Source organism: Desulfitobacterium sp., from assembly GCF_982384815.1.
Genome location: NZ_CEVWNY010000003.1, coordinates 1 through 57,671, shown reverse-complemented (window position 1 = coordinate 57,671; position 57,671 = coordinate 1). Strand labels below are relative to the sequence as shown.

The following is a 57,671-nucleotide window of genomic DNA, read 5'->3' as shown; positions in this document are numbered from 1 at the left end:
CGAGATGCTTCAGATAACTTCCATCCCGGTGAGCAAATTCAGTAATCTGGTGAAACATTACGGGATCTGTTGGTTCAATCTTGAGAACGAGGCGCGCTATCCACTCTTCCTTCCAGGGAATCTCTAAGGCATGTGCTACAGCCCCCAGGGCTGCTACCATATCTGCTGTCGAGCTAGCCATTCCTTTCCCTATGAGTAGCTGAGAAGTAAAGTGAATCTTGGTCCTAAAGGGAGATAGCTTCATTTCCCTAGCAAATCGCTCTAACGCCTGGCGGGTTTTGGTTTTGTCAGGGGGCAATTCCCAAAGTTGTCGATCATTATCTAATGTTTTGCTAAATTCCTTCGGAACCTTCAGCCTAATCTCAGCTCCAGCTTCCACATAACGGTTTATAGGGCAACCGATAAGAAAGGGTACACCATTATTAGTCCCTTGAACCCATTCTCCGCAAGTTCCAGGACATTTTGCCCAACCGGTATAACCTTTCATCAATACTCAATCCCCCTACGACTCTTAATTCCGATTTGAAAAGGATGCTTTTCCGGGTTAAGTTCCCACCATTCCTCCACAATAGGTTGCAATTCTTGTGGCATATCCCGCCCCGTGAGAATCCAATCCAAGTTTTTCCGTTCTTGGTTAATCAGATCAATTAGGACATCGCTTTTTAGAAAATCCTTATTCAAAGCATGACTCACTTCGTCGAGAACAATTAACCCAAGTCTTGGATTCCGGAGGTGCTCCTTTATATACTCTACCCCTTGGGCTACGAGAGGAGCTGCCACCTGGGGATCTCTATTCAAGCGAAAACATTCCCCACATCCCTTACAACGGGTTAAGCCTGTGCGGATCATAGCCGACCAACGGCACCCTACTCCCAACTGGATTAAGGGGATACCTAAACGGGAAAGCCCACAAATCTCTCCCATATATGTGCTACCCTTCAAAAATTGTACGATCAGTACTTCTTTTCCCTGAGAATAAGCCAAAAGCGCATCACCTAGACCTGAGGTGGTTTTTCCCTTTCCTTTGCCGGTATACACTCGAATCATCCAGCTGCTCCTTGTCGAATATGCACAGCCCATCTCTCCAGAAGCTGAGGATGACCGGCAAAATTTATATGAAGATAAGAGGCCAATATATTCTCTTTAGCGTAGCCATCCAACCTCACTGCTTGTTCTCCCTTATATAATTCATAGGCGGCACAATGGCTTGAATCTATAGTGTCCGTAAATTGGACTGCTGAATAATGAAATTCATGCCCATAAACCTCAGTTCCTACGCTCCCTAGAAAATTGTTCCCTTTAAAAATTCCCTTGCGATAGCCCATTCCTTGTAGTTTTTTTGTCATCTCCGACTGAATAGGTATAAGTCCGGCCATCGGGTAAGTTTCCCCCGCAAAATTGGTGATCTGTTGACCTAGATACATATAGCCCCCACACTCTGCGTAAATGGTTTTTCCGGAATTAGAAAATTCCCGCAAGGATTCCATGAAGTTCTGATTATTATATAGTTTGTTCATATGAAGTTCCGGGAACCCCCCTCCAAAGAAGAGGCCATCCAAATCCTGCGGTAAGGCAACATCATGGAGAGGGCTAAAAGGGACCAAGGTAAAGCCTAGACTTTCTGCATAATCCAAGGCATCCCGATAGTAGAAGGAGAAGGCCTCATCCCAAGCTACACCCAAACGCAAAGACCGACCTTTCCCTATGGCGTTGTTGACCTTTATTATTTCCGCGGAAACTATTTCCGTATTATGTGTTTCTTCCGGAGATTCTTTATTCTCTTCTCCCTGACGAGTTAACATAATATCTTGAATCTTGTCCAGATCAATATGGCGAGAAATAACTTGGATCAATTCTTTAAAAAAATCCCTGGGGAAGGATTTCTCTTGAGAAGGAACCAGACCTAAGTGCCTTTCCGGTAAACGGATTCTTTCCTCTTTGGGAAGCACCCCAAGAATCGGCATTTCAATCTCCTGTAAGGCATCCCGCAATAGGGTTTCCTGAGCATGAGATTTTACCCGATTAAGAATGACTCCGGCAATCTTTAACTCCGGATCAAAATTGCAAAAACCGTGGACCATAGCCGCCGCACTTCGTGACATATTCCCTGCATCCACTATCAAAATCACAGGAGCCTGAAGCAACTTGGCAATATCCCCGCTGCTTCCATACCCCTTGGTTCCCGACACCCCATCGAAAAGCCCCATGACCCCTTCAATAACGGCCCAGCTATTTTGAGCACTTCTGGTAAAGACGGGGAGCAATTCCTCCCTAAGCATGAAACGATCCAGATTCCGGGATGGCCGACCGGTGGCTAGGGTATGGTAGCTGGGATCAATATAATCGGGACCGACCTTGTAGGCTTGAACAGGATGCCCATTCTCCGTCAAGGCTGCCATGATCCCGGTGGCAATGGTTGTTTTTCCCACACCACTGTGGGTCCCGGCGATGAGGATACGGGGGGGCAATTGAAAACCCATGAGTGTCACCTCGATCTATGTGTTAATGATAATCGATTCCCTAAACTACTAGTCTGTTCTAAATTATGACAATAAGCCCAAGGAGCAAGCCAAAAGCAAGCCAGGTTCCCAGCCGAATTAGCTTCCGACAATTTTCAATATCCCGCCAGGTTAATTCATGGAGGGGATCCCCCATTTCGGCACGGTGCTGAATCCGGCCATGATAGACATTCTTCCCGCCCAATTGGACTTCCAATAGTCCTGCCACTATGCTTTCCGGGTTGCCGCCATTGGGACTGGGATGGGACTTGGCGTCTCTTCTCCAGACCCTTAGAGCATGTCCAACCGGCCGTTTATAAATTAGACCGGCTAAAAGAAGAATCACCACCGAAAGGCGCGCGGGAAGATAATTTGCCCAATCGTCCGCCCGAGCGGCAAACCACCCAAAGTCCTCATAACGCTCGTTGCGATACCCTATCATGGAATCGAGAGTGCTTACCGCTTTAAAAGCCATGGCTAAAGGGGCCCCGCCGATTACCATAAAAAAGAGCGGTGATAGAATTCCATCGACAAAGTTCTCCGCTAAAGTTTCAACCGTCCCCCGGGCAATTTCACCTTCCGTAAGCTTGGCGGTGTCCCGGCTGACAAACCGGCCCAGCTTGGTTCGGGCTTCTTCCAGATTGCCCTCCCGTAAGGGCTTAAGCACTTGACTCCCCGCATCTAAAAGGGATTTCCCAGCCAAAGTAGAACCGATAATCATTACCTCTACAACCAAACCTAAAAACGCCGATATTTCCTTGGTCATCCAAAGTAAACCGGCTGCCGTCAGAAAGCTCCCCACTACCAAGAGTATGGTCAGCAATGCCCCCTTAAGGCGGCGGGCCTGGGCACTACCGTGATTGAACTTTTTTTCGTACCAGGCGATAATCTTCCCCATGGCGATGACAGGATGAGGCCACTTAGGGGGATCGCCCACAACCTGATCAAAAAGAAATCCCAAACTGAATTGTAATGGGTTCAATATGAACATGACAAAGCCCATCCTCTATATGCCCATAATGGCACGGATCTTTTCCATATTGACACTTTTCCTCACCCAATCCGCCAGCTCATTAAAGGCTTGTTCCCGGATAGCCGCTTGGGATAGACTTTTTTCCACAGGTCTCTGCTGTCCTTTATTTTCCCAAAGCCACTCCAGGAAGGCTGTACGGAAAGTATCATTATCAAAAATACCATGGATATATGTGCCAAAAGCGCTTCCTGCCAACAAGCCATCCCCGTAGCTTTCTCCCTGAGCTTCAATAGCGAAAAGAAACTCTCCTTCGACCTCGGAGCGTCCCATATGGATCTCATAGCCCAGGATTTCCGCTCCTTGGCAGCGTTCAAAAAACAGCCCCTTTCCTTGCACCTTACCCCGACTTTGTACAGTGTACTTATTTAAGGAAAACTCCGTATCCATGGGCAGAATTCCTAAACCGGCGATTTCCTCCAGATCCGATTCGGTCCGTAAAGGATCGCGCACCACCCGCCCCAGCATTTGATAGCCGCCGCAAATACCGATAACCGGAATATTTTCTTTCCAGAGAGTTAGAATTCTTTCTCCCAGACCACTATCTCCTAAAAAGCGCAGATCAGATAGAGTATTTTTACTGCCGGGAATGATTACACAGTCGGGCCGCCCCAACTCCGTTGCTTCTCGGACATAGCGGAGACAGACGTCAAGCTCGTCCTCCAAGGGATCAAAATCTGTAAAGTTAGATAAATAGGGCAAGCGGATTACTGCTATATCTAAGGTTGCTCCCCTATCACTCTCCTTATTGGGTTTGTTTCCTTTGCGTTCTTCAATAACCACAGAATCTTCCTCGGGAATTTTAAAATCAGTATAGAAAGGAACGACCCCCACCACGGGAATTCCCGTTCTTTCTTCAAGAAAATCCAGTGCAGGTTGCAAAAGCTTAAGATCCCCGCGGAATTTATTTAAGACAATGCCCCTGACGAGTTCCCGCTCATCCGGTTCTAACAGTTCCAGGGTACCCACTACGGAGGCTAAAGCCCCGCCCCGATCGATATCCGCTACCAAAAGAACAGGTGCGCCGGCTTCCTTAGCAACCCGCATATTGACGATATCATTTTGTTTGAGATTCACTTCGGCCGGACTTCCTGCCCCCTCGATAATGAGGATCTCGTTTTCCTCAATCAGTTCATGGAGGGCCTTTTCGACAATGGGCCAAGTGTTTTTTTGGTAATCCCCGTGATATTTCTGGGCTGAAAGGTTCCCTTGAGCCTTGCCCAGAACGATTACCTGAGATCCCGTAGGGCCCGTGGGCTTCAACAGAACCGGATTCATCCGGACATCCGGCTCCAATCCTGCTGCCTGGGCTTGAACTACTTGGGCTCTGCCCATTTCTCCGCCGGTACGAGTAATAAAAGAATTCAAGGCCATATTCTGCGCCTTAAATGGAGCTACCCGATAGCCCTCCTGATAAAAAATCCGACAAAAAGCTGCCGCCAGCACGCTTTTCCCGACATTGGAAGAAGTCCCTTGAATCATTAGGCGGGCAGCCCTTTGCTTTTCCTGCTGTACCGCCCCGATTCTTTCCTCTACCGCTTTTTCTCCTCCCATGCTTTCACCCCCCGTATGCTACAGTAGACAACTGCTCATTAATTTTACCCCTAGTATCGTAACGTTAACTGTCATTCTGAGCACCAGCGAAGAATCTTGGGCCACGAGAAGATCCTTCACTACGTTCAGGATGACAAACCCATGCCTAGGATGACAGACCCATGTCTAGGATGACAAACCCATGTCTAGGATGAAAATATTCAGATTTCCCGTTTTACGGCCAAATAGATCAGGGCGTTGACACAGGTCGCTGCCAGGGGACTACCACCTCGGTTGCCTAAAATTGTGATGGATGGATATTCCTTATGGTCTTCCCACAAAAGATCCTTGGATTCCTTAGCTCCCACAAAGCCAACAGGTATACCCACGATCAAGGCCGGCCGGGAGTTTGGATCCTTTGCCAACTCCAATACTTCCAATAAGGCCGTGGGGGCATTGCCAATGGCAACAACAGCCCCTTTTAGCCGCTCTTTGTTTAAGCGCAGGGCCGCCATAGAACGAGTAATTCCCCGTTCGGCTGCTTTTTCAGGGACCCTTGGATCACTGAGAAAGCACTCAGCCGTCCCACCTAGTTCTGCTAATTGCTTTTTAGCAATCCCGGCTCTTACCATTTCTACATCCGTAATGACAGGGGCCCCTTGCTTTAAGGCCTTTAGCCCTTCTTCTATAGCCAGAGGGTGGATACGAATAACCGACTCCAGGGTAGGGTCGCCACTGGTATGAATACAACGCTCCACAACCTTTAACTCCTGTTCGGTCCAGGGCAATTTCAGGTAGCCATGAATGATGCGCATACTTTCCCGCTCGATCCGGAGAGGATCAGTGCTAAATCCGTTCATCTCCCCATGGCCTCCTTAATTCTCAGGCTGGCCAACTGAGCAATTGCATCATCCGCACCTAATTCCTGGGTAAACTCAATCACCACATCAGGGTATTTTTCCCGAATCTCCCGAATCTCCTCATGGACATCCACCGTTACATGGACTCCGCGAAACAAGAACAATGGCATGATGATTATTTTCTTTGCTCCTTGCTCAATCTTCGCCAATACTCCCTCCGGCAGACTGGGGGCCTGATGGGCCATAAAAACAGGTGCTACTTCTTTCCCTAAAATACTACTGACTTTTCGTGCCACCTCAACTAATCCTTGGTTGGCTTCACCCCGGCGACTCCCATGTCCTAAAAGTATAATTTCAGTATCCAAGTGCCTCTTCCACCTTTCTAATGAAGTCTTCTACCGACACAAAAACGCTCCCCGAATCATTACTAGTCCCTACCTGGGGCCGTGCCAAAATAATAACCGGTATCTTAAGCTCAAGACAGGCCTGCACTTTCTCAAGAGTTCCACCAATAGAGCCGCTTTCCTTAGTAATCACCACATCGATCTTCAGTTGTTCCCAAAGAGCCTCATTAAACTTTTGCGAAAAGGGCCCCTGCATGGCTATAATCCGGTTAGGCTTTAATCCCAACTCTTCGCACTGAGTTAGAACCTGTGCGGTGGGGAGTACCCGCGCAAATATTTCGCAATTCTGTAATTCCGGCTGGTTTAGCCAGTCCTGGAGGTTCTTACTACCTGTGCTTAAAAAGATTCTTTTCCCAAATCCGGCTGCCAATTGTCCAGCCTTTTCCAGGTCCGGCACGAAATGAATGAGGGCATGAATGGGATACTTCCCGGGAGGACGTTCCCACCGAAAATAGGGCACCCCCACCTCAGCGGCTATCCGACGAGCCAGGCCCTGAATAGTCCGGGCATAAGGGTGGGTAGCATCGATGAGTCCATGGACTTCCTGTTGCCGAAGAATTTCCCGTAAAGAATCTTCGTCAAGGGCACCTGAGCGTGCCTCCAGCCCATATTGCACAGCAATTTCCGCTCCATATTCTGTTAAAGTGGAAAGGGACACCCGATGATCCCGCTGTTGTAACTCCAAAGCCAGTTTTCTCCCGTCCTCTGTCCCTGCCAAGACGAAAAAGTTCATAGAACATATCCTCTGGGAGTAACCATATATGGCCCAATTACCCGAGTGTGAGAATTGCCGATGATGACCGTGGTCAACATATCAATGGGAGAGTTGGTAAACTCCTCGAGTGTCGTTATAATCACTTCAGATTCGCCTCGTAAGGCTTCCTTAACTATTCCCACCGGTGTTTCGGGATGGCGGTATTCAAGGACTGCTTCCCGGACCCATTCGATTTGATCCTGCCGCCCTTTGCTTTTTGGGTTATAAATAGCCATAACAAAATCCCCTTCGGCGGCCAGTTTAACCCGTTTTTGAATTACTTCCCAAGGAGTAAGCAGATCACTAAGACTGATCACGGCAAAATCATGCATTAAAGGAGCACCCAGCATGGAGGCTGCCGCGTTGGCGGCGCTGACTCCGGGAATAATCTCCAAAGGCATATCCAGGGCATTTTTCTCTTCCAAGCACTCAATGAGAATTCCCGCCATCCCATAGACCCCGGCATCCCCACTGCTGACCAGAGCAACCCGACGCCCTGCTAAAGCAAGTTCCACTACCTCCCGGCAGCGATCAATCTCCTGCCTCATACCGGTGGCAACTACTTCTTTCCCACCAATCCAAGGACGAATCAGATCAATATAAGTCTTATAGCCGGCGATTACTTCCACTTCATTCCACAGATCAAGAACTCGTTTTGTCATATGCGCTTCATCGCCGGGGCCAATTCCTACCACCAAGATCTTTCCTGGCTGATGGCCACCGTGACCCCGTTCCACTTCTGCTTGGTAAGAATTAATTCCCCCAGTTGGGTTCCCAGTAAGCTCGCTGCTTCGCATACCCCATCCACTCCTATCTTTTCTTTGACAAATTCCGAGGATTCCAGCTTCAGTTTTTCATTTATGGCTTGAACTTCTTCAGTTAAAAAAGTTCGGAAAGGCACTCCAAAAGTTTGAGCAGCCTCGATTATCCCTGATTCATCTGCCTTTAAGCGGATGCTATACAGCCCCCGGATGCTTTTGGGGGAAATCCCTAATTTCCTTAAGCTTAACTCAATCGCCTCAATAATCTGCTCCTTGCTTGCTCCCCTGCGGCAACCCACCCCAACACTAAAGATCCGCGGTATCAAGAGGAGAGGATTGGTCTGCTCTTGGTCTTCCTTATCGATTAGACCGACTTCCAACAGAACCTTTGGCGATTGCCCGCCACAGATTTTGCTGTCTTGCACTATTAGATCCTGCCGGTGTGCGTCTTTCAGAAGAGAATCCTGAATCGTTATCCAAAGATGTGCTTGTTCCTTATCCCGATCCTCAAGAAAGAGGTAATTTGCATCTTGTCTTAAAGGATGTTCCTCCGGTAGACAATCTGTCCAGACCTTTAAATAACCCTGGTCCAGTAAAAAACGATTCACTTGCTTAAGCCCTGCCACCGGCTCAACAGTCCAGCCGAACCGCCGGGCATACTCATCAGGTGCTGTTAAGCCCTGAACATCAGTAGCGGTTGTTACCACCGGCTTAGCGTTGAGCCAGTGGGCGATGGTCTTTGCCCAGGCATTAGCCCCCCCTAAATGACCGGATAATAAGGAAATTACAAACTCCCCTTTTTCATCTAGAACCAATACCGCCGGATCACGATCTTTACTCTGAATATAGGGAGCAATCTGCCGCACCACTATCCCCGTAGCCATAATGAAGATCAACAAGGAACAATCTGACCAGAGTCTTGACATTATATCCTTCAGACTATTAAAGCTGCACAGAACCACAGGGACGTTTCCTTCCCTTTCTTCCGATGCAGACTGACCGATGAATCGAGCAGATTGTCGCTGCATTAGATTTTGGTGTATCCACAGTCCCGGTTTTTCTCCCTCCGGCCAGTTCGCCGATATCCGTAGGGCAGTTTCCAAACCCTGGTCTGTTAAGACCACAAGGGCTGCTTTAGCTTTCATGACTTGCTTCCTTGGCGGTACTCATGGGTAAATTCCGGATCATAAAGTTTTGATCTAACCCCCAGATTCCCCCGTAGAAAATCTCCCACGAGGATTTGAGCATGCTTCCGAATCCCGGCTTCTTTTACTTTGGCCTCGATATTTGCCAAGGTCCCCTGAAGAATCTGTTCATCTGACCAGCTAGCTCGATAAACCACTGCCACCGGTGTATCCGCCGGATAGCCCCGGCGCAAAGTATTCACCACTTCGCCGATCTCCTGGACACTGAGGAAAATTGCCATACTGGCCTGATGCTGAGCTAAGAGTGCCAGATCTTCTTTTTCCGGTACAGGGGTTCTACCGGCGAGACGGGTAAGAATCAAGGTCTGACTTACTTCCGGTAGGGTGAATTCTTTTTTCACCGCCGCCGCTGCCGCAAATACGGAGCTGACTCCCGGAATCACCCCATAAGTAATACCCTGCTCATCCAAAAGCTGCATCTGCTCTTGAATAGCCCCGTAAACACTGGGATCACCGGTATGTAGACGAACGACCTTTTCCCCCTTTTTAACCCCTTCCACCATAAGTTTGATAGTCTCCTCCAAAGTTAGTCCGGCACTATCATAGAGGGCAATCCCCGGTTGACAATGCTGAAGAATCTCCGGATTAACTAATGAGCCGGCATAAATGACTCGCTGAGCCTTTTCCAAAGCCTTTTTTCCTTTTAACGTGATTAAATCGGGGTCCCCGGGACCTGCTCCTATAAAAAGAACTTGGGCAGAATCCATCTTATTTATTTCCGTCAAGGTTTACCCTCCTTTTTGCTTTTATCTTTTTCCTTCTTGCATAGAACTAAGCTCAAATAATCCACTTTCTCCATATCATCAACAGTGTCCAAGGAGCGAATTTCCTCTCCCGCCTGCCCTACCCGAGTGACCAAAACTGCTTGTGAGCCGGTCTTGCGGATATGGTTCAACACCTCCGGCAGATTGCGGGATACCTTCATAAGAACAAGATTGGGGTATTGTTCGTAATTCTCTAACCCTTCAATTCCCGGCAAAACCACTAAGGGTTCATCCCCGGTGGCTAGAGGCCAATTTACCCGGGCCGCGGCAGCTGTCATGGCCGTTATCCCCGGAATTGTCTCGATCCGGTCAGGTTCCAGCTGTCTGTTAAGTATAGAAAGCAAATAACTATATGTACTGTATAAGCAAGGGTCCCCAAGGGTTATAAAGGCCACTGAGAGTCCTGCTTCGAGTTTCTCCATAATCTTATCCGCAGCCTTTTGCCAGGCTGCCTGCAGCACTTCCTCATCTGAGGTCATGGGCATTTCCAGCTCTAAAATATTTACCCCTGCGGGGCAATGGCTTTTGGCGATTTCCCAGGCTATGCTCTCCCGTTCCAGCTTGGATTTAGGTATAGCCAACACCTGAATATGTTGAAGGACCTCTACTGCGCGCAAGGTGATGAGCTTAGGATCTCCCGGCCCTACACCCACTCCATAAAACTTACTCTTCACTATATACCTCCTTTATCGTTGTTGCAGGAACACCGTTGTTGTTCTTATTCTTGACTTTTTTGCGCCGAAAGTATAAATACCGGATTCTGGGCCTGGGCAAGATGGATATCTTTAATTCCTTGCCAACGCACCGCTTGAATTGAAACTACCTCGATATCTTGATATTTCAAATTCTGCAAAGCTTCCATGCCGCGAGCTAAAGTTTCTAAAGTAACTGCGGTAATCACTACCCTGCCTCCAGGCACCAGTGGGGCTTGGCGCAGAATCTCCCATATTTGACCATGACTGCCACCGATTAGGCAAACACCCATTGGCGGGATGCCGGTTAAAGCTTCAGGGGCTGTTCCGCGAACCAACTGCAGATTCCAGGTCCGGAATTTTTCCCGATTTTGGAGAATCAGTTCCTGGGCTTCCAGGTTTTCCTCTACTGCATAGACACAACCTCGCCGGGCCAAAAGGGCTGATTCGATGCTTAAACTTCCTGTCCCAGCTCCCACATCGAGGACTCGATCACCGGGGCCAATTTTAGCCTTGGCCAGAACCTGAACCCGCACTTCACTTTTGGTCATGGGAACCTTGCCGCGGATAAATTCCTCATCCCTGATTCCAAAGCTAAAGCCTTCGGAACCCGAGGGCAAAGGGAATATTTCTTCCGGCTTTTCTTCACCGGGATGGATGATCAGCACAGCGTTCGCAAAGTCATCCTTAAGGTCCTTTAATTCCTTGGCATCAAGTTCCAACCATTTTTCATCGGGATAGGCTAAAGCATTACCCAAAGAAATCCGCGGATTAAATCCATAGACTTGGTAATACCCGGCGATCTTTTGCGGGGTATGGTCCCCTCCGGTGAGAACTCCCAAAGGCTTATCCAGATTCAAGGGCAAGGCCCGAAGGGGGCGGCCGTGGACGCTAAGCAACTCCGCATCCTGCCAAGGGATTCCTGCCCTGGCAAAGGCAAATTGTACAGAGCTGATCCCCGGTAAGACTCTGATATCTTCCTGCGGAAATTCTCTTTTTAGCAGCGGCAGCAAGCTGTAAAACCCAGGATCCCCCGACACCAGTACCCCGACCTTTTTCCCTTGACTTAAAACGCCCGCCAATACTTCCAGGGTTTCCTTCAACTTCCCATTGATAAGAAAGGTGTCTCCCGCAAAATCAGGAAATAGCTTTAGAGCACGAGGCCCACCTATTAAAACATTACATTGATTCACCATCTCCATCACAGCCGGAGGAACCCATCCGGAAGTCCCGGGACCAATTCCCAGTATGCTAATCATCTGACCACCTACCTTAATAAAAAAAGAGCCGTGAGCGGCTCTATTGTTTCAGTATTGGTAAGTACCCTAATAATTACTACACCCATCGCTCGTAGGTGTTAATTAACGCACTCAAGGCAGGTCTCCTGGCTTCCAGTCTACATCCCTCTCCCCTTCCCGGTAACTACCAGTGGGCAATTGAGAGGCACTCGTGGTTTACAGTGGCGGGACCGCGCCGGATTTGCACCGACTTCCCTTTACATCCTCAAAATGAGGAACCTTGAATTATATTCAATTAAAAATACCAAATGAAAAACAACTTTAGTTATTTTATGAATATTTCTAAAATATTCAGTAGTATTATCTATTCTCCGTTTTTAGTAAGATTCCTGCTGCAATTGTGGCCAATCCCAAAATTCCTTGGCAATTTCTTCTGCCTGTTTGTCCCAGGCGATGATTTTACCATCAAGAAGGGTAAAAACACTCCCCACTTGAAGTTCTCCATGCACATGATCCCTTGCCCTGATGCTGGCCCGACCGGCTAATTCAAATAACAAATTTCCCCAACCTTGGTTAAGGATTGCTTCAGCGGCGCCTTCCACAGTAGGGAATTCCGCCAACTTGCCTAAAAGCTCACGGGGAACCCCGGCAAGAGCTGCATGAGCCACTAAAATTTCCATTCGTGCATCCGCTACATGGGTATGGGTATGGAATATCCCCCCCGCTACCTTAATCAGTTTTCCAACATGTCCAAAGAGAACTACCTTCTCTAGTTTCCGATAAGCGGCTTCTTCCAATAGAAAACCGACAAAATTGCTCATTTGAATAATTGCTTCCTGAGGTACCTTGAGCTGTCCTGTAGCGGCTCTAAATCCGTAATTCCCCGGGGTTAAAATAATGGCCTTATGGCCGTAAGCAACGGCTTGGTCCAGTTCCGGCAGAATGGACTTCTTAAACGCCTCCTCGGACATTGGACGGACGATCCCGGTGGTTCCCAAAATAGAGATTCCCCCTACAATACCCAAGCGCGGATTAAGGGTTTTTACCGCGGCTTTTTCCCCTTCCGGAACCTCGATCGTCACTTTTATCTCTTCCTTAGGAAAAATCTCCCGTACCGCTTCCCGAATCATTTGTAGTGGTATAGGATTAATTGCACTTTCCCCCGGAGAAATCTGCAGACCTTTTTTAGTAACGATTCCTACCCCTCGACCGCCGCTAATCCGGACCTCTCCCTGCTGAGAAAGCATCTGAACTACGGCTTGTACTTCTAAACCATGGGTGATATCAGGATCATCCCCCGCATCCTTGATAATCCCTGCCCGTGCTCCTGCATTTTCCTTTTCCGCACGATAAATTGGCAATTGAAGCTGATTTCCCTGAGGCAGGGGGATATTTACCTCAGCTCCCGGCTCTAAGCCTTTGAGCAAAAGGCAAGCAGCTTTTGCTGCCCCCGCTGCACAACTGCCTGTGGTAAACCCTGTTTGCCAAGAATGCCTGTCTTTGCTCTCTCTACTCAATCATTACGCCGCCCTATCTGTATTGTAATTGAAATTATCATCGTTACCCTAATAATTTCAATTCGGGTTTGGAAAGTCCTTTTTTTAATAATTAGAAATTAATTATAACCTAACAAACCACTTGACCTTTTTGCTTAGCCGCAGCCATTTGGGCATAGTGCTTATAGAAAATATCCAGGTCCCCAATGTAATTATCCTTCCAAGGCTTGTTTCGGCCACAATAATGGATAATCGCCGTGTTCCGACGTACCCAATCCAGATCGATTTTAGCATCCCAATTCTTAGGATTTAAGTTGTATAAGGCGTAATACCGCTCACTGAGATTATAAATTTTGGCATCTACAGCCACAATTCGATCACTGTAAACCCCATTAAGAACATCTTGGTCCGGCAAAAACAGACGATTCTTATATCCTTCGATATAGTCATAAACTTCATGAATATCCTGCTCCCGGCGTAAAAGGGACAGGTTCATCATCATCACTCCGGAATTAACGTAGGTACTATCTTCTACCATATTTAGCCTTGCCTTATTTATTTTCCCCAGTATTTCTTTGACATGGGAAGCTGCGGCAAAATATTTGCCCTGGAAATCAATATTATAGAGCGCCCTTAAGGAATTGATCACGACTAAATCCGGGTCCAGGTAAAGAATACGGTCTAAGTCTTCCGGAAGATACCGGGCAGCAAAAATCCTGTAATACATCTCCTTAGGGTAGCGACTGGTAATAGGGACATCATTTAAGTCTTGATCGGAAATCTTGATTTCTTTAACTTGGCAACGGGAAGTATCGATGGACAGATTGATTTTATGAAAATCCTCTTGCGTCATAGTGGAATTGGTCACAAAAATTGTCAACTGCTCACCTGGATTGGCATCGATTAAGGAAGTCAGCATCACAATTAACTGGTTTACATAATTAGAGTTCAAAGTAACCAAGATATTCATAGCAATTCGCCCTTTCAATTATCCGATTAGCAATTGGAAGCAAGTTCCCTAAACCTTCTTCGGATCAAACTCATACATCTCTTGAAGAAATCCCTTTACATTTTCCATGCATTCAATAAAATGTTTATATTCATCCATACCTTTTCTTTCTAGAAATGCTCCATATCTCTGTTCAAGATCGTCTTCTATCTGAGCAATTGTGTCTTTTCCATGTTCGGTAAGGGCAAGTTTTACATAACGCTCATCTTCAGGAGTACGTATACGCTTTAAAAACCCCGCATACTCTAATTTTTTGCACATGGAGGAAGCATTACCGCTGGTAAGGCCGATAATCCCACCCAGACTACCAACTGTATGGGGACCTCCTTCTTTGATCTCTACCAGAATCCTGGTTTGCATCAGGGTTAGACCATATTCTTCAACGATCGGCCGGAAGGCGTTAGCCATACCTTCCGTGATTGTCCTTAAAAAATCCCAGATCTCACTCTCAAATACCATACTTCTCATTTAATTGCCTCCACCACATCAAGCTTCTTTACACTATATATATTATAGTGTATACTTTTTCTGGTCAATAGATGTATAAATGTCCATTAGGGTAAAATTAGGGTAAAATTAGAAGGAAACTAAACCTTAAATGTCGTTTTTTCGTAATATATTGTAAGGAGGGAGAAGGGGATGAAAAACTTACCTATGCTTTATCGCGTTGTCTTTATCGCCTTACTTCTCCTCCTGCAAATTTTTGCCTTCGTGATGATCATCTGGAGGTTTAGCAGTTATTTCATTTACTTTTATATCATTTGCACTTTTCTCAGTATTATAGCCCTTCTTTATATATTGAACAGTAAGTCCGACCCCGTCTATAAAATTGCCTGGGTAATTCCCATTCTTCTTTTTCCGATCTTCGGGGGGTTGTTTTATCTCTTATTCGGACGCAATAAATTAAGTAAACGAAAAAAACGGGAGATGCATGCCGTTAACGAAAAAATGAGCCAACTTCTAGTTCAAAAAGAAGCCACGCTCCAAAATATTGAAGCTCAAGATCTAAGAGCGGCCAATCTATCCCGTTATATCGAGAAATATTCATTTTGCCCTGTCTATCAAAACACGCGAACCGAATATTTGCCTATCGGCGAGAAAATGTTTGAGCGGCTTATGTCTGAATTAAAGAAGGCAGAGAAGTTTATTTTCCTAGAGTATTTCATTATTGACGAAGGGCTTATGTGGGATTCCATCTTGAAAGTTCTTGAGGAAAAGGTTAAGCAAGGGGTGGATGTGCGCGTCCTCTACGATGATGTCGGCAGCCTTTTTAAGCTTCCTTACGGCTATGAAAAGGAACTGGAGGAAAAAGGAATCAAATGCTGTGTCTTTAACCGCCTCATCCCCGTTCTCTCCATACACATGAATAACCGTGACCACCGTAAAATTGCCGTGATCGATGGTAAAACCGCCTTTACAGGCGGTATCAATCTCGCCGATGAGTATATTAACGCCCGGGATCGTTTAGGCCATTGGAAGGATACCGCCATAGTCATCGAAGGGGAAGCTGTTTGGAATTTTACCGTGATGTTTCTATCCTTATGGAGCTACGAGACCGAAACAAACGAGGATTATACGCAATACAAACTTCCGGAGGAAAAAGCCCAGGTTTATCCTACCGACGGATTTGTCCAACCCTTCGGGGATAGTCCTTTGGATGATGAACCTATCGGTGAAACCATCTATCTGGGCCTAATATCTCAAGCAGAACGCTATATTTATATAAACACTCCCTATCTCATCCTTAATAACGAAATGCTCTCAGCCCTTAAGTCTGCAGCCAAGCGGAGTGTGGATGTCCGAATCGTGACTCCATTTCGTGGGGATCGTTGGTTTGTCCACTCTATGACCCGTTCCAGTTATAAAGTCCTTGTCGAAAGCGGCGTAAAAATCTACGAATACTCTCCCGGTTTTATCCACGCCAAATCCATCGTTGTGGATGATGTCCACGCAGTTGTAGGAACCATCAATATGGATTACCGCAGCCTCTACTTGCATTTTGAATGCGGTGTTTACGTGTATAAAACCCAAAGCGTCCTGGCTGTCAAAGAAGATTATTTGGAGACTCTGGAAAAATGTCAACTTATTACTTTAGAGGACTGTCTCAAAGTCAGATGGTACCGTAGGCTGGCAAGGACGATCCTGCGCATCTTTGCCCCCCTGATGTAGAGTCATGCAAAAAAAGGCCTGTCCCAGAATCGACAACGTTGTCGATTCTGGGACAGGCTCTGTATGAGGTCCTATCAAGCAGGAGGAATTCATAGTTAGAAAAATTTGTTCTCTAACTCGGCTAGTGTCGTAAGGCTATTTATTTGTGTGGAGAGGTGGAGTATAAACAATTAGTTTATCCGCTTTATTCTGATGGCGGGTTGTTCCATAACACAAACGTACTCGCAAATTCCGCAACCGGTGCAGACTTCCGGATCAATCACGGGATATTGAAATCCTTCCATCCTAATCGCCTCATCGATTAACGGGCAATTATTGTAACAAGTGCGGCATACATCGCCCTGATAAGCATAGCACAAGTCCTGATCGACCTCGGCAACGCCGATTCTTACCTCCCGCATGTCTAAAGGAATAAGGGCTCCGCTTGGGCAAACATCGGGACATTTCATGCATAGTGAGCATGGTACTTCACGGGGAATAAAATAAGGGGTGCCAAGGTTTAAGCCTTGGTCGAGATGAGCGCTTAACAAGGTCTTATCCGGACAAACTTCGATACACTTACCACAGCGTAAACACCTTGCCAAAAACTCCGCATCCCCAACGGCACCCGGCGGACGAAAAACTTGGGGGGTGGCAGCTGCCAGTGCTTTTGCAGGCTTATATAGCAAGCCTGCAAAAGCAACTATTCCTACACCCTTTAAAGCATTTCTTCGTGATACACTTCCCGTAGCGGTGACAGCAGCAGATTCTTTAGGCTTCAGCGAAAATTGCAACGCTTCGGTTGGACAAGCATCAATACAGCTGCCACAGCGAGTGCATAAATTCGATGTTGAAAATGCAATTCTACTTTCAACCATTTGCTTTAGGCTTTCGGCAGTATAATCACAAGCTTTTACGCATTTATAACACTGTACGCATTTATCCGTATCACAATGAACCTTAATGGGACTCCAGCGGGCAATGAGGGCATAGAATACACCGATTGGGCAAACGATTCGGCACCAACCCCGTCTCAATCCCGCCAGCTCCATAGCAATAATGACCACAATAACTAGGACTTCTAATCCTAACCCAAATAATAAGGTTCTATAGACGATCCCTAAAGGGGATAAGGTTTGAAATACCGGGATACCCACAACAAAACTAAGCACCAGGAAAAGTGGCATGGCCCAGTAATATTGTCTTTGCTCATGGGGAGTCCTTTGTTTGGCCCCTCTTTTTTGGAGCCACTTCCATTTCCCCTTTAGAGTATCGAGCAGAGTATCAATACCCTCAATTAAGAACCCTAGGGGGCAAACCCAGCTACAAAATACCTTGCCTAAGATCAGATAAGCACCAAAAATCAGCAGGGCACTCACCAAGAAACCTAACGTCACGGTTTTTGAAGCTAACACTACTTCTAAGAAGGCTAGGGGATCGGTTAGGGTCACTCCGAGAATCCGACTGGAACTCAAAGTTCCAATCACTTGATAGACTCCGATAAGCGGTAAGAGAAAGATAAGGATCATACCTACTTGAACAATGCGCCGATACCGATTCCAAGGTAGTTTTATCATTTTATAAACGAGAATTTGCTTTAGACTTTTTCGATTTTAACGGCACATATCTTGAATTCAGGCTCTTTGGAAGCGGCATCAACGGCGTCAATTGTTACAGCATTCACCAAAGGATCCGGTTCGAACCAGAGGGCAAAGAGCAGGCCGGGCCGCGGTTCACCTGGTCTTCCTACTTTAGCAGGTAATTCCACTTTTCCCCTACGGGAAACCAGCCGTACCATATCGCCTTCTTTGATTCCTAATTCTGTTGCATCTTTAGGATTTAATTCCACATATTGCTTTGGTACAGCCTTCATGATCGAAGGACATTTGCCGGTCATGGTCATAGTATGCCAGTGTTCAAGAATACGACCGGTCGTTAAATAATATGGATATTCCTTATCCACTACTTCAGCAGGTCCTAAATATGGCCTAGCAAATATTACTGCCTTGTGATCCTTAGCGGCGTAGAAATCAATTCCTTCTTTTACATATGGGTCCTCGGGAGCAACATAACGACGGACGGCTCCTTTATTTCCCTTATGATCTTTGACCGGCCACTGAACACCATGGGCCTCTCGCAGTGCCGGATAGGTAGCAAGTTCCATATGGGTTCCCGTTGTACACTTAAGATATTCATTCCAAACATCTTCAGGGGTTTTGAAGGGGAAAAGCTCACCATAACCTAAGCGGCGGGCAAGATCAAGGAGGATATCCAAGTCGGGCTTGGCCTCACCGGGCGGTTCGATGGCTTTGGCCAAGTGCTGGGTCCGGCGATCGGTATTGCCATACACGCCTTCCTTTTCACACCAGAAGGCTGCCGGGAGAACCACATCCGCATACTGCGTGGTAGCAGTCGGGTGGAAGGCTTCGGCAACAACCAAGAATACTTTTTCAAAGCCTGCTTGATAAGCAGTAACATTCGGTAAAGAATGGGCCGGATTAGTACACATTACATATAAGCATTTTACTCTGCCATCCCCACAAGCTTTAAACAATTCCATGGTATGAAGACCGACCTTTTCTTTAATCCGATCGGCAGGCACACCCCAAAGCTCCGCCATTTCTTTTCTGTGCTTCTCATTGGCAATGACGCGGTGGCCCGGAAGCAAGTGAGACAAGGCTCCGGTTTCGCGGACACTTCCACAGGCACTGGGCTGTCCGGTCAAAGAGAAAGGAGTTGAGCCAGGTTTGCAGATCTTACCGGTAATCAGGTGGAGGTTATGGATAAGATTATTAGCCCAAACGCCGGCCACCCGCTGATTAATGCCCATGGTCCACATAGACATGGTATTTTTGCCTTTTTCACCAAATAAACGGGCAACCTCACGGATTTGGTCAGCAGGGAGACCGGTTATTTTCTCGGCCTTTTCCGGTGTAAATTCCTTAAGGAACTCCTTATATGCTTCAAAGGTCATAGCCTCTTTGCCATTGGAAAAGCTTGTATGCTTGGCAATAAATTCCTCGTCCGCCATTCCCTCTTCGATGATAACATAAGCCATAGCATGGAGTAGGGCCATATCGGTTCCCGGAATAAACTGCATGGAAATGTCGGCAATTTCATGGGAGCGGTGTCGTCGCGGATCGGCGATAATAATCTTGGTATCGGGGTCTTTCCTCTTTTTATCTGTCAGTCTGGCAAAGAGGACAGGATGGGCTTCCGCAATATTGGAACCTATGATAAAGAACACATTCGCATGTTCAAAATCCTCGAGACAGCCCATAGGCTCATCGGCTCCAAAGGTAGTTGTAAATCCACCTACCGCACTAGCCATGCAAAGCCGCGGATTTCCATCAATGTTATTGGTACCAATTGCTCCCTTGAATAGCTTATTGGCTACATAGCCCTCTTCAGCCAGTTGCTGCCCGGAACCATAGAAAGCTACAGAATCCGGACCGTTTTTTTCAATAGATTCTTTGAACTTTGAAGCAATAAGCTCCATGGCTTCATCCCAAGTACTTGGCTCCAACTTGCCGTTTTTGCGAATCAAAGGCTTAGTAACCCGTTCATTATGAGTAATAACCTGGGGCAGATAATAACCTTTTGCACAAAGCAGTCCTTTGTTCCCCTCATTATCGGGATCACCTTTAACAACTGTTACTTTACTACCTTTAACACCGATGAGCACTCCGCAACCGGTTCCACAGTATCTACAGACGGATTTAACCCATTTATCAACATCAGTTTGCTTAGGGGCATTAGGTTTTACCTCAGTAGGATCTACTTGGACAGTCTTTGTCTGACTTGTACAACCTGTTGCCACCAATGCCGCAGAAACTGCACAGGTTTTAAGAAAACTTCTTCTACTGAACTCCATGTTCTTACCTCCTTTAAAAATCAACTTGCCTGATTAAACGTGACACTGACGGCAGACAGTAAGCTCCGGATGAGGCGTCTTTGGCGCACCCCCCACACCCTCATTATGACAAGATGCGCAATTTTCCCTCCCCTCAAGAGGATGGGTAGTAGGCGGTGGGAAACCTTCAGGAACCTTGTCACCTGATGCTTCGGCTACAGGTTGATTCTCCACAGGAGCCGGTGGATTCGCCGGTTGGTTAGTCGTTTGGCTTTGGCAACCGGCTAACATAACGATACTAAGCATCAGAACAAGCATCATTAGGAGCATGACTTTTGACTTACTTTTAGTACGACTCATAATTCTCTCCCCTTATCATTTTTTCTAACATTGATTAGCGTGTTGTCACGGTTATTGCAGATTCCTCCGCAATACAAGCCTTAGCACATTGGCCACACCCAAGGCACTCTTCACTCAGGATTATTGGATATCTAAAGTCTTGTAGTTCAATTGCTTTGATACCCCGTGGACAGGAATAAAGGCAGGAGCTGCAAAGCTGATCATTATAGGCCAGACAAAATTCTTGATTGATTTTGGCTACACCTATAGCATAAGATTCCGGAAAATTCCGCGGCTCAAGGACGCCACTGGGACAAACTTCAATACACCTTAGACAAAATGTACAAGGCTGTTCACTGGGGGTAAGATAAGGGGTCCCAACTAAAACTCCTTGATCCGGACCAGCTATGTGAATAGCCCCTTCTTCACAAGCTAAACTGCATTTTCCACACCGCTGACAGCCGGCTAAAAAAGCAATTTCTTCTATGGCCCCGGGAGGTCTGATAAGATGTTTGCTTGGTGTTGCCGACTTAATTGCCGTTATGGCAAAATTGCCAATCTCATTAAATACTGTACCAAAGAATTCTCTTCGACCAATGGGCTCATTTCCCTTAAGCAAAATTTCACACCTCCTTCTCAGGGAAATCCTCTTCCATGGCTATATATACCGGATAAACTCCAGCGACCCCCGGCAACGTTTTGATCTCGCTTTCAATTATTTGCACAGTGTCGTATACTTCCTTGCCCTCTAAAACCAGAATGATATCCCCATTTTGGACTCCCTCCACGGAAACCCCTATAATTTTTCTCAACTGATCCGGCAAAATATTTTCAGCACCGTTTAAACACTTGACTATTACACTGGAAATCACCATAGGTGTCATATTCACACTCCCTCATTTTCCAACTAGTATAAAAAAGAAAAGAAATACTTGCACATTTATTATAGCAAGTATTTCTTATTAGTTTATTTGCCAGTTGTTCACATTTCGTTAACAAAAACTTAACAATTTCTTAAAAGTAAACCTGGTTTATACCCAAAAACACTATCTACGACACCTGTTAGCTTTAGCACATACAGAAACTAGTTGCCCTTAACGCCGTGAAACCCATACTTTCGGTTGGGCCAGCAAGTCGGCATCACTAAACTTATACCCGATACCCCAAACGGTCTGGATAAATTGTGGTTTTGTCGGATCCAGCTCGATCTTTTCGCGCAGTTTCCGGATAAATACGGTTATAGTGCTGGTATCACTCACGTATTCGTCTTCCCACATTTGAGCGAAAAGCTGTTCACGGGTAAATACATGATCCGGATGTTCGGCCATGAAGCAGAGAAGATCAAACTCTTTTGGTGTTAGATAAACCTGTTTGCCACGAACAAGGACTTCATGACTCTCACAATTAATATCCAAATCACCGATACTAATCCGCTTACTTCTTCGCGGCATAGGGGAAGCATGTTCTTTGTCGAAATACCTTCTTAAGAGAGCCTTTACTCTTAACCCTAACTCAACCGGACTGAAAGGCTTGACTAGATAATCATCGGCACCAAGATTAAACCCTACACTCTTGTCAATAATATCTCCTTTAGCCGATAGCATAAGAATCGGCACCTTGCTGGTTTCCCGTATCGTTCTGCATACCTCATAGCCATCAATCATTGGGAGCATAATATCCAAGATAATTAGATCCGGTTTTTCATTGCGAAAGCTTTCCAACGCCGCTTCTCCGTTATCGGCATAGATCAACTCATAGGCATCCCGCTTCAGAACTTGCTCGACGACTTTATATATACTCTCTTCGTCATCGACTAACAAAACCTTATAGGTCCGCTTCATTCCTTTTCCTCCTTAGGTATCTCTTTGGGGGCGACCGGTAATTGAACTACAAAGGTACTGCCCTTATTTACTTCGCTTTCAACCCAAATTCTCCCTCTATGAAGTTGAACCAATTCTTTAGCCAGAGCTAAACCCAACCCCGTTCCCCCATATTTTCTTGAATTAGAACTATCCGCTTGCGTAAAGCGTTCAAATATCTCCTCCCTTTCTTCCGGGGGAATGCCAATACCTGTGTCCATCACATAAATAGTGATCCACCCCTTATCGGTTGCATTTTCGACTTTAATCCCAACGCTGCTGCCGCCGCAAGGAGTGAATTTTATGGCATTTCCCGCTAAGTTTTCGATCACCCTGCGAAGCTTCTCGGGGTCTGCCCGGAGCAATGTGACTTCAGGGTTAAGCTCGATATGCCAGGCAATATTCTTCTCCTTGGCTAACGGGGCAATTACACTATCGATGGTCCCAAGGACATCAGCCATGTCCACATACTCTAATCTTAATTCCTGACGTCCGGCTTCAATCTTCGCTAGGTCAAGAATATTATTGATTAACTTCAAAAGGTTTTCGCTGTTGGTCTTGATATACTTAAGATTCTGACGTTCTTGCTTAAAACCTTTAGGGATGTCTTGTAAGAGGAGATCGGTAAAGGCCATAATGGAAGTCAAGGGCGTTCTTAATTCGTGACTCATAATTGCTAAAATCTCTGATTTATATGTGTTGATCTCACTCAGTTTAAGATTGGCTTCTTCCAGCTCCTCTTGTTTTAATCTTAAGTCATCGTTAACTAATTCCAGCAGGATGGTTCGCTGCTCAACCTTAGACTCGAGATTTTGGTATAAATCCTTTAGCTGATTAGCCATATCCTGTATATGCTGCGCCATTTCCCTGATTTCCCCGTGGGCCTTAATTTGACTAAGGTCAATATCGAAATTTCCTTGCCCCACTTTAGCAGTCGCTCCCTTTAATTCCCCTAAAGAGCGCAGGACCAGACGGGTAACCAAAAAGTACATTGAGATCACAATCACACCGATTAATAAAATGGAAAAGGATAGATGACGATATATATCTTTTTTTATCCCTTGGAGAAATATGTCCATAGGCATGACTAGGCTAATCGCCCCACCAAGGTCCCCAACTATGTACCCCTCTTTATGATGACCGGTGATATCCATTTCTCCTCTTGGTTCTCCATGACATACCAAACATTCATTATTCATTTTCAGCGGGACCATATAGCGAAAAACCCGCTTTCCTGCAACCACATCTTCGCCCCAGATTTCCGTAAGTTCTGGATGTTGAGCAAAACTTTTAATACCATAAACCTCAAAAGCATCTGGGGCATTATTGCTGTCCCGATAATCAATCCGGGTCTGTTTGATGGTATACCCGGTTATATCTTTGAAGATTACACCGATTTCCATGCCCACTGCGGCGGGATTAAGGTGTTTAAACTCAAAGTTGCCATCAGAATCGTAATTAATGCGGTCTTGGTTCTTGGCGATGACCTCACGGGTGGCAATGAGCTGTTTGGTAATAACTTGTGCCTTTTCGTGCATTTCTATGGTGGACTGAGCCGTTTGGGTACGGTAGTCCCAGGCAAAGTGGATGAACATTATGATCACAACCACAATTGTAGTAAATGTCATAAAACGGTAAATTAAACTATCCTTCATCGCCGTCATCTCGCTTGTATATATAATTGCCGCTCTTTCATATGTAAGGGCGGCCGCTTCTCTATCCAGCTTCAACTATGACCGATATAGCAAGATTATGCAATGCTATTTTTACTGAAAGTTAATATGAATCACAATTAATATGGCAAGAAGTATAGTCATAAAAAGATGATTAAAATAAACTGCCTTGACCTCTTTACTTTTAGCCATGATGTTTTTATCCAAGCCGGAGGTCACCACTAAGCTCATAGGAATAAGGGCCAGGACCCCAGTGACAAAATAATTGGGGGAAATCTCATTTTGCGGCCAAAAAGCTAAAGATAAAAAATACAAACTATGATAAATAACCAAGACAAAAACAATCCAGCCAAAGGTGGTATGTAAGAACTCAAAAACCTTTTTACCTTTTTGGCGCACCTCTGTATCTTGAACAAACTCAAGGAAAAGTACCTTTAAAACAGCTAAAATGAGAATCCCCGCTATAAAGAAGCAGGCTATACCTCCTGCTTGTTTTACAGAACTTCTGGTAACGGCAGTAATCAATAGGAATATTATGGATAAAAACAAAGCGAATAGGATTTTTTGGTAGGTTTTATGGAAATATCGTTCTATCGATAGCATATATCCACCTCATTTTAAATCTTATACTATTTTCACAAATGTTTAAAGACGGTTAATGGAAAAAGTCAAACCAAAATTCTTTTAACCCATCATGGGTATTGCACCGGCGTAAAACAAATAGCGCCCTAAAATTACTGAACCAAAGATTAATATTATGCTAAGATAAAAAACCGCCCGCAAGCCTTTACCTGAGTTTTTAAATTCTTGAAAGTTATATACCACAAAGCTCATCCCCCCCAAAAATAGGATGGTAATGTAAAGTGTTGAGAGCAATGTAAATGACTTTAGGCTATAGATGAAGAAAGCTAACTGTACGAGCAAGACTCCCATCGTAAGAAGCGAAAGCCACCAAAGCAATTTTCTTATCCCTTGATGACTCGAAAAATCACTGACCGTTTCGATAAAGAAGGTACAGACAATGGAACCCAAGATGATCATAGTGGCGAAAAAACTAATATAAGTATTAAGCGAAGCCCAAGCTTGAATAGGAGTCGTGTAATAGATACTGGACATACTGAACACAGCAATGAGACCCATGGCCGATGTGAACCAGCCCAAGGCTAAACCTAAAGTTCCTCGACGATAAATAACAACAAATATTACCCCCAAAAAGAGAAATAATCCACTAAAGACAATTTCGCGGCTCAGCCAGGAAGTCAGTAAATTAGCTACCGAGGCGTAGGCCTGCATCGGTGAACCAAGGTGGAATATTGAGATCACCAAGGCAATACACATGAGGGGACCTACCACCAATAGAGGGCGCCAAGTAAGTTGAGTTGCAGTGTTAATTTCTATCTTACCGGCCGTAAATGTCCTTAGGCCAATTGCAACGACCCAAATTCCTACCGCACATTGGGTCAAAATAGTAAAGAGAATTAAAGCCCATTCACCGTTATACAATTTAAAATCCTCCACATTCTAATTTAAGTATGTTATTACGACATATATGTATGTAGTTTAGCATGTTTTCCGATAGAGAAATATACGAAAAAAACATGAAATATTTGTGTTCACAGCTAAAAAAATCCTGCTTTCCATGACTGAAGAAAGCAGGATTTAAAGAAGGTATTGTACTAATTGAGTAATTAGAAGATCCTCATTAGGTCAGCCCAACCGTAGAAGCAACCATCCCTGCATAAAACACATATCGACCGATAAATTGTCCACACAACAGGGCAGCTAAGGAAGCGTAAATTAAGCTGGAAGATTGGGTCCCAGGCTTGAGGGATTTTTGAAGGGTAGGCCAGATGAAAATAACCGCTCCTCCCAAAACCAGAATCCACTTTACTGTAATGATGAAGCTCATACCGCTAAGGACAGCTGCACTCGCTTGGGCGGCTAGTCCCCCAAGACCTAGATTGATAGCATAGGGAACAGCAACAGCAGCCTGAATAATCACAGCAGTTAAAACAATTAATCCGTAGGACTTTTTATCCACATCTTGGAGTTCTTTTAAACTCACAACAATAAAAAGGAGAGCACCAACTGCAATCGTGGTGGCATAAAAATCCACAAAGGTATTGGCACTTTGCCAAACAGGTACGGATGCTGAGGTATAGAGTTTACCCATGGAGAACACGGCAACGAGTCCAATACCACTGCCGAGCCAACGTAACCCTGCACTAAGGGCTTGGGCATCACTTTTGAACCATTGCACCAAGGCATAAAGAACAGCGATACCCGTGAACAAACCACTAAATAATACTTCTCGACTCAACCATGAACTCCCCAGGTTAAAGAGAGAATTCAAAGCACTAAGGGGTTGACCCAGATGGGCTAAAGAAGCTAGAACACCGACGACACTTAATCCGGCAGCTACTGCCGCTGCACCTTTGAAGACTTTTCCCTTCGTAAGTTGGTGACTAAAGGTCATGAATAACATTATCCCAATGGCTGCTTGCATGCAAAAGGAAAAGATTATTAATGCTGTTTCTCCTCCCATGTTTAGTCCTCCTTCACCATAAACTCTTTATTGAGAGCAACTCTTTTGGGTTTTATGAGAACAGATGGGGTTGTTTTTGAAGAACTCGGTAGTACCGGTAAATCACTTACTGCCTCTTCTCCATATTTAGCCCGTAATTCATCTAGTTCTCCCCACTTTATTGCCCGCATCACGCAAGCATCTACACAAGCAGGATTTTCACCTTTTTCCACTAAATCCTTACACATATCACATTTGCTCACCCGTCCGGTTTCTTCGATGAACTGAGGAACCCCATAAGGACAGCTCCAAGTACAATAACGACAGCCGATACATTTTTCCTTATTGTGGGCGACAATGCCATTGTCTAATTTATGCATGGCCTGAGTTGGGCAGCCTTCCACACATTTAGGTTCCTTACAGTGGTTACAACTCATAGAAAGGTAATAAATCCATGGTGTGGGGAATTTCCCTCCCTCAAAGCCTTTAACCTTTCTAAATAAAACACCGGGTTTTAGGTCATTACGATCATTACAAGCAATTTGACAGGTTTTACATCCGCCGCAGGCAGTCATATCAAAGTAAAATCCGTACTGAGCCATTATTTATCCCCTCCTTGTGCAGCGACAATCCGTTTCGGCAATAAGTAATCTGCCTGTAACTTGCCATCATATTTTTCTACTTGGACTACACAGGTATTATAAGCCTGCACACCCTGTCCGGTGGGGAGTCCTCCATTTAACATATTGGTAGCTCCTGCCATACAAATGCCGGATTCATCATTCACTTCCGCCCAGGCTCCCTGACCGAGAGTAAGGGTTCCCGGCATGATTCTCTCAGTGATATACACGGGCCTAATTACCTTGCCGTGGCGGCTGCTGATTTTCACGATGTCATTTTTAGTGATCCCTCTTGCTTGAGCATCGGCAGGATGTATATAGAGTCTGTTTTGGAAAGCCTCTCTGAGCCATGAGATATTGTCTAAGGTCGAATGGCTGCGGCGTGCATAGTGGATAGTGGTGAGCTGGAGTGGGTATTCACTCTTTTCTTTCTTCCCAAAGTCAGTGAAGGTCTCTTCGTACCCTTCGGTAACGTACTGATATTTGGCAATAGGGGCTAAAATGTTCCACCCATAGGCATTAATAGTATCCGCCAAGCCTTGGCTATGGATTTGGAATTTGCCACTTTCGGTGCCAAGTGGGTTCTTTTCAGGATCTTCAATAAAGTCCTTGTAATCAATATAGCTATAAATATCTCCAGGAGAGCGGGGTACTTGATAGACTCCTTTTTCCTTAAATTCCTGATAGGAAATTCGCCCTTCTTGGGGAGTTCCTTTTACACCCATTTCAGCGATATCTTGAGCCGTGATAGCTACAAGGTTTTCGTAGCCGGATCCATCTTCTTTTATTACGGTACAACCGGCCAATTGATTAAAGAGCTTTTGCTGAGGAGAGAGTGGATCGAATTCAGCAGGATCTAAGCCCAGTCTCTTGCCTATCTCTTGATACATCCAATCATCATCTTTAGCTTCAAACATAGGCTCAATAACCTGATTATAGAAAATGATCATTTCCGGGTTGCCGGTTAGGAACCCACCAACTCGCTCCCACTCCGTAGTAGCAGGGAGTACGATATCTGAGTATTGAGCTGTCGGTGTGAGAAAGTGAGCCGATGTGACCACGAATTCAACCTTGCGGAATGCCTCGATTCCTTTCATCAAATTGGTGTTTTGATTAAGAGTATTACCTGTGCCAATGTTCCAGATCATTCGGATATCGCAGGGCTGTTTACCTCGTACCCCGGCGGTATACTCACCTTCAACCACCGCATCCCAAGCCTCGTCGATAACGATACCATGCCAATCTGTTTTGAAAGGATCCGGACCGGGGAAAGTCGGTTCTTTGTAAAGAGGGTTAGTCGACTTTGGACTTTTATCACCACCCGCCTTGACAAGTGCAGGACCACCATAGCTTTGAGTATTATGGCGATTATTGGAGCACACGCTGGCTCCAGGTTTACCGACGTTTCCTGTCATCCAACCCACCGTCAAGAACGCCTGGCAGAATTGCTCTCCTACAGAGGTTCGTGCTGCCGCGGAGGAGCTTGTGAAGGTCATGGGTTTAGTCACTGCAATCTCGTGAGCGAAAGAGCGGATGAGGTCTGGATCGGTGCCACAATGTTCTGAAGCCCATTCGGGGGTTTTGGGTGTGCCATCATAAGTCCCTAAAACATAGTCTTTAAAATTCTCTTTTGGATCAGCACCTTTGGGCATATGGTCTGCGTCAAAGCCTACGCAATATTTATCCAAAAACTCCTGATCATGAAGGTTATTGGTGATCATATAATGAGCCATTCCTAACAACAGTGCCGTATCCGTCCCGGGTCTTACGGGAATCCATTGATCCGCTAGGAGTTGGGCTGTATCGCTATAGAAAGGATCAACTACAATGAACTTCGCCCCTGCCTCTTTGGCTTGTTTAAAATTATAAGCGGGATTACCGCCACTACTCCATACCGGGTTAGCACCCCAAAGGACTATAAGCTTAGAGTTCCTGAGATCAAGACGATCATTAGAACCCCTGGAACGCCCGCCGTTCATGAACTGCTGAGGCTTCGGCCATGCGCCGTCTGAGGTGCAACCCCAGTAGGTCATAGCTCCGCCATAAGCATTAAGAGCCGGACCTGTGCTTTTCGCCAGAATAGCTTTATTGCCATAGGTTTCTTTGACCCGCTTTAGCTCCGAAGCGATATGATCAAGGGCTTCCTCCCAGGAAATCCTTACCCATTCATCTTTACCACGAAGCTCTCTTTTTCCCCCGTCACCTGGGTTCCAGTTTTTACGTTTCATAGGATATCTCAAACGATCAGCACCAAATATTTGCTGGCGCTGAGATCTTCCTCTGGCGCATCCCCTTTGTTGTGGGTAATCCGGGCTATCGGGGTGGGTATCATCGGTTTTTTGACGGATGACAATACCGTCCACCACTAATGCTTTGTTAAGGCAGCGTCCACCGCAGTTATGCCAGCATGCGGCGGTAATCCATTTTCCTTCTTCTACCGTCTGGCCGGCATTTGTGGTAGTTAGGGCATTTCCGCAGCCCACCAAAGATAAGCTGACCGCTGCCGCGGTACTCGCCTTGATAAAGTTTCTACGGCTAATAGATAATTCATTGATCTTATCTAAGAATTTTGCCATGGGTAATATCAACCTCCTTAATCTTCGTTAAAGCGCACCTTGTCATTTGCTTTTGTGTAGTTTATCACAACAATATTAATATTCAATGAGTAAATATTAACAAAATCTTAATGGAATATTATTTTTTTCACTAACTTTTTTAACTAGAATTCATTAACCCTTACAAAATTAAAGCTTGTATGATAAACTTTTGTAGACACAACTTATTATGATTGGAATTAATATTTTTTACTTCAGGATAGTTTTCACAAGTAGTAATGACAATAAGGTGTTGAATTTTGAAGAATGAGGAATGAAAAAAGAACAGGCAATGCTACCGATAATTTGACCTTTAGCTTTATGCTGGCTACCGTAATTGTAATTATTGTTGTTATGGGAGCTAAATATATATGGGATTATAACAATGAGATGAAGCAAGCAGAACGTGAGATGCTTGAGAAGGCCCAGATTATAACCCAACAACAAAAAGCCCTTTGGGAATTCATGGCCATCAATCAGCGTAAAATCAATTATGATCTAGCGGGTAATTTAGAATATAAGTTTCTTAGCTGCTCTACAGTTGCTATGGGCGTAGGTGCTATGCTGGCTGCAGAAACAGACTATAAATTAAAGCCTATTAATATTAACTATCGAAATATACTAAATGCACCGGATGGGTTTGAAACCCTCGGGATTATCCGACTCAAAGAGCATCCTACGACCACTGAATACTGGGCAATAGAGGATATGGGCGGTAAGTCTGTTTTCCGCTACATGACTCCCCTAGTTATTGACAAGAACTGTTTAGATTGTCACGGGGAGCCGAAAGGAGAAATCGATATCTCCGGCTATGCCAAAGAAGGTTTGAAAATTGGAGATTTTGCGGGTGCACTGAGTTTGACCATGCCCATGGATATTTACATGGAAAATATGCGTGGCAGTCAAATGAGCAATGCTTTTTTTACCTTTATGCTTATTTTAGTATGTATTATCTGCATCTATGTATTGGTTACCAAAATGGTTACAAGCTCTCTAGGTGAATTAGAGCAGGCTGTTTCCAAAGTAGGGGCGGGCCAGTGGGACGTTAATCTTAAAAACTTGAAGGCCAGAGGCGAAATCCGCAGGCTGACCAATCATTTTCAAAATATGACGGAACAATTAAAGGATCTCTATAACAACCTGGAATTGAAAGTCGAGCAACGAACTGATGAATTAGAAAGGGCTAACTCCATCTTAAAGAAACATCAACACGAATTGGAGCAAATGAACATCCGTCTTAAGGAAGTAAATGTATACAAATCTGAATTCTTGGCAGTGATGAGCCACGAGTTGCGAACCCCTCTCACCTCAATCATTGCCTTTACTGAGCTTTTGTTAGTAGATTTACCCCCTAAAGAAAAAAATAAGCTCCATATTCTTGAGGAGATACAAACCAACAGCCAAATTCTGCTCAGTCTGATCAACAACATCTTAGATCTGGCAAAAATCGAAGCCGGCAAGGCGCAATTGAATCTTGAAATCGTAGATATGCAGGATATTATCGCTTTAGTAGAAAGCGTTATTACTCCCTTAGCTAAGTGTAAAGACATTGATTTAAGCGTTCATGTGGGTTCCGATGTTCCTTTAACCAAGGCGGACCCTGAAAAGATTCGCAGAATCATTGAGAATCTAGCCGGTAATGCGGTTAAGTTCACTGACCCCGGGGGAACAATCGCGATTCTTGTTGAATATAGTCCCTCCACTAATGAAATAATTCTAAAAGTCAAAGATAATGGCATAGGCATAAAAGAAGAGGCTCAGAAATACATCTTTGAAAAGTTTACCCAAGCAGATAGCTCCTCTTCGCGAAAATATGGGGGCACCGGATTAGGACTCTCTCTAGCCAAAGAATTGGTTGAACTACATCAGGGTTGGATTAAGGTAGAAAGCCAATTCGGTGGTGGAAGCTGCTTCAACGTGGGGATTCCTGTTCAAAATTTAGAATAAATAGAGAGGGGAAACTATGGAAAAGCAACTCAAAGTAATGTTGGTGGACGATGAAGATAGCATTCGCAAAGTCGTTGCCCATCTTGCCCAAAAGGAAGGATATGATTTTTGCTATGCACCCGATGGGGAAAAAGCTTTACAAGTATTTGCCCAGGAAAAACCGGATCTGATCATCCTGGATGTTATGCTGCCGGAACTGGATGGGTTTGAGGTGTGCCGTAGAATTCGTCTGGAAAGCGCTGTCCCAATCATCCTCCTCTCCGCCAAAGGGGATATTGTTGATAAAAGTGTGGGATTCAATATGGGAGCCGACGATTATATGACCAAACCCTTTAGCCCTATTGAGTTAGCCTTACGTATAGGGGCCATGTTCCGAAGAGCCTTTCGACTTTCCACTGAATATTTAGCAGAGGACAAAGATCGTTTGCTCTTTAAGGATTTAGAAATAAATAATAAAACCTTTGAAGTTATTGTCCGCGGCAAAAAGGTCGACCTCACTTCCAAGGAATTTGAGCTGCTGGCCTTCATGGCCAATCACCCCGGTCAGGTTTTTACGCGTCAGCAACTTTTTGATAATCTGTGGGGAGAAAGGTATTTAGGGGACTCCGGCACTATCACGGTGTTTATCCGCAAAATCAGGGAAAAAATCGAGCTTGATCCCGGTCGCCCGGAATATATCCTAACTGTCTGGGGTGTAGGATACAAATTTGCGGGATAAGACAATCGGAAGCCACACTTCGCAACGATAGTCGACTGCTTGCTGATTGCCTTCAAAATACACCTCAATATCAGGAGCATTGGCATACTCGTAACCGGAGGTAGGTAGCCATTCAGTAATAATCCGTTTCTGGAGGTTCTGGATAGCTGTCGGCATGGGACCTATACATTCAAAAACTGCCCAAGTGCAAGCTGGGACCCAGTAGTCTTCCATCCCTTCCGGCACTTCTTTGTCGGTGGCCGCAGCAATGTAGTAATCCAGTATTTCTCCATTCATGCATGTGCTTACTCCAAGCAAGCCATTGGGTTCTTGATTCATCAGGCTCAGGATTGAAGGCACTACACCACTTTGCATAGTCTTCATCCAAAACAATGGTACCTTGGCAAAGCACTCCTCCGCATTCATCGAATAATGCTCCTTAACACCAACGATTTTAAATGATTCCTTGGTAATGATTTTGTAATTCATTTCCGCATCTCCTTTAATCGTGATTTTAAAGGTGATTCGTGGATAGGCCTTTAGAGATACGCCCTTACTTCTAGCTTCCGTGGGGGAAACCCCATGAACAAGGCGAAAAGCTCGATTAAATGAAGTGGGAGAATCATAGCTGTATTTCAAAGCAATATCAATAATCTTATCATTGCCTGTCTGGAGATCAAACGCGGCTAAGGTGAGCCTTCTCCGTCTTATGTATTCGGCTAGGGGTACTTCTGCGATATAAGAGAACATTCTTTGAAAATGAAAGGTCGAACAACAGGCAATCTTTGCCGCTTTCTCATAGCAGATTTCCTTATCCAGATTCTCTTCGATATAGGCAACAGCTTCATTTAATCGATTGATCCACTCCATCAAATCACCTCTTGATAAGATTATAACGAGTCCACAGCTTGGCATCCTCGCATTTTATGCACGAATAAGAGAGCTACGGATTATTTTTTGGCTTATTACACAATTATCATTTTTCATATCGCTAATGTTATGTGAATTTTTCTAGGGCACGTAAATCATTTTTCGGGTCATTCCACCATCGATGACTAAGTTGATTCCATTTACAAAATCATTTTCTTCACTGCTCAGGTAAAAACAAGCTCTTACGATATCCTCGGATTTTCCGACTCTTTGGGAAAAATGCTGCAGATGGTCAACTTCTCTAAGCTGGTTATAATCACCTGTCTCAATCCAACCCGGACTAATGCAGTTTACCCTGATATGATCCGGGGCAAAAGAAGCTGCTAAGGCATGGGTCAAGGCAACAATTCCTCCCTTTGAAGCGGCGTAAGCTTCGGAATTCTCCTCGGACATAAGAGCTCTCGTAGAAGCAATGTTGATAATTGCCCCGCCCCCATGGGCCCTCATGATTTTTGCCACTTCCCGAGCACACAGAAATTCTCCCCTTAAGTTGGTATTAATGATTTCATCCCATTCCTCAACAGTGATCTCATAAGGTGACTTCCACCTTGAAATACCTGCATTATTAATTAAAATGTCTATCGTCCCATATTGCTCAACCGTCTTCCTTACCAGATTCTCAATTTCTCGCGGAGCACTAACATCAGTTTGGATGAGGCTAGCCTCTCCACCTAATGACAGAATAGATTGTTCAGTTTCCCGGCCTAAATCCAGGTTTTTCTCAGCAACAACGACTTTCGCACCCTTTGCAGCATATGATTGGGCAACACAACGCCCAATGCCTCCTCCAGCACCGGTGACTATGACTACTTTCCCCTTAAAATCCATGATTGTCTCCTTAAACCCTGGTTACACAATATGTTCAAATTCTTAGCCGCTTACTTCTTTGGCCTTACCCAACACCTTAAAACGGTTTTTAGCTTTTCCGGTTGAACTTTTCTAACATCCGAGAGATAGATTTCCCTATGTAATAAGCTTGTTCTCTCTAGATTGTTTTCTGCAATATATTCCTTCATTATGGCAAAACTCCGCGGTTCGTCATCATAGGAGCCTACATGGAGCATTTGTACGGAAAGTCCATGTTCCATGATATCGAAAGTGACCTCATCCAGCAGTGGATGAGGCTTCTTCTTTCTTACACCTGCAAAGGCACGTTCAAGCACTTCCTTCGTTACAAACTCCGGCTGTCTAATCATGATCGTATAAACCAATTCGTCCTTATCGAGAGTGTCGAGTTTCCTGCCTTCCTCGGTCAAATCCCATATACCTTCTAGGGGATAAACTGTATATTCATAATAACCCTCTGGAGTGTAGCCTTGTTTGGGCATCATGCGCACGGCATAGGCTAAAGAATACAGCACACCCACTCGTTCAGCATAATCTTCCTTGTTCGGATCACCTTGACCCTTTATCATAAGAAACTTTTGCTCGGGAACGGTGATTAGTTCCGGTTTTTCTTTGGGAAGGTAAAGTTGCTTCTCTTGCTTTCTCCATTCATATTTCATTGGCTCTGCTCCAATCTTTTTAACTTTACTGTCCCTCTCCCTATCCGAGCCATTGGATTACAGCCTCAGCCTTAATAAGCACTATATTTCACGGAATCAGAAACTCTTTTCGTTGCCTTGTTATATAGCCGGTTAGCGAGGGAGATACCCAGACCAATGATGCTTTCACTATGAAGCATAGGCTCAATGGACGGATCATATAGAATGGTAGCGTTGGCCTTAACCTCTTCATCCCCCTCCCAAACAACCACACATACCGGTATTTCTGGAAAAGCCTCAAAAATAATTGAAGAATCGCCCATTGCCGCCGGTTGCCCACCTAAGGTGGAGGCAGCTGTTTTTAGGAGATTAGCCTGGTGGCCGAAAGCCTCGATCAACGGTATAATAGCAGTCTTTTGATAGGCAGGATAAAAAATCATCCCCCCGGGTATTTCCTTAATGCTCACCCACTTAGGCTCAGATTCTTGCAAAGGCTGCGCATAGGCCAGATAGTTAAGGATAATAATCGCATCCATGATATCCGGAATTCGACCATCTGTTTTACGATATACTGTTTCCTGATTTCTATCGGCAATATATATATGACTAAAGTACATGACTTCAAACCGATGGGTTTCACTGTTATAAGATACTGCCCGCGCAGCAGTGATCTCGTCAGGATCGCGCTTTTTTATATCCTCCCAAAACTTATTGTAAGCAACGCGGTAATTTGTTTCCATCTTTATACTACCCCTCTCTCTTTCTCCCACTTTTTCAAGCACTGGACTTTCTCTATTGATTCCCGATTCAACCAAACTTTGCCAGGGATTGGCTTCCGTTTTTAGATTACATCCTCCATATGACCAAGCTAAAGGGAATAGCTAAAACGATTAAGGAGACATAGCTATCTCTAACACCTTTCTTGTGGTGTTAGCATTTCTAATTGTAACGGATTTATAAGTCTTGGTCCCGACGATTTTGGACCAACGAGTGCGGGAAAAGGTCTTTACTTGTGCTGACCAAAAAATTCTTCCTCTAAAATCACCTTACACTTACCATACCTTTTTACTTCTTTAATGGTTGAAGCTTTCACCCATTGCTTAAACTCACCCGGTGGGACATTGGTGCTACGCTCCCGATTTATTTCGATCCTAATTATTTTCTTGCCAAGAATGGCCTTCTGTAAAAAGCTTTTATAAGTTTCCATTTCCGGTATTTCCGGCATCTTGCTCACCTCGAAGCTAGTGTTGCCGGAAATAACGACAACTTTACCCTACTCAGATATTAAGGTAATAAGCACGATCTCCGGTCGATTATAGAATCGTATCGGCAAGATGCTTTCTCCCAGGCCCCCATTGATAATCATCTTCGTATTGCCGGAAGTGAATTGCCCATAATCATATTTCGGAAACAGTCCTTGTCCAGGAGCTACGATTGCACCCACAAAAGGTAGTCTAACCTGTCCGCCATGTGTATGGCCAACGAGTATTAAGTCGATGTTGTTCTTTACCGCCTCGGAGAAGATGCCTGGGGAATGAGCTAATAATATCTTCGGATTTCGACTCAAGGCAGGTATAGCACTTGAATCCGAACCATCCTTAAGGGCTTTATCGAGTCGATCCCTTCGAAGGTATGGGTCATCAACACCCATTATCCATAAATTTGAATTTCCTTTTGTATATTGATAAGACTCATTCTCTAATATCCTAACCCCTAGGTCCTTTAAAATAGGTTTGATCTGATCATAAGTGCGCCGCTCATGATTTCCCGGAACGAAAAAGATCGGTTTGGGTTTTAATCCTTCGATCAAGGCCACCGCCGGTTCCATATCGGGGTTACTTTTATTTACTATATCCCCAGTCAAAGCAACGATGTCATAATCTTGCTTATTAATTAATTTCAGCAAATCCCTTTGCCCATTCCCATAGAACTTACTATGAAGATCTGCCAAATGGAGAATTGTAAACCTATCAAAGTCCTTAGGCAAATTAGGAACTTTAATTGTATAGCGTTTTACTGCTACATAGTTAACACCGAAATATAAATATGCTAGGGTAGCTATCCCTCCGATAATAAATGCTCTGCGAGATATTTTTCTGGGCAATACTCTTCATCCTATCTAAAAAGAAGCTTTCTTTTTCTACCTACCGCAAAATTTTTCAATTCCTTTTTTCCAATAGCTCAATAATACGATCTAATTTCTCAGACATTTCCTTTTCCTTCCGCCGCTTCCTCTTTAGAAATGCGAAAAAGTATAAGACGAGCCCAATAATAGCCAAGATTAGCTAAAAGACAGAACTTGAGCGATTAAAGTAAAATCGAAATTAATTGGATTCATCGATAATCCCCCTCCGGCAAAAGCCTGAGTTTATATATATTATTCTGAGTATAAATCTCTAAGGACTCATGGGTCTTAACGATATTGGCAATTCTGCTTAGATTCGTACAGATACATTTACCCTCTTCAAAATAAAGCAGCTTTCCCTTAGAGCCAACTTCGATATCCTGAAGCCAAACAATTCTCCCCCATCGATGTTGAGATGTAGGTACTTTAGGAAGAACGATGTCATAGACCCCTTCGATAATCGCAGCATCATTTTTCATCAATACCTTCTCCCTTCTACGAATGAGTGACTTCAGGTCCTTGATCTAATCCATAAACAGTTGCTTAAAAAATCTCTCTGGATTATCGAGAAAAGCTTTGGTTAGGCGATAATGGTCTGTATCATAATAATCAATGGAGCTAATTCCTTCCTCATCACATTGGTAAATCCTTGCCCCAGGGTAAGCCATTAAGATCGGCGAATGGGTGGCAATAATGAATTGAGCACGGTCTGACTGCTCTAAATCATTCATGATGCTTAAAAAGGCAAATTGACGCTGGGGTGAAAGGGCTGCTTCCGGTTCATCAAGTATGTATATACTCCTGCCGCTAAATCGATTAATGAAAAGGGATAAAAAGGCTTCCCCATGGGACTGCTCGTTTAAAGATTTTCCTCCATAAGCAGCATAGACGCGCTGGCCCCCAGAATAAATATCCTTAGCCATTTCATCTAAATGTTTAGCAAAATCAAAGAAGGTTTCCGCTCTCAAAAAGAAGCCCTCATTGATTTTAGGCATCCAAGATAGGGTTAAAATTGAGGCCAATTGCTTACTCTCATCCGACAACCCTATATTATTATTCTTACCGCCGCCACCAATACCAAAACCACACTGATAAGCAATCGCTTCTAGCAAAGTCGATTTTCCTGTGCCGTTTTCCCCGACAAAAAACACGACATTGTGATTGAGATCAAGAGAATCACAATTAGCAAGGGCCGGTACGTTAAAGGGATAGACTTCTCTATTCTCTGCACGTTCCCAGTTAAGGGTAACTTTCTTCAGATAAGCCAATCCTCCATCTTTCCTCTCACTTAAAATAGTGTAATTCTACCGTTCTCTTCGATCCACATTTTCATTGTGTAACACCCTTCTCTTCCTAGATTTTTAATTCCAAATCGGAATACCCCCCCTAAGATTACTTCCCAGGTGTCCATCTTAAGACCGGCCATGGTAAATCCAAGGGCTTGATCGCCCTCTTTTCTCCCACATTCTGTATTTTCGCGTTACAATACCCTTTATCCTCTAACATTAAAAGCTGCTTGACATCGATATCCAAAATAGTCCCAGTATAATCCGTTACCCGAATGGATGTAATCCGTTCTCCTTGCTTAAAGGTCCCTACTATAATGTACTTATCATTTTTAATGCATTTTTTTGTATGAGAATCAATTACTGGCAGCATGTCTATTGTTCCCTCATCTGCCACCAAAGCTACTCCCGAGGCATGGGCATTGCGGCAGCCATGCTCTTTAATATACTCTAAGGCACTGGCTAATCCCATATCCTGAACTGTGGCAGTGATCTCATCCAGTAGGCGGTAGCCTAAAGTTCTGTGCCTTTCTTTAATTACCGCTATTACTCTTACCATTCCTTACACCTCTTTTTTTATTTATCCCGATTTCCTCTATGCCCATTCGCTCATATCTTTATAGCAATAATTTCTTTAGAACTTTCTTGCTAAGCTTTTGAATGATTAAGTCATAGGACATATCAATCATTTGCTGTAAAACATCATCGGGTACATCACCATCTAAATACACAGAGTTCCAATGTTCTTTATTCATGTAATAACCGGGTATAATATGCTGATACTGCTCACGAAAAGAATAGGAAAGAATCGGTTCACACTTTAAGGTAATAATTGCTTTGCCCTCTTTGTCACCGCCTTGCATAGCAAACATTTTCTCCCCCATTCCGTCCGCTAAAAAATATAGGCCAACAATTATGTCAGCCCAAGTTGTTAATCACTTACTAAATTACGTCAAAAAAACTTATTTGATCACTTTCCGGTATGCCCTTTAAACATCCGAACTTTCTAAGAGAATCAAGGACGGAATTCCCAACCCTAGCTCGTTTTTTTAGATCCTCAAGAGAGTTAAATTCCTTTTCCTGAGCAGCGTTGTAGATACCTTCGGCAGCAACAGTTCCCATACCCGAAATACTGTTAATCGGCGGGCGCAAGCCCTCTTCTTCCACCAGAAACTTGGTAGCATGGGACTTGTACAGGTCGATGGGCAGGAAAGTCAAGCCCCGTTCGTACATTTCCAAGACCAACTCTAAGTCATCGTACATATCCTTGTCCTTCGGAGTGGCTTGATTGCCTAATGCCTCAATTTCCTTCATCTTGGCCTTTACTTTTTCTTTACCGAAAATCATGTATTCGGCATCAAAGGACTTGGCCCTGATGGAAAAGAAAGCTGCATAATAGGCCTGAGGTATATGCACTTTAAACCAGGCAATCCGGAAGGCCATCATCACATAAGCAGCGGCATGGGCCTTAGGGAACATGTACTTGATCTTGCGGCAGGAATCAATATACCATTCCGGCACATTGTTTTTCCTCATCATTTCTTCATACTCCGGCCACTTGGGTTCCTTTAAAGCCTTTCCTTTACGGACGGTCTCCATAATTTTAAAGGCGGTGTTCGGTGGCAGCCCCATTCTAATCAGATAGGTCATAATATCATCCCGGGTACACACTGCTTCACTTAGGGTAACCGTTCCTGCGTCAATCAGGTCTTTAGCATTACCCAGCTACACATCGGTACCATGGGATAGGCCGGATATACAGATTAGATCGGCAAAGGTCGTAGGCTTGGTATCTAAGAGCATTCCCCTGACGAATTTTGTCCCGAATTCCGGAACCCCAAAAGTACCTACCTTGGAATTGATCTGCTCCGGGGTTACCCCCAAGGCCTCCGTGGATGAGAACAGAGACATGGTCTCCTTATCATCCATAGGGATCTTTTTCGGATCAACACCGGTGATATCTTGCAGCATTCTGATGACTGTGGGATCGTCATGACCCAAGATATCAAGCTTCAAAAGGTTTTGGTCGATGGAGTGATAGTCAAAATGAGTGGTAATTATATCGGAATTGGGATCATCCGCAGGATGCTGAACCGGACAAAATTCAAAGATTTCCCGGCCTTTAGGCACAACGATGATACCACCCGGATGCTGGCCCGAGGTCCTTTTAATACCGGTACAGCCTTTGGCGATACGGATGATTTCCGCTTTGTTGACCGTCCGATTTTTTTCCTCGTAATATTTCTTGACGTAGCCAAAAGCAGTTTTATCTGCAATGGTGCCGATGGTTCCGGCCTTGAAGGTTGTGCCCTTGCCAAAGATAACTTCCGTATATTTATGGGCTTTGGCCTGATATTCACCGGAAAAATTCAAGTCAATATCCGGCTCCTTATCGCCATTGAAGCCCAAAAAGGTTTCAAAGGGAATGTCGATGCCATCCTTCTCCAACTTCTCTCCGCAAACGGGGCATTCCTTATCCGGTAAGTCAAAGCCGATCCTAAAGCCATGATCATCAAAATCCGAGTACTTACAGCTAGGGCACCGATAATGAGGGGGCAGAGCATTGACCTCAGTGATCCCGGTCATATAGGCCACCACCGAGGAACCCACCGAACCCCGGGATCCAACCAAGTAGCCGTCTTCGTTAGATTTCCACACCAGCTTTTGAGCGATGATATACATAACTGAGAAACCGTTTTTAATGATCGAATCCAGTTCCCGATCGAGGCGCTGTTGAACAATTTCCGGCAAGGGGTCCCCATAAAGTTCATGGGCCTTTCCATAAGCGATATCTTTAATCATTTCTTCGCAGCCCTCGATATGGGGGGTAGCTTTTTCCTGAGAAATTGGGCTGATTGGCTCACAGAGATCAGAGATTAAATTGGTATTGGTCACTACAATCTCATATGCCTTATCCTCTCCCAAATAGGAAAATTCCTCAAGCATCTCTTCGGTGGTTTTTAGATAAAGAGGAGCTTGATTGTCGGCATCCTTGAAACCCTGGCCTGCTTCAAGAATCCGCCGATAGATCTCATCCTCCGGATCGAGAAAATGCACATCACCGGTAGCAACTACCGGCTTATTTAACTTTTCACCTAAGGCTACGATTTTACGATTAATTTCTTGTAAGTACTCTTTATTGGGCACTTGTTCGGTTCTTACCAGATAGTCATTGTTAGCCAGAGGCTGGATTTCTAAGTAATCATACTCCTCGGCGATGGCTTCGATTTCTTCATTAGATCTTCCTAATAAGATCGCCTGGTAAAGCTCTCCTTCGCTACAGGCACTACCAAGAATTAATCCCTCCGAGTACTTTTTGTACATGCTCTTCAAAATCCTTGGTTTTTTGTAAAAATAATCCACATGGGAATAGGATACCAGTTTGTAGAGATTCTTTAGCCCTGTGTAGTCCTTGGCCAGGATTATGGCATGGTAGGTTTTAAGCTTCTTGTACTCGTCCTTTTTTGCTTCTTCATCAGCAGCTATTTGATCGATATCGGCAAGGGTTTCCGCACCCTTTTGTTTTAGCTTTTCCAGCATAACATTGAAAACCTTCACGGTCGTATCCACATCATCTAAAGCACGATGGGCCACCTCCACCTTAATGCCAAGGTTCTTGGCAATCCTCCCTAGCTTATAGGTCTTATAATCTGGAAAGATCTCTTTAGCTAAGGCCAAGGTATCAACGTAAGTATAATTAAAATCATAGCCTAAGACTTTGGCATTATGTTTTAAGAAGCCAATATCAAAATCCGCATTATGGGCAACTAAGACACTACCCTCAATAAATTCCAGCAACCTGGGAAAGACCTGCTCGATAGTTTCAGCGTCTTTGACCATCTCATCGGTGATATTGGTAACCTCCACCACTCTTGCCGGGATTGGCTTTTCAGGATTGACAAAGCAGCTGAATTCTCCAATAACCTTGCCATCCTTTAGTTTCATGACCCCTATCTCCGTAATTTTTTCGGTTACCGGTGAGAAGCCGGTGGTTTCCAGGTCCAGCACACAATAGGTAGTGTCAATAGCCTGTCCCTTCAGGTTGGTTACGGAGGGCTTTTTATCCGGTGCCAAATAGGCCTCCACTCCGTAGATAACCTTCATATTCGGGTTATCTCTGCCTATAAGCTTATGAGCCTCGGGAAAGGCCTGGACTACACCGTGATCTGTAATAGCGATGGATTTCATGCCCCAGTTCATGGCTCTTTTAATGAGATCCGTGGCACCGGACATAGCATCCATTTGACTCATTTGAGTATGCATATGTAGCTCGACCCGTTTTTCTTTGGCCAAATCCACTCGTTTAGCTTTTCTGATTCCCTCGGTCTCAATGATGGTATTGGCGATTAGTTCCACTTCCCCGGAAAACTTGCTATAACCCGCATTCCCCGCAAGCTTAACCCCTTTTGCCTTATTCAAACGGGGCAAAACTTCACTGTCTTCACCGGGTTTAATAAATGCCTTACAGGTCATGGAACTAGAACCATCATATAAATCAAAGGATATAAGTGTTTTGCCGCTTTTTAATTCTTTGGCTTCAATATTGGATATTTCACCTTCTAGAGCAATCTTGCCCTCATCCGGTGTAATATCCGTAATTTTGATGACAGTATCTTTAATATTCGCGTTCCGTCCTAAGATCAAGGATGGATCGACTTTCTTTCCTTCTATTTCTGCTTTTGGAGCTGATTTTGCTGCCGCAGCTTCCTTAGGTAAGTCAGAAACGTTTGGGGTTGGCGGCACAGCCATAACTTCCCTTTGAATGAGCTGCAGTTCTTTTTCCTGGGTCGCCTCTTGGTGCTTGATGATCTCTTCGGGGCTTACTTCATCAATAAAGTTAATTTGGTAAGCCACACCGTAGAGGTTTTTAATCGCTTCTTGAATTTTTTTATCATAACCTTTTCCGCTTAGCAGGAAAGATACCGCTAATTTAAACTTAAAATCGATACTGTTTTGTGCTATCTCATACTCACAATTTTTTAGGGCAGCTCTTAAGACGGGGTATTTATTCGCCAGCAGGGATAAGATATTTTTAAGTTCCTCCTCTAATGGCCTTCTAGGAGTTCCCTCAGGATATTCAACAGTAATTTTCGACTCATTTAATTCCAGTCTTTCCCTTACGAACCGACTAAGAAACTCAATTTCCCTGGTCTCGATATAGCGATCAGAACGGATTTTTATTTCAAGGGTTTTCGTACTTTTACTTAAAACCACTTCTTCAACCATTGCGGCGTTGATATTACCCTCTATTACACAGTCACTAAAAACTTCACAAACTCTTTTCATAGTACTTCCTATATTTCTCCTTAATCAAGTGATTCTTAGCTTCAGATGGCGTTTGCCTAAGATGAATACTTACTCCAGCTGAAGCTTAGAAGAACTTATCCACTCAGTGGACGAGTCAGCTAAAGCTTGCAAAGCAAGCTAGCTTCCTATGTCCAGGGATGTAGCAGCCGTTATCTCCACTTATAGTAGATAGGAGTCTTACGGCTGGTAGTCATCGGGCAAATATCCTCTGATGCTAACACAATCCCTTGATTATATATTAGCATAACAACCTACAAAGGAGCCAGACACTATTAAACGAGACTTCATTCAGACGGAGATTCAACTCCTACTGAATGTTAGTCCGGTGCTATCCTCTAAGCAGGAGGAATCCGGCAAATCCTAAAGAAGCGATGGTTGTAAGAATAATTGTCCAAACCACAATCCCAATACTCATCCAAATAACTAGTCGTTTAGGTGGCGCTCCCAAGGAAATTCCTATGGCAGCTCCTAGAGGTGCACCTGTAATAAGCGGGGATAACATCCCTAGACCTATTACCCCGTATTTTTCCCAAATTGCATAAATCCGGCCCTTGCCTTCTCCACCTTTTTTCCTCTTTTTTAACAACCACTGCCGTAAACGATCACCAAAGAAAATCACTACCGCTGCACCAATAATGGCACCAAATGCCGATGCAATCCCATTAAGGAGAGGGTGAAGATTTAAAGCTATCCCTGCCGGAATTGCCATCCATAATTCGATAATGCCTAGACCGATAACCGTTAAGAACTTGAATAAGACTTCCATCAATTAGCCCTCCGGCGTAAGTGCGTAATCCACTGCACCTTTGGCGTGGATTTCGGTAGTATCAAAAAGGGGAACAGTTGAATCCTCATTTCCTACCAGTAAACCAATTTCGGTACATCCTAAAATAATTCCCTCTGCCCCATATTCGATTAATTCCTCGATAATCCTCTTAAACTCTTCTCGTGAATCCGCATTGATTTCACCAAGACATAATTCCTCATAGATGACTTTATTGACTATTTCTCTATCGTCCTTTTCAGGAATCAGTACCTTGATACCTTTGTCCACTAAGCGAGATTTATAAAAATCCTGCTCCATGGTATAGCGTGTCCCCAAAAGACCAATTGTCCTTATCCCTTCACCGAGAACTTTTTCTGCGGTGAGATCGGCAATATGAAGGAGGGGGATACTAATACTGCTTTGAATCTGGTTAGCCACCTTATGCATTGTATTCGTGCAGATAATAATAAAGCTTGCCCCAGCCGCTTCAAGGCTTTGGGCCGCCTCACTTAAGATTACCCCTGCTTGATTCCAATCATTAGTCTTTTGCAATAACTCGATTTCCTCAAAATCCACGCTGTATAATATGCACTTGGCAGAATGCAGGCCACCTAACCTTAATTTTACTTCTTCATTGATAATCCGATAATACGAAACGGATGATTCCCAGCTCATGCCGCCGATGAGTCCAATTGTCTTCATAAGATCCTCCCCATCCTGTTTATAAATTAGTACATTTGGCAAGCTTTTCTATGGCTATACTTTCGTTTTCCACGAAAAAGACACTATTTCCCTTATTGCATTCGTAAATAAAATCCTTCAAGCTCTTGCTCGTATAGGCAGAAAAATCCCCAACGATTGCAATCCTTACCCGGTAGTTAACAAATTTCTGCAATATCTCTCCGGCTAATTTCGTCTTTAAATCAAAAAACTCTTCGCAGATTGCTCCTTTATTTATTACGATATTGCTGCTGCCGGTTTCATATTGTACGGTAGCCATTATATCCAAGGCTGATTGAACATCTTCTATTAGTATTTGTTCGCTGACTATATGTGCTATCACTGTATCGTTTTGCTTTACGATATTTATTTTCATTTTGTTTCCTCCGACTGTAATATTTTTCCTATGGACACCCAGAACTTCCTACAACAACATATCATTGCCATTTACAGACCATGCCACTATTTCCACCGTTTTGGGGTAAGAATAACGAATCTTTCTAAGAGGGCTCCTACACTGATCCCAATACTATATGCAGCCAAATCGCTCCACAAAAAGCCATAACCCAAAACTAATCCGCCTAATCTCGTCTGTCTTAACGTATCAATCCACTGCGAATGATACAACTGGCTTATCTCTATACCGAAAGAGAACAATAAAGCCAGTACGACAATCCATTTAATTTCTCTGGCGCGAAAAACTAGGCCGAAAAGGAAGTAGACCATCAGTGCCCATAAGGCATCACCCAAAAACAGATTAATCCAATTAGGTAAGTACGTTGAAAAATGCCTGGAGCTAAGGCCTAGCAGCATAACGATTATTACCAAAGCGAAGTAAATAAACCCTTTTCTTTTAACTAACATAGGACAATCCTTTCAACAAATAATCCATATCTTAACAGTCGCTCCGGCAAAGATCTCTGGACCGGATATATTTCCATGGTGTTTTACAACGGTGTTGTGTTAATTATTCTTTACCAATTAATTTATCTCCTTCTTAAGAACATATTCTCTAGTGTCACAAAAACTTAACACCTATTTTAAGAAGAACATATCTTAATATGGGGCAATTTAAAACTCGGGGAGGAGAAACTTTCATGTTCCTAGAAAAGTTCGTTGACCAACTGCCAATACCTTCCGTGATCAGACCCGTAGGTCGTATTCGTTCTACACCCTATTATGAAGTAACTATGCAAGAAGTAAAACAAAAACTTCATAGGGATTTACCTCCAACTACAGTTTGGGGTTATAACGGAATGTATCCTGGCCCTACTTTTGATGTGAGCAGGGATAACCCGATCTTTGTCAAGTGGATCAACCGTTTGCCCTTTGAACATTTGTTACCTGTAGATCGCACTGTTCATGGTGCACAACCTAATGAGCCCTCAGTCCGAACCGTTGTTCATTTACACGGCGGCCGTGTCCGGCCGGAAAACGATGGCTTTCCAGAAGCATGGTTTACCCGTGATTTCGAAAATGTTGGATCAGAATTTGCACACGAAATATACTATTACCCCAACTGTCAGCGTCCGACAACCCTCTGGTATCACGACCATGCCCTAGGAATTACTCGTTTAAACGTTTACTCCGGTTTGGCCGGCTTTTATCTGATCAGAGATAATAAAGAAAAGAAGCTGAACCTGCCAAAAGGAAAATTCGAAATTCCCTTGGTGATTCAGGATCGTACTTTCTATCCCGATGGGGAATTATTCTATCCCATGCAACCTAGTCATGAACCACCTCCATCTCAACAGCCGCCACCACCTACTGATCCTAATTTGCCCAATCCATCTATTGTTCCGGAGTTTTTCGGGGATACAAATTTAGTCAACGGTAAGGTGTGGCCTTATCTGGAAGTTGAACCACGCAAATACCGTTTCCGCATGCTTAATGGTTCCAATTCCCGTTTTTACCGCCTTGCCTTAGATTCGGGGCAGACTTTTGTACAAATTGGTACTGACGGTGGATTATTAGAAAATCCTGTTACCGTTTCAAGTATCCTTCTTGCCCCAGCCGAACGGGCCGATATAATTATTGACTTCTCTGGTCACCGCAACCAAAAAATCATTTTAACAAATGACGCTCCTACTCCTTTCCCAGATGGTGGTGTACCGCTCACTCCCGATTTGATGCAGGTTATGGAGTTTAGAGTGAAGGCACGGATTTTCTTTCCCGACACAAGTACTATTCCTCCGGTCCTGGGCTGTTTGGAAAGACTCGATCCCGCCCAGGCTGTCACCATCCGCAGAAATACCCTTGTCGAAAGCACCGATGAGTTCGGTCGTTTACTTTTATTGCTAAACAACCTTAAGTGGGATGATTTGCCTATTACCGAGACACCCTATAATGGAACTATTGAGATTTGGGAATTATTTAATACAACACCGGACACCCATCCCATTCACTTACACCTAGTTCAATTCCAAATTTTGGACCGCGCACCCTTCACCGGTGACCCGAATAGCCCCGATGTAATCATTGGCCCGGCCCAACCACCTGATCCAAATGAGAGAGGCTGGAAGGACACAGTTAGAGCAAATCCCGGTGAGGTCACACGAATTATTGCCCGCTTTGGACCATTTACCGGCGTATATCCTTGGCACTGTCATATTCTTGAGCATGAGGATCACGATATGATGCGTCCCTATGAATTACTGGACAATAATAATTTTAATCCCTGTGAGCCAATCCCCGGTGTATGCACAGATGATTCGTATAGTCAATGTTTTAATTGTCGTGGCTGCGGTTTCCAAAACAATAATGGACTTGAAAATATCATCGAAAGATATAGTAGTGTTGTAAATCTAAAAAGTACTAAAGTTCATGTGTGGTGATAATGTTTAAAGGTGTTAAAGGAAATTATCGTAAAAAAGGTTATTGGTCAACAGCCAATAACCTTTTCTTCTTTCTGATACTTAAACAAATTATTTATTTCTTCTCTGTTTCGGTAACATAAAGATTCCTTTTCGGAAATGAGTATTATGTCCGCCTTTGAAATCCCATGCGTATATTCCATTAGCTGAATTGAAAAGGTCGAATCCAAATTAAATATGTTCCCTTTGCCGAATACTTCCTCCTCTTGCTTGATACTCATCTTATGTAGCGCCATCCCAAAAGACTACTTAGATTCTTTTAGGAAACTAATAATCCTTTGGTTGGCATAGATAAGAGTTTTGGCATTTAGCAAATGGCCACTTCCTTGCAAACATTCGGATGCAGTTAAGTTTGGAATAATTGTTTTCGCCTGAGGAAGGATAATATTTGCCGGAAAGAAAATGTCGTTTTATCCTGCCAATACGAATGTTGGAGCCTGAAAATCTTTTAATTCTCCTGCCGTAGCTAACTGCGGCATATGTGTTTCCAGTTTAACATTACGAAAAACCGCCCCAATTACTTGAAGGGACTTTTCGTCTATTTCATCGATAAACATAGGACGAACCGCTCGTAATAAGCGCTCATGACTTGGTAACCAACGATACGCTAACATAGGTATTAATATTTCAAAGACCATCCTTTTTAATGACCCGGTCGCAATACCCGAGGGTACGATTAAAACCGCTTTAGAGATTCGCTCAGGGGCAAATGCTGCAGTTCGAAGGATTATGCCAGCACCATATGATGGCCCAATCATTGGGACCTTTTGGATTTTTAAGTAATCCAGAATATCTACAACCCATTTTCCAAAACTATCATCCTTGGGCGAAATGCGGTTCTCTGAACTCTTACCGGGATGACCTATAGTGTCGGGGGCAAATACCCTGTAATGTTGTATTAATGGCAAAAACCATGACAAAGTTATAGGGTTAAGAGTGTTCCCACCCTGGAAGATGATAAGCGGAGGCGCATCCTTCGGTCCCGAAATTAGAATATTTGTTAATCCAAAACGCGTTTCGATTATTTTCTCTTCAATTACGATATTAAGTTGCGCCAATAAATCATCGTAAAGATTCAAAATTTCTGCCTGACCTTGACTACTTCTATGGAGTAGTATCATTTTAGTTGAGTCAGAAAACTCGTAATTATGGTAAGAATAACCATAAAGGAAGGGATCCAGAATGCGAGTTTATGACAAACAATTCAAAGAAGAGGCCCTCAAACTGTCCAATGAAATAGGATTAAAGAGTGCTTCTGAGCAGTTGGGAATACCAACGACCACATTATCCTCTTGGCGGGCCAGCTTCAAGAAACATGGCGACATAGCGTTTGTAGGTAGCGGCCACCAGCGCATAGACCCCAAGATGGCAGAAGTTAAGGCGTTAGAAAAGAAGATTAGGGAACTTGAATCCGCCAATGATATTCTCAAGAAAGCTTTAGCTTTTTTCGCAGAGAGCCAAAAGAGGTAGCCGCACGAGAATTATTCAAATTTATTAGGGACCAGAAGGTAAAAGAACCAACCAAGCATAGCATTAAAAAAATGTGTAAGGTATTTAAGGTTAGCGAAGCCGGCTATTACAAGTGGCTAAGACTCCGAGATAGACCCTATAAATATGATGAGCTTTTGGCTAAGATCCGTCAGATTCGTGCAAATAACAGTGATTATGGAGCCCATAGGATTTACTTGGAATTAAAGCTTTTTCATGATTATACCGGAAGCTACTATGTGATCCTTAATCTTTGCAAAAAGCATCATCTCATGCTTAAGAAAAGGCACCATCCCAAAGGACTTACGAAAGCGGATCTGGCAGCACAAGCCAGTGAAAACCTTATCCAACAGAATTTCAGTGCCCCAGCACCCAATCAGAAGTGGCTGGGTGACATAACAGAGATCCCAACAGCTAATGGTAAACTTTATGTAGCCGCTGTGCTGGATTGCTTTGATGGAGCCATAGTCGGTTTTCAAATGGCTGACCACATGAGAGCAGAACTATGCGTAGAAGCTTTTACCGCAGCAGCCAATAAGTATTATGCTTATGGAATGCTCTTTCACAGTGATAGAGGCAGCCAATATACAAGCAAGGCATACCGAGAAATATTATCAAGCTATGGAGCAACGCAGAGTATGTCGAATACCGGAAAGTGCTATGATAATGCCCGGATGGAGTCCTTTTTCGCCACACTTAAGAAGGAACTAATTTATAAGGTCAAAACAGAGAGTTTAAAAATGGAAACGGTAAAAAGCATGGTTTTTCGCTACATAGAAGCTTATTATAATCGAAAACGAATCTACACAACCAATGGGGGTTATCCGCCTTTGATGAAGCGTTCACTGTATCAGCAAGTAAACTTAAAGCAAGCTGTGTAAAAGGCGGGGCATTGCCCCGGAGTTTATCGCTTTATTCTCCTAAGGATAAAAATAAAAATAGCCAAGGGAATTAAAATATCCGCTGGCTATCCTTAGCAGAACTCTACCGGCCGCTCGGGTTGCTCTCCAGCATTGCCCTATCCCGCCGATAGAAAAGAGCCAGTTATATTATAACCAAAAATACGAGTTTCAGGACTCAACCAAATTTGACAATTCCACAATGAAGCATGGATGGATGGTTTCGAGGTTATGCCGATGGTTGAGGCTGCTCCTCATGGAGATGTCTTTATCACGGTGACTGGTAATAAAAATGTGATCACCGAGGAACACTTCCAAATGATGAGGCCTGGGGCGATTATGTGTAATGCCGGGCATTTTGATGTCGAAATTAATAAAGTGCAGTTAAGCAGTATGTCGAAATCTGTTCAGGCAGTTAGACCTAATATTGAAGAATTTACTTTGCAGGATGGGAAACGCTTATATTTACTTGCCGAAGGAAGACTGGTTAACCTTGCGGCAGGTGATGGTCATCCAGCAGAGGTAATGGATATGACATTTGCCCTACAGGCCCTTTCACTTAAGTATGTGGCTCAGAACTCGGAAAACCTAAAGCCTGGTGTCTATCCAGTGCCAGAGGAAATTGACCAGAGGGTAGCAGAGCTAAGGTTGCAGTCACTTGGGCTGAAGATCGATCAATTATCTGAGGAGCAAAAGGCTTATTTAGAGGCTTGGCAACATTGAATAGCGGGTTGTGAGTTGTGATTCAGTAAGCATGAGGATTTTATTTTTGCTTATTGCTTATCAACAATAGGGTCTTATAGCATAAGTAATAGAATGAGTATTCTAAAGAGTACTTTTTATTCAACCTTCTTTGCCATATTGCATAGATAGTAAAAAATATAGCTGTTAAAGTTATAAGCATTAAAACTGCTTTTCCTGTAATTGAATAGAAACCCGATGAAATACTAGATAAAATACTAGATAATGCATCGGTACTCGCGGTCTCCAATTTGCTATCAATAGCCTTTCCTAAATAAAAATTGGATGCATTTAGCATTAATCCGAATGCAAAAATCAAACAATTTAATAAGGTAGTTACATAGACTAGCAGGTACCCGGGATCTTCTTTAGTATTTGTTAATAACTTTAGTTTATTTTTAATCAATAATTCTTCCTTTTCTAAAAAATTATTCTGGGTATTAATTTTCTCTTTATATACCTGGGCAACTGCATCCAAAAGCTTACTGCTAAAATCATAATTATTTTCAACTGAAATATTTGCCCTCTCCTTAAAATATTTTTCGAATAATATTAGCATCTTTTTTCGATCGGACTTGGTTTCCATATGCTTTCCCCCTTAAAGTATATGACAAAAGTATAAGACATTTTGTCAGAGTATAATGTCGAAACATGGAATAATAGCTAAAAATGTTGATTTTATTAATAAATATAAAATCTAGATGAAAACATCTGCTTTATATTGACATACACTAAACGGTAGTGTAAAATGGCATCATCATTATTGGCTTAGATACGGAGGGGATAGGATGAAAACGATAAACTTAAAGTGGCAAGTAGTAAAGATTAAAGATAGCGCAAGGGCAAGTGCAATGTACTGTTTTAAGAATTGCGAGAAAAACCAAAACTAGGTTTTTTAATAGCTAAATAAAGTTTTGAGAGATACGATTTATTTGTCGCAAATTTAGGGATGAATAAATCGTATTTTTTTGAACGTATCTAAGTTAAGGAGAAATAAATAATGAAACACGAAGCACAAGTAGATGTAACAAAGAGATATAATATTTCGCAGAATTTATCCCGTGTTTACTTACCAGAGGGGATTCTAATTATCGCAGTGGATCGTGCAAATTGGGTATTACTAGAAAACAAAGATCAAGAGGAAATTTTCAACTTGTTACTTAGTCATTCCATTGAAGAAGTAGTAACTAGCTTAGAAAAACGTAATTTAAGTATGGATGATCTTATTAGCGTTCTTACTGAATTGGAAGCAAAGAGGTTTGAAGATCATAAGCAGAAGGAGCAGGGCTTAAAAAGTCTGAATCTTTATCTTACAAATAAATGTAACCTGCGCTGTAAGCATTGTTATATGTTTGCTGGGGACCCTTTAGAAAGCGAACTAAGTGCAATAGAGATAACTGATCTCTTAAGGGTTTTCCGGCAAAATGGAGGAAGTAACCTTATCTTATCGGGTGGAGAAATCACTGAGCATAGTGATTTGAGAAAAATTGTTACTGAAGCAAATAATCTAGACCTTACGACTACATTACTAACCAATGGTACCAATTGGACTGATGGTTTAATTGATTTCGTCTCAGAGAAAGTTGCTGAAGTACAGGTAAGCATTGATGGCTATGATGAGGATAGCAACTCCAAGATAAGAGGTAGCGGTTGTTTTATACGTGCAATGTCGACAATAGACCGTTTTTATGATAATGGAGTTAGGGTTACTGTAGCAGTTGCTCCTCTCCAGCCCATCAATAGGGAAGAGTATATTAAATTCGGAAAGTGGTTACTTAAGAGATTTCCAAATGATAACTTTAATTTAAAATTTTCTTATGAGTTAATCAGCGGCCGGGATTATGCTTCAACGCATATTGATAAAGAGGTTTATCAGAAGACTATCGAGGAGATAGTGGAAGCTATTTATCCGAGTAATAAACTGGAGAAATTCGTAATAAATCATAAGAACCATACATTATTTTATAACTGCGGCTATGGAGCATTAACCATAACTGCGGATGGCGGAGTCTATTTTTGTAATAGAGTATCTGAAGTGAAGTGCTACGGCAATATTCGTGACGTGTCTTTTGAAGAAATTGTCCGGCTTGCGGAAAAAGTTCAAGCGTTAACGGATGTGGATAATTTATTACCCTGTAAAGATTGCGATTTGAGATACATTTGTGGAGGAGGTTGCAGAATCGACTATACACCCAAATTAGTCCAAGCTGATCTTAATTCAAAAATGGTATTTCAAAGAGTGGAATGCCCTCAGGGAGATAGAATAAACCTTTATAAGAAAATGATAGCTACTAATAAGATGTTTTATTGGTAACCTTAAAGGGGAAAATCAAGATGGATGACTTAGTTATTAAGATTAATCTTAAGGAATCTACGCAACAATACTGTCTAGTCGAAACATATCTTGGTACGTTAAAAAAGCTAAAAAAAAGAACCTACTCTGGCCCTATAAAACCGGTAGATATTTTGACACTTGATCGAGTTCAGAATATTTCTCATGATCTCCTTGAACAATTAAAAGACTTTTTATTAAATGAAGCGAGACAAATTAAGAAAAATAAATACTTGTTGCAATACGTACCTTTGTTAGGTTTTTTTTCGATTATAAGTGGCGTAAGAGGGGTATATTCAACATCTTATGACAATGCATTATATGAACTCGATAATCTGTATAGGGCTGAGCTAAGAATAAGTGATAGCAAATCACTTAATCAAGGAAGACTTTACCTAGAAGTATTAGAGCGTGATAAGACTTTTTTAGATAAGAATACTTATTTCAAGAGTATTTGCGGAAAAACATTTGTTTTTTTGCACAACAATCTTTATATTCTTAAGAACGATGTAAATCCTTCTAAACTGAAAAAGGTAGCATTGAATAATAGCAAATTATCTGAAGAAGAATATACTGAGCTTTTTTTCAATCAACAAGAGAAGGCTGAGAGCACTAGCAATCTTATTTGCATAAAACCCGTTCCCATTTTATATTTGAAAATTAATGACTCTTATATAAACGGTAAATTGCTATTTTCATATAATGGATTTGAGGTTCCGTATAATTCACCGGGAGATAGAATCGCTGATGAACAGAATGGATGCTATTATTTTCGTAGCATAATTGATGAAAAACGCGCTGTTTCAGAAGTGGTATCTGCCGGTTGGCAACAAGGCAATGCTAATAACTTTATTTATGATAATTTTAATTCGTTTTCCGAGAGCCTTTCTTGTTTATTAAACAAGCAATTTGAATTATTAACAAATGAGAAAAAAAGAATATATCCTTCTAGCAAAGCTAATTTTAACATTTCATATGGAATGGACTGGTTTGAGTTAAAAGTAATTGATGAAAGTAAACATGGAAAGGTTAATTTGACCCATCTGATTGATGTCAAATCTCGGAAACGATATGTTGAATTGGATAATGAAATAATTCTTTTGCCTAATACCCTTTATGAAAATTTAAGGGCTTTTAAACAAGAGGGGGAAAAATTAAAAGCTACTAAAAAGCAAATTGGTGAAATTCTTGAAATTTTAGCCGATACTGAAATGTCCTCTGAATTTAGTTTCGAGGATATTATTGCTCTGGAAAATATCGAATTAAAATTGCCAATTACATTAGATAATATTTTACGTCCTTATCAAAAAGAAGGTGTTTGCTGGCTTCAATTTTTATTTGAAAATAATCTTGGTGGATGCCTAGCTGATGATATGGGGCTGGGAAAAACTATTCAGGCTATATCCTTTATTGTTTCAAATAATCTAAAAAAGAATGGACCAACGAGTGCATTAATCGTTGCTCCCAAGACCTTGCTTGAAAACTGGCGAAACGAATTGGAAAGGTATGGGGAGGGCCTTAATGTTAGCATTTATCATGGAGTTAATAGAGAAGAAGCCATAAGTGATTTTGATAAAAACAATGGGGTTTTACTTACTACCTATAACACATTGTTAATTGACCTGGAGATTCTATCCAAAATACACTTTGATTGCATGTTTATCGATGAGGCTCAGTATATAAAGAATTACAAAGCGAAAACATACAAAGCCGCTCAAAGAATAAAGGTACGCTCTAAGTTTCTACTATCAGGGACTCCTTTTGAAAACAACTTTAGTGAGTTATGGGCATTAATGGATTTAATAAACCCGGGTTATTTAGGGAGACGGTTAACATTTATTAAGAAATATGGAACTCTTGAGGACGAAAAAGCTATTAAAAAATTAAATGCTAGAATCAAGCCGTTCGTTTTGCGTCGCCTCAAAAAAGATGTGCTTAAGGATTTACCGGAAAAGACAGAGCAAAAGATTATTTGTGAAATGGATGAGGGACAACGCGAATTATATGAGAGTATTATTAAATCGATAAGAAATGAGCTTGTGCGCATGCCTTCTCGTTTTGAGATTAAAGATGCTTCAGTTATTTTAGAAGGATTGTTGTATCTCAGACAGATTTGTTGTCATCCGGCACTTCTTAAGAGTTCCCTTAATTGGAATAAATGTAATACGTCGGGGAAATTCGAATTGTTTAAAATGAAGATAAAAGAATTACAAGCTAATCGGGAAAAGGTTGTGGTGTTTAGTCAATTTACTTCGATGCTTAATCTTATGAAAAGGTGGGCAGATCGATGTGGGTATAAAACTTTTTATTTAGATGGGACAAGCAGCAACCGGCAAGAACTAGTGAATAGCTTTGAACAATCTGATGAGGGGATTTTTTTTATAAGTCTTAAAGCAGGTGGTGTAGGACTAAATATAGTGTCGTGTCAGTACGCCATTATTTATGATCCATGGTGGAACCCGGCAGTGGAAAATCAAGCGGCAGATCGAATTTACCGAATTGGTCAAACGAAAAACGTCTTTATCTACCATTTAATTACTGCTGACTCTATTGAAGAGAAAATTGAAGAACTGAAAAGTAGGAAAAAGGAGGTTGCGGATAATCTGCTGGTTGATACTGATAAGTCAACTAAACTATCCATTGAAGAGCTAAAAAGGCTTCTAATGGAATAGGAAATGAGAGGAATGGATTGATCGGGGTAATAAGAATTTTAGCGTGACCAAAAATAGACTGGAAAAGATAGAAATTAGAAGGGGAGAAGTAAGTGGAGAAAAAATGCAATTATATGACGGTATTTATTTGGATACTAGTAATAGGTTTTGGCTTAGCTCTAGTTTCCGCTATAGCTTATTTATGTAGCGAATACCATTATTTGGCGATAGAGGTTGAACATTTGAAGTCGCGTATAGGAAATAGAGTTATACAAATGCCCAATGAAATCGAATTTTACAGTAACATTACAGATAGTGCGATTAGTAGAATAAATTCGGCAGTTACTATATTAGGTGTAATAGCTACGATTTTTGGACTTTTAGGAATAGTATTTACAGTAATTACAGGTTTAAAAAATAAAGAAATGGAGGATAAAGTTCATGAAAAAATAAATCAAATGGAGGAGAAAAGTACAGGATTTATTAAAGAAGTAGAAGAGAGAGTTAAGCAGAGCGTTAACGAAGCTAATAAAAAGATTGACAACCATGAATCTCAAATAAATCAAATTAATATTATCCAGCATATTTTATATGCTGATAAACATAGAAACTCTAAGAAACTCAATTATGCGATAAAAGAATACGTGAAAGCTTTGAAGATTGACGAGTATGACCATCTAATTCTATATGAATTAGGCGTATTATATGCTGATGAGTATACAACAAATCCATCGGATTTAATCTTCGCAACTGCATGCGATTATTTATTTAACGCCGTGTTATCTCGAAAAAGTGACCATGAATTAATATCTGATTCTTATATGACTATAGGTGCATTATATGGCCAAAGAGGTAAAAGGGACAAAAATAAATCTGATTTAAAATCATCAATTGATTATTTCCTGAAATCAATTGAATGCAATGGTAATAATATTGATGCATATACCAATATGGCTCTTTCGCACATATATGATGGGAATAAAGAAAATGCTCGAAAGTGCTTTGAAAGAGCTATAGCAATTGATAAAAGTAATTTTCTAGAGAATAAAGGTATAAGCCGGTTTCGTGATACAGAAGAATTGTTGGCAATTCTGGGGGAAGAAACGCCGAAAGAAATCGTAGATAAGCTTGAAAAAATAGAAGGGGATCTTAAAGAGATCGAAGAAGGGTCAAATACAGAGGAATACAAAAAGTTAATAGCAAAAAAGGAAGAAAGCTTAGAAAAAAAGAAGCTTTTAGAAGTGAAAGAAAACTTTAAATTGATTTTAAGAGATCTTTTTTGATAAGAAAAGTTTTAAATGTCCTTTGCTTTTTTTAACATTAAGCATACTTCCTTTTATTTAGGGGTTGCTGAATAATAGCAAACCTTGCATAAATACTGGGTTTAAGACCACTCTTTCGGTATAATAGTACATGGAAATAGGAGTTTTCCCTTCAAAAAACTTGCACTTGGAGCGTGTTTTCATGTACAAAAGTACCGAACAACAGATAACATTTCCATATGAATTTGTTATGCCATTTGGCGGTGAACTCAATCCGAAAAACCAATGGTGTCAATTAGCAGCCATTAT

General features: G+C 42.9%; 54 protein-coding genes, 3 pseudogenes and 1 riboswitch (1 of these 58 running past the window's edge). Of the genes and pseudogenes, 10 read left to right on the top strand and 47 right to left on the bottom strand.

Annotation, left to right across the window (positions count from 1 at the left end):
• From AC1U9U_RS01235 to AC1U9U_RS01160, 16 genes are all read right to left on the bottom strand, one after another.
• Positions 1-487 carry the 5' portion of a GHMP family kinase ATP-binding protein gene (locus AC1U9U_RS01235; RefSeq protein ID WP_479958746.1) on the bottom strand. 41 nt of this gene lie to the left of the window's left edge, so the window shows 487 of its 528 coding nt (coding positions 1-487); its start codon is at positions 485-487; its stop codon lies off the left edge, out of view.
• Positions 487-1,047: a cob(I)yrinic acid a,c-diamide adenosyltransferase gene (locus AC1U9U_RS01230; RefSeq protein WP_479958723.1), complete on the bottom strand. Its 561-nt coding sequence runs from the start codon at positions 1,045-1,047 to the stop codon at positions 487-489. The genes AC1U9U_RS01235 and AC1U9U_RS01230 overlap by 1 nt, the downstream gene beginning before the upstream one ends.
• Positions 1,044-2,480 (bottom strand): cobyrinic acid a,c-diamide synthase CobB, encoded by a 1,437-nt coding sequence (locus AC1U9U_RS01225; RefSeq protein WP_479958722.1) that lies wholly within the window; start codon positions 2,478-2,480, stop codon positions 1,044-1,046. Before AC1U9U_RS01225 ends, AC1U9U_RS01230 begins: the two co-directional genes overlap by 4 nt.
• 58 nt (positions 2,481-2,538) lie before the next feature.
• Complete coding sequence (cbiB, locus tag AC1U9U_RS01220; RefSeq protein WP_479958721.1) at positions 2,539-3,489, bottom strand: adenosylcobinamide-phosphate synthase CbiB; 951 nt, start codon at positions 3,487-3,489, stop codon at positions 2,539-2,541.
• A 15-nt stretch (positions 3,490-3,504) separates the two neighbouring features.
• Positions 3,505-5,082 (bottom strand): cobyric acid synthase, encoded by a 1,578-nt coding sequence (locus AC1U9U_RS01215; RefSeq protein ID WP_479958720.1) that lies wholly within the window; start codon positions 5,080-5,082, stop codon positions 3,505-3,507.
• A gap of 200 nt (positions 5,083-5,282) precedes the next feature.
• Positions 5,283-5,921: a precorrin-8X methylmutase gene (locus AC1U9U_RS01210; RefSeq protein ID WP_479958719.1), complete on the bottom strand. Its 639-nt coding sequence runs from the start codon at positions 5,919-5,921 to the stop codon at positions 5,283-5,285.
• Positions 5,918-6,286 carry a sirohydrochlorin chelatase gene (locus AC1U9U_RS01205; protein WP_479958718.1) on the bottom strand — a complete coding sequence of 123 codons (369 nt, stop codon included), beginning with the start codon at positions 6,284-6,286 and terminating at the stop codon, positions 5,918-5,920. Before AC1U9U_RS01205 ends, AC1U9U_RS01210 begins: the two co-directional genes overlap by 4 nt.
• Positions 6,276-7,058, bottom strand: a complete 783-nt coding sequence (gene cobK / locus AC1U9U_RS01200; RefSeq protein WP_479958717.1) for a precorrin-6A reductase — start codon at positions 7,056-7,058, stop codon at positions 6,276-6,278. The genes AC1U9U_RS01205 and cobK overlap by 11 nt, the downstream gene beginning before the upstream one ends.
• Positions 7,055-7,741 (bottom strand): precorrin-3B C(17)-methyltransferase, encoded by a 687-nt coding sequence (gene cobJ, locus AC1U9U_RS01195; RefSeq protein ID WP_479958745.1) that lies wholly within the window; start codon positions 7,739-7,741, stop codon positions 7,055-7,057. The genes cobK and cobJ overlap by 4 nt, the downstream gene beginning before the upstream one ends.
• Before the next feature lie 26 nt (positions 7,742-7,767).
• Positions 7,768-8,985, bottom strand: coding sequence for a cobalt-precorrin 5A hydrolase (locus AC1U9U_RS01190; RefSeq protein WP_479958716.1), 1,218 nt, complete (start codon positions 8,983-8,985; stop codon positions 7,768-7,770).
• Positions 8,982-9,752 carry a precorrin-4 C(11)-methyltransferase gene (gene cobM, locus AC1U9U_RS01185; RefSeq protein WP_479958744.1) on the bottom strand — a complete coding sequence of 257 codons (771 nt, stop codon included), beginning with the start codon at positions 9,750-9,752 and terminating at the stop codon, positions 8,982-8,984. The genes AC1U9U_RS01190 and cobM overlap by 4 nt, the downstream gene beginning before the upstream one ends.
• Positions 9,753-9,766: 14 nt before the next feature.
• Positions 9,767-10,483: a precorrin-2 C(20)-methyltransferase gene (gene cobI, locus AC1U9U_RS01180; RefSeq protein ID WP_479958715.1), complete on the bottom strand. Its 717-nt coding sequence runs from the start codon at positions 10,481-10,483 to the stop codon at positions 9,767-9,769.
• Between the two features lie 44 nt (positions 10,484-10,527).
• A complete protein-coding gene (gene cbiE, locus AC1U9U_RS01175) occupies positions 10,528-11,760 on the bottom strand; it encodes a precorrin-6y C5,15-methyltransferase (decarboxylating) subunit CbiE (protein WP_479958714.1) in 1,233 nt (410 codons plus the stop codon).
• A gap of 98 nt (positions 11,761-11,858) precedes the next feature.
• Positions 11,859-12,037: riboswitch (cobalamin riboswitch) on the bottom strand.
• Positions 12,038-12,116: 79 nt separating this feature from the next.
• The gene (gene cbiD / locus AC1U9U_RS01170) at positions 12,117-13,256 is read right to left on the bottom strand and encodes a cobalt-precorrin-5B (C(1))-methyltransferase CbiD (RefSeq protein WP_479958713.1); all 1,140 of its coding nucleotides are present in this window, start codon (positions 13,254-13,256) and stop codon (positions 12,117-12,119) included.
• 109 nt (positions 13,257-13,365) lie between these two features.
• Positions 13,366-14,205 carry a glycosyltransferase family 8 protein gene (locus AC1U9U_RS01165; RefSeq protein WP_479958712.1) on the bottom strand — a complete coding sequence of 280 codons (840 nt, stop codon included), beginning with the start codon at positions 14,203-14,205 and terminating at the stop codon, positions 13,366-13,368.
• A 48-nt stretch (positions 14,206-14,253) separates the two neighbouring features.
• A complete protein-coding gene (locus tag AC1U9U_RS01160) occupies positions 14,254-14,712 on the bottom strand; it encodes a MarR family winged helix-turn-helix transcriptional regulator (protein WP_479958711.1) in 459 nt (152 codons plus the stop codon).
• A gap of 171 nt (positions 14,713-14,883) precedes the next feature.
• On the opposite strand from AC1U9U_RS01160, the gene cls reads away from it, so the two are divergent.
• Entirely contained in the window at positions 14,884-16,413 is a 1,530-nt protein-coding gene (gene cls, locus AC1U9U_RS01155; protein WP_479958710.1) for a cardiolipin synthase, read from the top strand.
• A 170-nt stretch (positions 16,414-16,583) separates the two neighbouring features.
• Here the strand turns inward: cls and AC1U9U_RS01150 are convergent, their stop codons facing one another.
• From AC1U9U_RS01150 to AC1U9U_RS01095, 12 genes are all read right to left on the bottom strand, one after another.
• Positions 16,584-17,969, bottom strand: a complete 1,386-nt coding sequence (locus AC1U9U_RS01150; protein WP_479958709.1) for a 4Fe-4S binding protein — start codon at positions 17,967-17,969, stop codon at positions 16,584-16,586.
• A 20-nt stretch (positions 17,970-17,989) separates the two neighbouring features.
• A complete protein-coding gene (locus tag AC1U9U_RS01145) occupies positions 17,990-20,266 on the bottom strand; it encodes a molybdopterin-dependent oxidoreductase (protein WP_479958708.1) in 2,277 nt (758 codons plus the stop codon).
• Between the two features lie 33 nt (positions 20,267-20,299).
• A complete protein-coding gene (locus AC1U9U_RS01140) occupies positions 20,300-20,605 on the bottom strand; it encodes a hypothetical protein (protein ID WP_479958707.1) in 306 nt (101 codons plus the stop codon).
• Positions 20,606-20,639: 34 nt separating this feature from the next.
• Positions 20,640-21,203: a 4Fe-4S dicluster domain-containing protein gene (locus AC1U9U_RS01135; protein ID WP_479958706.1), complete on the bottom strand. Its 564-nt coding sequence runs from the start codon at positions 21,201-21,203 to the stop codon at positions 20,640-20,642.
• Positions 21,204-21,207: 4 nt separating this feature from the next.
• Positions 21,208-21,468 (bottom strand): chaperone NapD, encoded by a 261-nt coding sequence (locus AC1U9U_RS01130; RefSeq protein WP_479958705.1) that lies wholly within the window; start codon positions 21,466-21,468, stop codon positions 21,208-21,210.
• Between the two features lie 210 nt (positions 21,469-21,678).
• Positions 21,679-22,425, bottom strand: a complete 747-nt coding sequence (locus tag AC1U9U_RS01125) for a response regulator (protein WP_479958704.1) — start codon at positions 22,423-22,425, stop codon at positions 21,679-21,681.
• Entirely contained in the window at positions 22,422-24,098 is a 1,677-nt protein-coding gene (locus AC1U9U_RS01120) for an ATP-binding protein (RefSeq protein WP_479958743.1), read from the bottom strand. The genes AC1U9U_RS01125 and AC1U9U_RS01120 overlap by 4 nt, the downstream gene beginning before the upstream one ends.
• 111 nt (positions 24,099-24,209) lie before the next feature.
• Positions 24,210-24,719: an iron reductase gene (locus AC1U9U_RS01115; RefSeq protein WP_479958703.1), complete on the bottom strand. Its 510-nt coding sequence runs from the start codon at positions 24,717-24,719 to the stop codon at positions 24,210-24,212.
• 81 nt (positions 24,720-24,800) lie between these two features.
• Positions 24,801-25,619 carry a dimethyl sulfoxide reductase anchor subunit family protein gene (locus AC1U9U_RS01110; RefSeq protein ID WP_479958702.1) on the bottom strand — a complete coding sequence of 273 codons (819 nt, stop codon included), beginning with the start codon at positions 25,617-25,619 and terminating at the stop codon, positions 24,801-24,803.
• Between the two features lie 199 nt (positions 25,620-25,818).
• Positions 25,819-26,661 (bottom strand): dimethyl sulfoxide reductase anchor subunit family protein, encoded by an 843-nt coding sequence (locus AC1U9U_RS01105; protein ID WP_479958701.1) that lies wholly within the window; start codon positions 26,659-26,661, stop codon positions 25,819-25,821.
• Between the two features lie 2 nt (positions 26,662-26,663).
• Positions 26,664-27,242, bottom strand: coding sequence for a DMSO/selenate family reductase complex B subunit (locus AC1U9U_RS01100; RefSeq protein ID WP_479958700.1), 579 nt, complete (start codon positions 27,240-27,242; stop codon positions 26,664-26,666).
• Complete coding sequence (locus tag AC1U9U_RS01095) at positions 27,242-29,836, bottom strand: molybdopterin-dependent oxidoreductase (RefSeq protein WP_479958699.1); 2,595 nt, start codon at positions 29,834-29,836, stop codon at positions 27,242-27,244. The genes AC1U9U_RS01100 and AC1U9U_RS01095 overlap by 1 nt, the downstream gene beginning before the upstream one ends.
• Positions 29,837-30,121: 285 nt before the next feature.
• Between AC1U9U_RS01095 and AC1U9U_RS01090 the strand changes: the two genes are divergently transcribed.
• Together AC1U9U_RS01090 and AC1U9U_RS01085 are read left to right on the top strand one after the other, a co-directional pair.
• Positions 30,122-31,801, top strand: coding sequence for an ATP-binding protein (locus AC1U9U_RS01090; RefSeq protein WP_479958698.1), 1,680 nt, complete (start codon positions 30,122-30,124; stop codon positions 31,799-31,801).
• A 16-nt stretch (positions 31,802-31,817) separates the two neighbouring features.
• Positions 31,818-32,519 (top strand): response regulator, encoded by a 702-nt coding sequence (locus tag AC1U9U_RS01085; RefSeq protein ID WP_479958697.1) that lies wholly within the window; start codon positions 31,818-31,820, stop codon positions 32,517-32,519.
• On the opposite strand, the gene AC1U9U_RS01080 is transcribed toward AC1U9U_RS01085, so the two are convergent.
• The 17 genes and pseudogenes from AC1U9U_RS01080 to AC1U9U_RS01000 form a co-directional block, all read right to left on the bottom strand.
• Complete coding sequence (locus AC1U9U_RS01080) at positions 32,481-33,368, bottom strand: AraC family transcriptional regulator (protein WP_479958696.1); 888 nt, start codon at positions 33,366-33,368, stop codon at positions 32,481-32,483. The two genes, AC1U9U_RS01085 and AC1U9U_RS01080, sit on opposite strands and share 39 nt — an antisense overlap.
• Before the next feature lie 141 nt (positions 33,369-33,509).
• Positions 33,510-34,256 carry a glucose 1-dehydrogenase gene (locus AC1U9U_RS01075; RefSeq protein WP_479958695.1) on the bottom strand — a complete coding sequence of 249 codons (747 nt, stop codon included), beginning with the start codon at positions 34,254-34,256 and terminating at the stop codon, positions 33,510-33,512.
• 50 nt (positions 34,257-34,306) lie between these two features.
• Entirely contained in the window at positions 34,307-34,933 is a 627-nt protein-coding gene (locus AC1U9U_RS01070; RefSeq protein ID WP_479958694.1) for a GyrI-like domain-containing protein, read from the bottom strand.
• A 71-nt stretch (positions 34,934-35,004) separates the two neighbouring features.
• Complete coding sequence (locus AC1U9U_RS01065; RefSeq protein WP_479958693.1) at positions 35,005-35,652, bottom strand: DUF3786 domain-containing protein; 648 nt, start codon at positions 35,650-35,652, stop codon at positions 35,005-35,007.
• A gap of 150 nt (positions 35,653-35,802) precedes the next feature.
• A pseudogene (locus tag AC1U9U_RS01060) lies at positions 35,803-35,940 on the bottom strand (DUF1697 domain-containing protein); the annotation flags it as partial.
• Complete coding sequence (locus tag AC1U9U_RS01055) at positions 35,919-36,137, bottom strand: DNA-formamidopyrimidine glycosylase family protein (RefSeq protein WP_479958742.1); 219 nt, start codon at positions 36,135-36,137, stop codon at positions 35,919-35,921. The gene AC1U9U_RS01055 and the pseudogene AC1U9U_RS01060, both read right to left, overlap by 22 nt.
• A gap of 48 nt (positions 36,138-36,185) precedes the next feature.
• Complete coding sequence (locus AC1U9U_RS01050) at positions 36,186-37,016, bottom strand: metallophosphoesterase (RefSeq protein ID WP_479958692.1); 831 nt, start codon at positions 37,014-37,016, stop codon at positions 36,186-36,188.
• A 55-nt stretch (positions 37,017-37,071) separates the two neighbouring features.
• Entirely contained in the window at positions 37,072-37,191 is a 120-nt protein-coding gene (locus tag AC1U9U_RS01045; protein WP_479958691.1) for a DUF4083 family protein, read from the bottom strand.
• A gap of 55 nt (positions 37,192-37,246) precedes the next feature.
• The gene (locus AC1U9U_RS01040; RefSeq protein ID WP_479958690.1) at positions 37,247-37,516 is read right to left on the bottom strand and encodes a hypothetical protein; all 270 of its coding nucleotides are present in this window, start codon (positions 37,514-37,516) and stop codon (positions 37,247-37,249) included.
• A 45-nt stretch (positions 37,517-37,561) separates the two neighbouring features.
• Positions 37,562-38,305: an AAA family ATPase gene (locus AC1U9U_RS01035; RefSeq protein WP_479958689.1), complete on the bottom strand. Its 744-nt coding sequence runs from the start codon at positions 38,303-38,305 to the stop codon at positions 37,562-37,564.
• Positions 38,306-38,429: 124 nt separating this feature from the next.
• Positions 38,430-38,882 carry a hypothetical protein gene (locus AC1U9U_RS01030; RefSeq protein WP_479958688.1) on the bottom strand — a complete coding sequence of 151 codons (453 nt, stop codon included), beginning with the start codon at positions 38,880-38,882 and terminating at the stop codon, positions 38,430-38,432.
• Positions 38,883-38,940: 58 nt separating this feature from the next.
• The gene (locus tag AC1U9U_RS01025) at positions 38,941-39,207 is read right to left on the bottom strand and encodes an MmcQ/YjbR family DNA-binding protein (protein WP_479958687.1); all 267 of its coding nucleotides are present in this window, start codon (positions 39,205-39,207) and stop codon (positions 38,941-38,943) included.
• Positions 39,208-39,265: 58 nt separating this feature from the next.
• Positions 39,266-43,609 (bottom strand): annotated as a pseudogene (gene polC, locus AC1U9U_RS01020) (DNA polymerase III subunit alpha).
• A gap of 349 nt (positions 43,610-43,958) precedes the next feature.
• On the bottom strand, positions 43,959-44,396 hold the full coding sequence (locus AC1U9U_RS01015; RefSeq protein WP_479958686.1) for a small multi-drug export protein: 438 nt from the start codon (positions 44,394-44,396) through the stop codon (positions 43,959-43,961).
• 3 nt (positions 44,397-44,399) lie between these two features.
• Complete coding sequence (locus AC1U9U_RS01010; RefSeq protein ID WP_479958685.1) at positions 44,400-45,098, bottom strand: aspartate/glutamate racemase family protein; 699 nt, start codon at positions 45,096-45,098, stop codon at positions 44,400-44,402.
• 19 nt (positions 45,099-45,117) lie between these two features.
• Complete coding sequence (locus AC1U9U_RS01005) at positions 45,118-45,492, bottom strand: DUF4180 domain-containing protein (protein ID WP_479958684.1); 375 nt, start codon at positions 45,490-45,492, stop codon at positions 45,118-45,120.
• Positions 45,493-45,578: 86 nt separating this feature from the next.
• Positions 45,579-45,980 (bottom strand): ribosomal maturation YjgA family protein, encoded by a 402-nt coding sequence (locus tag AC1U9U_RS01000; protein WP_479958683.1) that lies wholly within the window; start codon positions 45,978-45,980, stop codon positions 45,579-45,581.
• 233 nt (positions 45,981-46,213) lie between these two features.
• Between AC1U9U_RS01000 and AC1U9U_RS00995 the strand changes: the two genes are divergently transcribed.
• Positions 46,214-47,950 (top strand): multicopper oxidase family protein, encoded by a 1,737-nt coding sequence (locus tag AC1U9U_RS00995; protein WP_479958682.1) that lies wholly within the window; start codon positions 46,214-46,216, stop codon positions 47,948-47,950.
• Between the two features lie 449 nt (positions 47,951-48,399).
• Here the strand turns inward: AC1U9U_RS00995 and AC1U9U_RS00990 are convergent, their stop codons facing one another.
• Positions 48,400-49,068 carry an alpha/beta fold hydrolase gene (locus AC1U9U_RS00990; protein ID WP_479958681.1) on the bottom strand — a complete coding sequence of 223 codons (669 nt, stop codon included), beginning with the start codon at positions 49,066-49,068 and terminating at the stop codon, positions 48,400-48,402.
• Positions 49,069-49,171: 103 nt separating this feature from the next.
• Between AC1U9U_RS00990 and AC1U9U_RS00985 the strand changes: the two genes are divergently transcribed.
• From AC1U9U_RS00985 to AC1U9U_RS00975, 3 genes and pseudogenes are all read left to right on the top strand, one after another.
• Positions 49,172-49,459, top strand: a complete 288-nt coding sequence (locus tag AC1U9U_RS00985; protein ID WP_479958680.1) for a transposase — start codon at positions 49,172-49,174, stop codon at positions 49,457-49,459.
• A 23-nt stretch (positions 49,460-49,482) separates the two neighbouring features.
• On the top strand, positions 49,483-50,358 hold the full coding sequence (locus AC1U9U_RS00980; RefSeq protein WP_479958741.1) for an IS3 family transposase: 876 nt from the start codon (positions 49,483-49,485) through the stop codon (positions 50,356-50,358).
• A 219-nt stretch (positions 50,359-50,577) separates the two neighbouring features.
• Positions 50,578-51,099: pseudogene (locus AC1U9U_RS00975) on the top strand (adenosylhomocysteinase); the annotation flags it as partial.
• Between the two features lie 40 nt (positions 51,100-51,139).
• Here the strand turns inward: AC1U9U_RS00975 and AC1U9U_RS00970 are convergent.
• Positions 51,140-51,703 (bottom strand): hypothetical protein, encoded by a 564-nt coding sequence (locus AC1U9U_RS00970; RefSeq protein ID WP_479958679.1) that lies wholly within the window; start codon positions 51,701-51,703, stop codon positions 51,140-51,142.
• 414 nt (positions 51,704-52,117) lie between these two features.
• On the opposite strand from AC1U9U_RS00970, the gene AC1U9U_RS00965 reads away from it, so the two are divergent.
• The 3 genes from AC1U9U_RS00965 to AC1U9U_RS00955 all read left to right on the top strand — a co-directional run bounded on the left by AC1U9U_RS00965 (position 52,118) and on the right by AC1U9U_RS00955 (position 57,383).
• Positions 52,118-53,431: a radical SAM protein gene (locus AC1U9U_RS00965; protein WP_479958678.1), complete on the top strand. Its 1,314-nt coding sequence runs from the start codon at positions 52,118-52,120 to the stop codon at positions 53,429-53,431.
• 20 nt (positions 53,432-53,451) lie between these two features.
• On the top strand, positions 53,452-56,121 hold the full coding sequence (locus AC1U9U_RS00960) for a DEAD/DEAH box helicase (RefSeq protein WP_479958677.1): 2,670 nt from the start codon (positions 53,452-53,454) through the stop codon (positions 56,119-56,121).
• 113 nt (positions 56,122-56,234) lie between these two features.
• A complete protein-coding gene (locus tag AC1U9U_RS00955) occupies positions 56,235-57,383 on the top strand; it encodes a tetratricopeptide repeat protein (protein ID WP_479958676.1) in 1,149 nt (382 codons plus the stop codon).
• The last annotated feature ends 288 nt before the right edge of the window (positions 57,384-57,671 follow it).

Bases quoted from the DNA above. Each gene is read 5' to 3' on its own strand.
- AC1U9U_RS01130 (WP_479958705.1), bottom strand. From the start codon at position 21,468: ATGACACCTATGGTGATTTCCAGTGTAATAGTCAAGTGTTTAAACGGT.
- AC1U9U_RS01230 (WP_479958723.1), bottom strand. From the start codon at position 1,047: ATGATTCGAGTGTATACCGGCAAAGGAAAGGGAAAAACCACCTCAGGT.
- cobK (WP_479958717.1), bottom strand. From the start codon at position 7,058: ATGAACTTTTTCGTCTTGGCAGGGACAGAGGACGGGAGAAAACTGGCT.
- AC1U9U_RS01065 (WP_479958693.1), bottom strand. From the start codon at position 35,652: ATGGAAACAAATTACCGCGTTGCTTACAATAAGTTTTGGGAGGATATA.
- AC1U9U_RS01190 (WP_479958716.1), bottom strand. From the start codon at position 8,985: ATGAAAGCTAAAGCAGCCCTTGTGGTCTTAACAGACCAGGGTTTGGAA.
- AC1U9U_RS00995 (WP_479958682.1), top strand. From the start codon at position 46,214: ATGTTCCTAGAAAAGTTCGTTGACCAACTGCCAATACCTTCCGTGATC.
- AC1U9U_RS01000 (WP_479958683.1), bottom strand. From the start codon at position 45,980: ATGTTAGTTAAAAGAAAAGGGTTTATTTACTTCGCTTTGGTAATAATC.
- AC1U9U_RS01165 (WP_479958712.1), bottom strand. From the start codon at position 14,205: ATGAATATCTTGGTTACTTTGAACTCTAATTATGTAAACCAGTTAATT.
- AC1U9U_RS01105 (WP_479958701.1), bottom strand. From the start codon at position 26,661: ATGGGAGGAGAAACAGCATTAATAATCTTTTCCTTTTGCATGCAAGCA.
- AC1U9U_RS01030 (WP_479958688.1), bottom strand. From the start codon at position 38,882: ATGGTAAGAGTAATAGCGGTAATTAAAGAAAGGCACAGAACTTTAGGC.
- AC1U9U_RS01005 (WP_479958684.1), bottom strand. From the start codon at position 45,492: ATGAAAATAAATATCGTAAAGCAAAACGATACAGTGATAGCACATATA.
- AC1U9U_RS01120 (WP_479958743.1), bottom strand. From the start codon at position 24,098: ATGAAGGATAGTTTAATTTACCGTTTTATGACATTTACTACAATTGTG.
- cls (WP_479958710.1), top strand. From the start codon at position 14,884: ATGAAAAACTTACCTATGCTTTATCGCGTTGTCTTTATCGCCTTACTT.
- AC1U9U_RS01145 (WP_479958708.1), bottom strand. From the start codon at position 20,266: ATGGAGTTCAGTAGAAGAAGTTTTCTTAAAACCTGTGCAGTTTCTGCG.
- AC1U9U_RS01100 (WP_479958700.1), bottom strand. From the start codon at position 27,242: ATGGCTCAGTACGGATTTTACTTTGATATGACTGCCTGCGGCGGATGT.
- AC1U9U_RS01025 (WP_479958687.1), bottom strand. From the start codon at position 39,207: ATGGGGGAGAAAATGTTTGCTATGCAAGGCGGTGACAAAGAGGGCAAA.
- AC1U9U_RS00960 (WP_479958677.1), top strand. From the start codon at position 53,452: ATGGATGACTTAGTTATTAAGATTAATCTTAAGGAATCTACGCAACAA.
- AC1U9U_RS01225 (WP_479958722.1), bottom strand. From the start codon at position 2,480: ATGGGTTTTCAATTGCCCCCCCGTATCCTCATCGCCGGGACCCACAGT.
- AC1U9U_RS00965 (WP_479958678.1), top strand. From the start codon at position 52,118: ATGAAACACGAAGCACAAGTAGATGTAACAAAGAGATATAATATTTCG.
- cobJ (WP_479958745.1), bottom strand. From the start codon at position 7,741: ATGACAAAACGAGTTCTTGATCTGTGGAATGAAGTGGAAGTAATCGCC.
- AC1U9U_RS01055 (WP_479958742.1), bottom strand. From the start codon at position 36,137: ATGCCGGAAATACCGGAAATGGAAACTTATAAAAGCTTTTTACAGAAG.
- AC1U9U_RS01140 (WP_479958707.1), bottom strand. From the start codon at position 20,605: ATGAGTCGTACTAAAAGTAAGTCAAAAGTCATGCTCCTAATGATGCTT.
- cbiB (WP_479958721.1), bottom strand. From the start codon at position 3,489: ATGTTCATATTGAACCCATTACAATTCAGTTTGGGATTTCTTTTTGAT.
- cobM (WP_479958744.1), bottom strand. From the start codon at position 9,752: ATGGATTCTGCCCAAGTTCTTTTTATAGGAGCAGGTCCCGGGGACCCC.
- AC1U9U_RS01070 (WP_479958694.1), bottom strand. From the start codon at position 34,933: ATGAAATATGAATGGAGAAAGCAAGAGAAGCAACTTTACCTTCCCAAA.
- AC1U9U_RS01125 (WP_479958704.1), bottom strand. From the start codon at position 22,425: ATGAAGCGGACCTATAAGGTTTTGTTAGTCGATGACGAAGAGAGTATA.
- AC1U9U_RS01150 (WP_479958709.1), bottom strand. From the start codon at position 17,969: ATGATAAAACTACCTTGGAATCGGTATCGGCGCATTGTTCAAGTAGGT.
- AC1U9U_RS00985 (WP_479958680.1), top strand. From the start codon at position 49,172: ATGCGAGTTTATGACAAACAATTCAAAGAAGAGGCCCTCAAACTGTCC.
- AC1U9U_RS01160 (WP_479958711.1), bottom strand. From the start codon at position 14,712: ATGAGAAGTATGGTATTTGAGAGTGAGATCTGGGATTTTTTAAGGACA.
- AC1U9U_RS01085 (WP_479958697.1), top strand. From the start codon at position 31,818: ATGGAAAAGCAACTCAAAGTAATGTTGGTGGACGATGAAGATAGCATT.
- AC1U9U_RS01040 (WP_479958690.1), bottom strand. From the start codon at position 37,516: ATGAAAAATGATGCTGCGATTATCGAAGGGGTCTATGACATCGTTCTT.
- AC1U9U_RS01080 (WP_479958696.1), bottom strand. From the start codon at position 33,368: ATGGAGTGGATCAATCGATTAAATGAAGCTGTTGCCTATATCGAAGAG.
- AC1U9U_RS01075 (WP_479958695.1), bottom strand. From the start codon at position 34,256: ATGGATTTTAAGGGGAAAGTAGTCATAGTCACCGGTGCTGGAGGAGGC.
- AC1U9U_RS01210 (WP_479958719.1), bottom strand. From the start codon at position 5,921: ATGAACGGATTTAGCACTGATCCTCTCCGGATCGAGCGGGAAAGTATG.
- AC1U9U_RS00970 (WP_479958679.1), bottom strand. From the start codon at position 51,703: ATGGAAACCAAGTCCGATCGAAAAAAGATGCTAATATTATTCGAAAAA.
- AC1U9U_RS01215 (WP_479958720.1), bottom strand. From the start codon at position 5,082: ATGGGAGGAGAAAAAGCGGTAGAGGAAAGAATCGGGGCGGTACAGCAG.
- AC1U9U_RS01090 (WP_479958698.1), top strand. From the start codon at position 30,122: ATGAGGAATGAAAAAAGAACAGGCAATGCTACCGATAATTTGACCTTT.
- cbiE (WP_479958714.1), bottom strand. From the start codon at position 11,760: ATGATTAGCATACTGGGAATTGGTCCCGGGACTTCCGGATGGGTTCCT.
- AC1U9U_RS01015 (WP_479958686.1), bottom strand. From the start codon at position 44,396: ATGGAAGTCTTATTCAAGTTCTTAACGGTTATCGGTCTAGGCATTATC.
- AC1U9U_RS00955 (WP_479958676.1), top strand. From the start codon at position 56,235: ATGACGGTATTTATTTGGATACTAGTAATAGGTTTTGGCTTAGCTCTA.
- AC1U9U_RS01115 (WP_479958703.1), bottom strand. From the start codon at position 24,719: ATGCTATCGATAGAACGATATTTCCATAAAACCTACCAAAAAATCCTA.
- AC1U9U_RS01010 (WP_479958685.1), bottom strand. From the start codon at position 45,098: ATGAAGACAATTGGACTCATCGGCGGCATGAGCTGGGAATCATCCGTT.
- AC1U9U_RS01095 (WP_479958699.1), bottom strand. From the start codon at position 29,836: ATGGCAAAATTCTTAGATAAGATCAATGAATTATCTATTAGCCGTAGA.